At 69.3% G+C, this 57,671-nt stretch carries 54 protein-coding genes (1 of these 54 running past the window's edge); 52 read left to right on the forward strand and 2 right to left on the reverse strand.

What is annotated here, in order from left to right:
• Positions 1-323: 323 nt before the first annotated feature.
• From rpoB to FFS51_RS11125, 3 genes are all read left to right on the forward strand, one after another.
• Positions 324-3,821, forward strand: a complete 3,498-nt coding sequence (gene rpoB / locus FFS51_RS11115; RefSeq protein ID WP_137878381.1) for a DNA-directed RNA polymerase subunit beta — start codon at positions 324-326, stop codon at positions 3,819-3,821.
• Positions 3,822-3,862: 41 nt separating this feature from the next.
• Positions 3,863-7,738, forward strand: coding sequence for a DNA-directed RNA polymerase subunit beta' (gene rpoC / locus FFS51_RS11120; protein WP_137878382.1), 3,876 nt, complete (start codon positions 3,863-3,865; stop codon positions 7,736-7,738).
• Positions 7,739-7,881: 143 nt separating this feature from the next.
• Entirely contained in the window at positions 7,882-8,490 is a 609-nt protein-coding gene (locus FFS51_RS11125; protein ID WP_048809286.1) for a hypothetical protein, read from the forward strand.
• A 42-nt stretch (positions 8,491-8,532) separates the two neighbouring features.
• Here FFS51_RS11125 and FFS51_RS11130 read toward each other — a convergent pair whose 3' ends face one another.
• On the reverse strand, positions 8,533-9,144 hold the full coding sequence (locus FFS51_RS11130; RefSeq protein WP_137878383.1) for a hypothetical protein: 612 nt from the start codon (positions 9,142-9,144) through the stop codon (positions 8,533-8,535).
• A gap of 164 nt (positions 9,145-9,308) precedes the next feature.
• On the opposite strand from FFS51_RS11130, the gene FFS51_RS11135 reads away from it, so the two are divergent.
• The 48 genes from FFS51_RS11135 to FFS51_RS11370 all read left to right on the forward strand — a co-directional run bounded on the left by FFS51_RS11135 (position 9,309) and on the right by FFS51_RS11370 (position 53,114).
• Entirely contained in the window at positions 9,309-10,262 is a 954-nt protein-coding gene (locus FFS51_RS11135) for an ABC transporter (protein WP_137878384.1), read from the forward strand.
• Positions 10,263-10,281: 19 nt separating this feature from the next.
• Positions 10,282-10,683, forward strand: coding sequence for a DUF6121 family protein (locus FFS51_RS11140; protein WP_137878385.1), 402 nt, complete (start codon positions 10,282-10,284; stop codon positions 10,681-10,683).
• 65 nt (positions 10,684-10,748) lie between these two features.
• A complete protein-coding gene (locus FFS51_RS11145) occupies positions 10,749-11,426 on the forward strand; it encodes a spermidine/putrescine ABC transporter substrate-binding protein (RefSeq protein WP_137878386.1) in 678 nt (225 codons plus the stop codon).
• 128 nt (positions 11,427-11,554) lie between these two features.
• Positions 11,555-12,688, forward strand: coding sequence for a serine/threonine-protein kinase (locus FFS51_RS11150; protein WP_137878387.1), 1,134 nt, complete (start codon positions 11,555-11,557; stop codon positions 12,686-12,688).
• Positions 12,689-18,640, forward strand: a complete 5,952-nt coding sequence (locus FFS51_RS11155; protein ID WP_137878388.1) for an Ig-like domain-containing protein — start codon at positions 12,689-12,691, stop codon at positions 18,638-18,640.
• 47 nt (positions 18,641-18,687) lie between these two features.
• On the forward strand, positions 18,688-19,653 hold the full coding sequence (locus FFS51_RS11160; RefSeq protein WP_045246818.1) for an AAA family ATPase: 966 nt from the start codon (positions 18,688-18,690) through the stop codon (positions 19,651-19,653).
• Positions 19,650-21,008, forward strand: coding sequence for a DUF58 domain-containing protein (locus FFS51_RS11165; protein ID WP_137878389.1), 1,359 nt, complete (start codon positions 19,650-19,652; stop codon positions 21,006-21,008). Before FFS51_RS11160 ends, FFS51_RS11165 begins: the two co-directional genes overlap by 4 nt.
• Complete coding sequence (locus FFS51_RS11170) at positions 21,005-23,506, forward strand: transglutaminase domain-containing protein (protein WP_137878390.1); 2,502 nt, start codon at positions 21,005-21,007, stop codon at positions 23,504-23,506. The genes FFS51_RS11165 and FFS51_RS11170 overlap by 4 nt, the downstream gene beginning before the upstream one ends.
• 3 nt (positions 23,507-23,509) lie before the next feature.
• Positions 23,510-25,192, forward strand: coding sequence for a DUF5684 domain-containing protein (locus FFS51_RS11175; protein ID WP_137878391.1), 1,683 nt, complete (start codon positions 23,510-23,512; stop codon positions 25,190-25,192).
• Positions 25,189-25,761: a hypothetical protein gene (locus FFS51_RS11180; protein ID WP_137878392.1), complete on the forward strand. Its 573-nt coding sequence runs from the start codon at positions 25,189-25,191 to the stop codon at positions 25,759-25,761. Before FFS51_RS11175 ends, FFS51_RS11180 begins: the two co-directional genes overlap by 4 nt.
• Positions 25,762-26,051: 290 nt before the next feature.
• Positions 26,052-26,420, forward strand: coding sequence for a 30S ribosomal protein S12 (gene rpsL, locus FFS51_RS11185; protein ID WP_045246814.1), 369 nt, complete (start codon positions 26,052-26,054; stop codon positions 26,418-26,420).
• Positions 26,421-26,425: 5 nt separating this feature from the next.
• A complete protein-coding gene (rpsG, locus tag FFS51_RS11190; protein WP_045246813.1) occupies positions 26,426-26,896 on the forward strand; it encodes a 30S ribosomal protein S7 in 471 nt (156 codons plus the stop codon).
• Positions 26,897-26,977: 81 nt separating this feature from the next.
• Positions 26,978-29,092: an elongation factor G gene (gene fusA / locus FFS51_RS11195; RefSeq protein WP_056207465.1), complete on the forward strand. Its 2,115-nt coding sequence runs from the start codon at positions 26,978-26,980 to the stop codon at positions 29,090-29,092.
• A 168-nt stretch (positions 29,093-29,260) separates the two neighbouring features.
• Complete coding sequence (tuf, locus tag FFS51_RS11200) at positions 29,261-30,454, forward strand: elongation factor Tu (RefSeq protein ID WP_045246811.1); 1,194 nt, start codon at positions 29,261-29,263, stop codon at positions 30,452-30,454.
• Between the two features lie 449 nt (positions 30,455-30,903).
• The gene (gene rpsJ / locus FFS51_RS11205) at positions 30,904-31,212 is read left to right on the forward strand and encodes a 30S ribosomal protein S10 (RefSeq protein WP_045246810.1); all 309 of its coding nucleotides are present in this window, start codon (positions 30,904-30,906) and stop codon (positions 31,210-31,212) included.
• Between the two features lie 8 nt (positions 31,213-31,220).
• Positions 31,221-31,880, forward strand: a complete 660-nt coding sequence (rplC, locus tag FFS51_RS11210; protein ID WP_045246809.1) for a 50S ribosomal protein L3 — start codon at positions 31,221-31,223, stop codon at positions 31,878-31,880.
• A 4-nt stretch (positions 31,881-31,884) separates the two neighbouring features.
• Entirely contained in the window at positions 31,885-32,544 is a 660-nt protein-coding gene (gene rplD, locus FFS51_RS11215) for a 50S ribosomal protein L4 (RefSeq protein ID WP_056207460.1), read from the forward strand.
• Positions 32,541-32,840, forward strand: a complete 300-nt coding sequence (rplW, locus tag FFS51_RS11220; RefSeq protein ID WP_045246807.1) for a 50S ribosomal protein L23 — start codon at positions 32,541-32,543, stop codon at positions 32,838-32,840. The genes rplD and rplW overlap by 4 nt, the downstream gene beginning before the upstream one ends.
• A gap of 23 nt (positions 32,841-32,863) precedes the next feature.
• Positions 32,864-33,703: a 50S ribosomal protein L2 gene (gene rplB / locus FFS51_RS11225; RefSeq protein WP_045246806.1), complete on the forward strand. Its 840-nt coding sequence runs from the start codon at positions 32,864-32,866 to the stop codon at positions 33,701-33,703.
• Between the two features lie 11 nt (positions 33,704-33,714).
• Entirely contained in the window at positions 33,715-33,996 is a 282-nt protein-coding gene (gene rpsS / locus FFS51_RS11230; RefSeq protein ID WP_045246805.1) for a 30S ribosomal protein S19, read from the forward strand.
• Positions 33,997-34,036: 40 nt separating this feature from the next.
• Complete coding sequence (gene rplV, locus FFS51_RS11235; protein WP_045246804.1) at positions 34,037-34,429, forward strand: 50S ribosomal protein L22; 393 nt, start codon at positions 34,037-34,039, stop codon at positions 34,427-34,429.
• Positions 34,429-35,190, forward strand: a complete 762-nt coding sequence (gene rpsC / locus FFS51_RS11240; protein ID WP_045246803.1) for a 30S ribosomal protein S3 — start codon at positions 34,429-34,431, stop codon at positions 35,188-35,190. Before rplV ends, rpsC begins: the two co-directional genes overlap by 1 nt.
• Positions 35,190-35,609: a 50S ribosomal protein L16 gene (gene rplP / locus FFS51_RS11245; protein ID WP_045246802.1), complete on the forward strand. Its 420-nt coding sequence runs from the start codon at positions 35,190-35,192 to the stop codon at positions 35,607-35,609. The genes rpsC and rplP overlap by 1 nt, the downstream gene beginning before the upstream one ends.
• Positions 35,609-35,923, forward strand: a complete 315-nt coding sequence (gene rpmC, locus FFS51_RS11250; protein ID WP_045246801.1) for a 50S ribosomal protein L29 — start codon at positions 35,609-35,611, stop codon at positions 35,921-35,923. The genes rplP and rpmC overlap by 1 nt, the downstream gene beginning before the upstream one ends.
• A complete protein-coding gene (gene rpsQ, locus FFS51_RS11255; RefSeq protein ID WP_045246800.1) occupies positions 35,923-36,249 on the forward strand; it encodes a 30S ribosomal protein S17 in 327 nt (108 codons plus the stop codon). The genes rpmC and rpsQ overlap by 1 nt, the downstream gene beginning before the upstream one ends.
• A 35-nt stretch (positions 36,250-36,284) precedes the next feature.
• On the forward strand, positions 36,285-36,653 hold the full coding sequence (gene rplN / locus FFS51_RS11260; protein WP_045246799.1) for a 50S ribosomal protein L14: 369 nt from the start codon (positions 36,285-36,287) through the stop codon (positions 36,651-36,653).
• A gap of 2 nt (positions 36,654-36,655) precedes the next feature.
• Complete coding sequence (rplX, locus tag FFS51_RS11265) at positions 36,656-37,015, forward strand: 50S ribosomal protein L24 (protein ID WP_045246798.1); 360 nt, start codon at positions 36,656-36,658, stop codon at positions 37,013-37,015.
• Positions 37,015-37,605, forward strand: coding sequence for a 50S ribosomal protein L5 (gene rplE / locus FFS51_RS11270; protein ID WP_045246797.1), 591 nt, complete (start codon positions 37,015-37,017; stop codon positions 37,603-37,605). Before rplX ends, rplE begins: the two co-directional genes overlap by 1 nt.
• A 70-nt stretch (positions 37,606-37,675) precedes the next feature.
• Positions 37,676-38,074, forward strand: a complete 399-nt coding sequence (rpsH, locus tag FFS51_RS11275) for a 30S ribosomal protein S8 (RefSeq protein WP_045246796.1) — start codon at positions 37,676-37,678, stop codon at positions 38,072-38,074.
• A 6-nt stretch (positions 38,075-38,080) separates the two neighbouring features.
• Positions 38,081-38,617, forward strand: coding sequence for a 50S ribosomal protein L6 (rplF, locus tag FFS51_RS11280; RefSeq protein WP_045246795.1), 537 nt, complete (start codon positions 38,081-38,083; stop codon positions 38,615-38,617).
• Positions 38,618-38,619: 2 nt separating this feature from the next.
• Positions 38,620-38,979 (forward strand): 50S ribosomal protein L18, encoded by a 360-nt coding sequence (gene rplR, locus FFS51_RS11285; protein ID WP_045246794.1) that lies wholly within the window; start codon positions 38,620-38,622, stop codon positions 38,977-38,979.
• Positions 38,980-38,999: 20 nt separating this feature from the next.
• Entirely contained in the window at positions 39,000-39,653 is a 654-nt protein-coding gene (gene rpsE, locus FFS51_RS11290) for a 30S ribosomal protein S5 (protein WP_052672000.1), read from the forward strand.
• Positions 39,653-39,838 (forward strand): 50S ribosomal protein L30, encoded by a 186-nt coding sequence (gene rpmD, locus FFS51_RS11295; protein WP_045246792.1) that lies wholly within the window; start codon positions 39,653-39,655, stop codon positions 39,836-39,838. The genes rpsE and rpmD overlap by 1 nt, the downstream gene beginning before the upstream one ends.
• Positions 39,838-40,473: a 50S ribosomal protein L15 gene (gene rplO, locus FFS51_RS11300; protein ID WP_048809280.1), complete on the forward strand. Its 636-nt coding sequence runs from the start codon at positions 39,838-39,840 to the stop codon at positions 40,471-40,473. The genes rpmD and rplO overlap by 1 nt, the downstream gene beginning before the upstream one ends.
• A gap of 143 nt (positions 40,474-40,616) precedes the next feature.
• Positions 40,617-41,939, forward strand: a complete 1,323-nt coding sequence (gene secY, locus FFS51_RS11305) for a preprotein translocase subunit SecY (protein WP_045246791.1) — start codon at positions 40,617-40,619, stop codon at positions 41,937-41,939.
• Positions 41,936-42,526: an adenylate kinase gene (locus tag FFS51_RS11310; protein ID WP_045246790.1), complete on the forward strand. Its 591-nt coding sequence runs from the start codon at positions 41,936-41,938 to the stop codon at positions 42,524-42,526. Before secY ends, FFS51_RS11310 begins: the two co-directional genes overlap by 4 nt.
• Positions 42,527-42,573: 47 nt before the next feature.
• Positions 42,574-43,359, forward strand: coding sequence for a type I methionyl aminopeptidase (gene map / locus FFS51_RS11315; protein ID WP_249352713.1), 786 nt, complete (start codon positions 42,574-42,576; stop codon positions 43,357-43,359).
• A 63-nt stretch (positions 43,360-43,422) separates the two neighbouring features.
• The gene (locus tag FFS51_RS11320; protein WP_045246789.1) at positions 43,423-44,130 is read left to right on the forward strand and encodes a DsbA family protein; all 708 of its coding nucleotides are present in this window, start codon (positions 43,423-43,425) and stop codon (positions 44,128-44,130) included.
• A gap of 298 nt (positions 44,131-44,428) precedes the next feature.
• Positions 44,429-44,809 (forward strand): pilus assembly FimT family protein, encoded by a 381-nt coding sequence (locus tag FFS51_RS11325; RefSeq protein WP_171006167.1) that lies wholly within the window; start codon positions 44,429-44,431, stop codon positions 44,807-44,809.
• Positions 44,810-44,816: 7 nt separating this feature from the next.
• Positions 44,817-45,203: a prepilin-type N-terminal cleavage/methylation domain-containing protein gene (locus tag FFS51_RS11330; RefSeq protein ID WP_045246788.1), complete on the forward strand. Its 387-nt coding sequence runs from the start codon at positions 44,817-44,819 to the stop codon at positions 45,201-45,203.
• 32 nt (positions 45,204-45,235) lie between these two features.
• A complete protein-coding gene (locus FFS51_RS11335; protein ID WP_056207452.1) occupies positions 45,236-45,745 on the forward strand; it encodes a hypothetical protein in 510 nt (169 codons plus the stop codon).
• Positions 45,736-47,523 carry a bactofilin family protein gene (locus FFS51_RS11340; RefSeq protein ID WP_137878395.1) on the forward strand — a complete coding sequence of 596 codons (1,788 nt, stop codon included), beginning with the start codon at positions 45,736-45,738 and terminating at the stop codon, positions 47,521-47,523. Before FFS51_RS11335 ends, FFS51_RS11340 begins: the two co-directional genes overlap by 10 nt.
• Positions 47,520-48,338, forward strand: a complete 819-nt coding sequence (locus tag FFS51_RS11345) for a prepilin peptidase (protein WP_045246785.1) — start codon at positions 47,520-47,522, stop codon at positions 48,336-48,338. The genes FFS51_RS11340 and FFS51_RS11345 overlap by 4 nt, the downstream gene beginning before the upstream one ends.
• A 55-nt stretch (positions 48,339-48,393) precedes the next feature.
• Positions 48,394-49,398, forward strand: coding sequence for a type IV pilus biogenesis protein PilM (gene pilM, locus FFS51_RS11350; RefSeq protein ID WP_048809277.1), 1,005 nt, complete (start codon positions 48,394-48,396; stop codon positions 49,396-49,398).
• Positions 49,395-50,051, forward strand: coding sequence for a PilN family protein (locus tag FFS51_RS11355; protein ID WP_045246783.1), 657 nt, complete (start codon positions 49,395-49,397; stop codon positions 50,049-50,051). Before pilM ends, FFS51_RS11355 begins: the two co-directional genes overlap by 4 nt.
• 5 nt (positions 50,052-50,056) lie before the next feature.
• Positions 50,057-50,710: a type 4a pilus biogenesis protein PilO gene (locus FFS51_RS11360; RefSeq protein WP_045246782.1), complete on the forward strand. Its 654-nt coding sequence runs from the start codon at positions 50,057-50,059 to the stop codon at positions 50,708-50,710.
• A gap of 10 nt (positions 50,711-50,720) precedes the next feature.
• Positions 50,721-51,869, forward strand: a complete 1,149-nt coding sequence (locus tag FFS51_RS11365) for a type IV pilus twitching motility protein PilT (RefSeq protein ID WP_048809275.1) — start codon at positions 50,721-50,723, stop codon at positions 51,867-51,869.
• 3 nt (positions 51,870-51,872) lie between these two features.
• A complete protein-coding gene (locus FFS51_RS11370) occupies positions 51,873-53,114 on the forward strand; it encodes a type II secretion system F family protein (protein WP_048809274.1) in 1,242 nt (413 codons plus the stop codon).
• A 32-nt stretch (positions 53,115-53,146) separates the two neighbouring features.
• On the opposite strand, the gene FFS51_RS11375 is transcribed toward FFS51_RS11370, so the two are convergent.
• On the reverse strand, positions 53,147-54,817 hold the full coding sequence (locus FFS51_RS11375; RefSeq protein ID WP_045246781.1) for a GspE/PulE family protein: 1,671 nt from the start codon (positions 54,815-54,817) through the stop codon (positions 53,147-53,149).
• Between the two features lie 146 nt (positions 54,818-54,963).
• Between FFS51_RS11375 and FFS51_RS11385 the strand changes: the two genes are divergently transcribed.
• Positions 54,964-57,671: the 5' portion of a lamin tail domain-containing protein gene (locus FFS51_RS11385; RefSeq protein ID WP_171006168.1), read on the forward strand. The gene runs 97 nt beyond the window's last position; the window shows 2,708 of its 2,805 coding nt (coding positions 1-2,708); it begins with the start codon at positions 54,964-54,966; its stop codon lies beyond the right edge, outside the window.

Here is a 57,671-nt window from a genome sequence, read left to right on the forward strand (position 1 = left end):
GCATTGGGCGGGCTGCGAGGGCGCGCGGCATTGAGTGAGGTGCGAGGGTGCGCGGAGGACGGGCGGGGAGGGGGAGGCGTGCGGAGGCGCGACGCGCGGTTATACCGCAGCAACCGAAACTCGTCAAGAATCGTGCTGGACATGTCGCCCAGAACGACGTATAGTCAGTAGTTGCGCTCTGTCTCCCCCTGCCTTCATATGGTGGTCGGCTGCTGCGCTCGTGCCCCCGCAGATAGCGGCGTGCGGTGCGAGACCGGGGGAGAGAGCACTCCACCTGACGACAAGGACGATGAGCCCCGTATCGGGCCTCTGGAGGTTACCCCTTGGCTGCCGCGCCCAACGCATCCGCCCCCACCACCCCCAAGAACGGACGCGCGGCTTCGCGCCTCTCGTTCGCGAAGATCAACGACACGCTGACGGTCCCCGACCTGCTGGCGCTGCAGACCGAGTCGTTCGACTGGCTCGTCGGCAACACCACCTGGAAGGCGCGGGTCGCCGAGGCCAAGGCCGCCGGTCGCACCGATGTGCCGGAGCGCAGCGGCCTCGACGAGATCTTCGAGGAGATCTCGCCGATCGAAGACCTCAGCGAGACGATGCAGCTGAGCTTCACCAACCCGTACCTCGAGCCCGAGAAGTACTCCATCGAGGAGTGCAAGGAGCGCGGCAAGACCTACGCCGCCCCGCTCTACGTCGAGGCCGAGTTCATGAACCACCAGACCGGTGAGATCAAGACGCAGACGGTCTTCATGGGCGACTTCCCGCTCCAGACCGACAAGGGCACGTTCATCATCAACGGCACCGAGCGAGTCGTCGTCTCGCAGCTCGTCCGCTCGCCGGGCGTCTACTTCGACAAGGTCGCCGACAAGACCAGCGACAAGGACATCGTGTCCGCGCGCGTCATCCCCAGCCGCGGCGCCTGGCTCGAGTTCGAGATCGACAAGCGCGACCAGGTGGGTGTGCGCATCGACCGCAAGCGCAAGCAGTCGGTCACCGTCTTCCTCAAGGCCCTGGGCCTCACGAGCGAGGACATCCTGACCGAGTTCGCCGGCTTCGACTCGATCGCCGAGACGCTCTCGAAGGACACCATCCTCACCAAGGAAGACGCCCTCCGCGACATCTACCGCAAGCTGCGTCCGGGCGAGCAGGTCGCCGCCGAGGCCGCTCGCGCGCTGCTCGACAACTTCTACTTCTCGCCGAAGCGCTACGACCTCGCGAAGGTCGGCCGCTACAAGCTGAACCAGAAGCTCGGCATCGACAAGCCGCTCACCGACTCGGTGCTCACGGTTGCCGACATCGTCGCGACCATCAAGTACCTCGTCGCACTGCACCGCGGTGACAAGACCTTCGAGGGCGTGCGCGCCGGTAAGCCGGCCGACATCCGCATCGACGTCGACGACATCGACAACTTCGGCAACCGTCGCATCCGCGCGGTCGGCGAGCTGATCCAGAACCAGGTCCGCACGGGTCTGTCCCGCATGGAGCGTGTCGTCCGCGAGCGCATGACCACGCAGGACATCGAGGCCATCACCCCGCAGACCCTGATCAACGTGCGCCCCGTCGTCGCCGCGATCAAGGAGTTCTTCGGAACGTCGCAGCTGTCGCAGTTCATGGATCAGAACAACCCGCTCGCGGGTCTGACCCACAAGCGCACGCTGTCGGCGCTCGGCCCCGGCGGTCTGTCGCGTGAGCGCGCAGGCGTCGAGGTGCGCGACGTGCACCCCTCGCACTACGGCCGCATGTGCCCGATCGAGACGCCGGAAGGCCCGAACATCGGTCTGATCGGCCGTATGGCGACCTTCGGCCGCATCAACGCGTTCGGCTTCATCGAGACCCCGTACCGCAAGGTCGTCGCGGGTCGCGTCACCGAGCAGATCGACTACCTCACCGCCAGCGAGGAGAACGAGTTCCGTGTCGCCCCGGCCAGCACCCCGCTGAACGCCGACGGCACGTTCTCGCAGGACCGCGTCCTCGCCCGTCGTGGCGACGGCGGCGAGGTCGACCTGTTCCCGGCCGACGAGATCGGTTACATGGATGTCTCGCCCCGCCAGATGGTGTCGGTCGCGACCTCGCTCATCCCGTTCCTCGAGCACGACGACGCCAACCGCGCCCTCATGGGTGCGAACATGCAGCGCCAGGCCGTGCCGCTCGTGCGCAGCGAGTCGCCCGTGGTCGGCACCGGCATGGAGGGCTTCGCGGCCATCGACGCCGGTGACGTGGTCACCGCGCAGAAGTCGGGTGTCGTGCTCGAGGTGTCGGCCGACGTCGTCACCATCCAGCTCGACGAGGGCTGCACGCAGGACTACTTCCTGCGCAAGTTCGACCGCTCGAACCAGGGCACGTCGTACAACCAGCGCGTGGTCGTCTCGGCCGGCGAGCGCATCGAGGCCGGCGAGGTCATCGCCGACGGCCCCGCCACCGAGAACGGCGAGCTCGCGCTCGGCAAGAACCTGCTGGTCGCGTTCATGACGTGGGAGGGCCACAACTTCGAGGACGCCATCATCCTCAGCCAGGACCTCGTGAAGGACGACACCCTCTCCTCGATCCACATCGAGGAGTACGAGGTCGACGCCCGCGACACGAAGCTCGGCAAGGAGGAGATCACCCGTGACCTCCCCAACGTCAGCCCCGACCTGCTGAAGGACCTCGACGAGCGCGGCATCATCCGCATCGGCGCCGAGGTGCGTCCCGGCGACATCCTCGTCGGCAAGGTCACGCCGAAGGGCGAGACCGAGCTGAGCGCCGAGGAGCGCCTGCTGCGCGCCATCTTCAACGAGAAGAGCCGCGAGGTGCGCGACACCTCGCTCAAGGTTCCTCACGGTGAGCAGGGCACGATCATCGCGGTCAAGGAGTTCAACGCCGAGGAGGGCGACGACGAGCTCGGCTCGGGCGTCAACCGCCGCGTCGTCGTCTACATCGCCCAGAAGCGCAAGATCACCGAGGGCGACAAGCTCGCGGGCCGCCACGGCAACAAGGGCGTCATCGCGAAGATCCTCCCGGTCGAGGACATGCCGTTCCTCCGCGACGGCACTCCGGTCGACGTAATCCTGAACCCGCTCGGCATCCCCGGCCGCATGAACTTCGGCCAGGTGCTCGAGACCCACCTCGGGTGGATCGCGAAGCAGGGCTGGAAGGTCGAGGGCACCCCGGAGTGGGCCGCCCAGCTGCCGAAGGCCGCGTTCGAGGCCGCGCCGAACACGAAGGTCGCGACCCCCGTGTTCGACGGTGCGTTCGAGGAGGAGATCGCGGGTCTGCTCGACTCGACGAACCCGACGCGCGACGGCGACCGCCTCATCGACCGCTCGGGCAAGACCACGCTGTTCGACGGCCGCTCCGGCGAGCCGTTCCCGGCGCCCATCTCGGTCGGCTACATGTACATCCTGAAGCTGCACCACCTGGTCGACGACAAGATCCACGCCCGCTCGACCGGCCCCTACTCGATGATCACGCAGCAGCCGCTGGGTGGTAAGGCGCAGTTCGGTGGCCAGCGCTTCGGTGAGATGGAGGTGTGGGCCCTCGAGGCCTACGGCGCCGCGTACGCACTGCAGGAGCTCCTGACCATCAAGTCCGACGACATCCTCGGCCGTGTGAAGGTCTACGAGGCGATCGTCAAGGGCGAGAACATCCAGGAGCCCGGCATCCCGGAGTCGTTCAAGGTGCTCATGAAGGAGATGCAGTCGCTCTGCCTGAACGTCGAGGTGCTCTCGGCGGACGGCACGGCGGTGAACCTCCGCGACACGGATGACGACGCCTTCCGCGCGGCGGAGGAGCTCGGCATCAACATCTCCACCCGGTTCGAGACCTCGTCGATCGACGAGATCTGAACCCGGCCAGGCAAGAACTGAATTTCGACACAGGAGAATTCGTGCTCGACGCAACAACTTTCGATGAGCTTCGCATCGGCCTGGCCACCGCCGACGACATCCGTCGTTGGTCCTTCGGTGAGGTCAAGAAGCCCGAGACCATCAACTACCGCACGCTGAAGCCCGAGAAGGACGGGCTCTTCGGCGAGCAGATCTTCGGCCCCTCCCGCGACTGGGAGTGCGCCTGCGGCAAGTACAAGCGCGTGCGCTTCAAGGGCATCGTCTGCGAGCGCTGCGGCGTGGAGGTCACCAAGAGCTCCGTCCGCCGTGAGCGCATGGGCCACATCGAGCTGGCCGCCCCGGTCACGCACATCTGGTACTTCAAGGGCGTTCCCTCGCGTCTCGGGCACCTGCTCGACATGGCGCCGAAGGACCTCGAGAAGGTCATCTACTTCGCCGCGTACATGGTCATCTCGGTCGACGACGACGCTCGTCACCGTGACCTGCCCACGCACGAGGGCCACATCCGCAACGAGCTGAAGACGATCGCCGATCGTCGTGACTCCCGCATCGCGACCCGTCTCGCGAAGCTGGAGGAGGAGCTCGCCGCGCTCGAGGCCGAGGGTGCGAAGGCCGACCAGAAGAAGAAGGTCAAGGACGCCGCCGAGAAGGACATGGCGACGATCCGCAAGAATGCGGACGAGCAGATCGCCAAGCTCGAGCGCGTGTGGGAGGAGTTCCGCACGCTCGCCGTCGGCCAGCTCAAGAGCGAGGACGAGGTCTTCAACGAGCTCTACGACCGCTTCGGCCAGTACTTCGAGGCGCACATGGGCGCCGAGGCGATCAAGCGTCGCCTCGAGGAGTTCGACCTGCAGACCGAGGCCGACAACCTCCACCTGCAGATCGCCGAAGGCAAGGGCCAGCGCAAGATCCGCGCGATCAAGCGCCTGAAGGTCGTCAACTCGTTCCTGTCGACGGGCATGAGCCCGGCCGCCATGGTGCTCGACGTCGTGCCGGTGATCCCGCCGGAGCTGCGTCCGATGGTGCAGCTCGACGGTGGCCGCTTCGCGACATCCGATCTCAACGACCTCTACCGTCGCGTGATCAACCGCAACAACCGTCTCCGTCGCCTGATCGACCTGGGTGCGCCCACGATCATCGTGAACAACGAGAAGCGGATGCTGCAGGAGGCCGTCGACGCGCTGTTCGACAACGGTCGTCGTGGTCGTCCCGTCACGGGCACGGGCAACCGTGCGCTGAAGTCGCTGTCCGACATGCTCAAGGGCAAGCAGGGCCGCTTCCGCCAGAACCTGCTCGGCAAGCGCGTGGACTACTCGGGCCGTTCGGTCATCATCGTGGGCCCGCAGCTCAAGCTCCACCAGTGCGGTCTGCCCAAGCAGATGGCTCTCGAGCTGTTCAAGCCGTTCGTGATCAAGCGCCTCATCGAGCTGCAGCACTCGCAGAACATCAAGGCCGCCAAGCGCGCCGTCGAGCGCACGCGTCCCGAGGTCTGGGACGTGCTCGAGGAGATCATCCGCGAGCGCCCGGTGCTGCTGAACCGTGCCCCCACGCTCCACCGTCTGGGCATCCAGGCGTTCGAGCCGCAGCTCGTCGAGGGCAAGGCCATCCAGCTCCACCCGCTCGTGTGCGCCGCCTTCAACGCGGACTTCGACGGTGACCAGATGGCCGTGCACCTGCCGCTGTCGGTCGAGGCCCAGGCCGAGGCCCGCATCCTGATGCTCGCCTCGAACAACATCCTCAAGCCGTCGGACGGCCGCCCGGTGACCCTGCCCTCGCAGGACATGATCATCGGCCTGCACCACCTGACCACGGTCAAGGAGGGCGCCGCCGGTGAGGGTCGCGTGTTCGGCTCGGTCGGCGAGGCGATCCTCGCGAAGGACGAGGGCACGCTCGACATCCAGGCGAAGGTGCGCATCCGCGTTCCGGGGCTGACGTTCCTCGAGGGCCAGGCGCCCGAGGGCTACGAGCGCCACGGTCTGCTGGATGCCTCGCTCGGCCAGGCGATCTTCAACGACACCCTCCCCAAGGGCTTCCCGTTCGTTCGCGAGCAGGCCGACAAGGGCAAGCTGTCGCAGATCGTCAACAAGCTGGCCGAGGAGTACCCGCACGTCGAGGTGGCCGCTTCGCTCGACCGCATCAAGGACGCCGGCTTCTACTGGGCGACCCGTTCGGGCGTCACGGTGGCGCTGAGCGACGTTCTCACCCCGCCGAACAAGGCCGAGATCATCGCCGGCTACGAGAAGCAGGCCGCGAAGGTGCAGGGTCAGTACGACAAGGGTCTGACGACCGACGCGGAGCGCCGCGCCGAGCTCATCAAGATCTGGACCGAGGCCACCGACGAGGTGCAGAAGGCGATGCGCGCCAACTTCCCCGACGAGAACACCATCAACCGCATGGTGTCCTCGGGTGCTCGTGGTAACTGGCTGCAGATCCGCAACATCGCGGGTATGCGTGGTCTGGTGAACAACCCGAAGGGTGAGATCATCGCCCGTCCGATCATCTCCTCGTACCGCGAGGGTCTGTCGGTGGCGGAGTACTTCATCGCGACGCACGGTGCCCGTAAGGGTCTGGCCGACACCGCTCTGCGTACCGCCGACTCGGGTTACCTGACCCGTCGTCTGGTGGATGTCTCGCAGGACGTCATCATCCGCGAGGAGGACTGCGGCACGACCAAGGGTCTCGAGCTGCCGATCGCCTCGGTCGGCGCCGACGGCGTCCTCATCAAGGACCCGAACGTCGAGAACTCGGTGTTCGCCCGCACTCTGGCCGCCGACGCGGTCTCGGAGTCGGGTGAGGTGCTGGCCCCGGCCGGCTCCGACGTGGGCGACGTGCTCATCAACAGCCTGGTCGAGGCGGGCGTCACCGCCATCAAGGTGCGCTCGGTGCTCACCTGCGACTCGGCCGTCGGTGTCTGCGCGAAGTGCTACGGCCGTTCGCTCGCGACCGGCAAGGTCGTCGACATCGGCGAGGCGGTCGGCATCATCGCGGCCCAGTCGATCGGTGAGCCCGGCACGCAGCTGACGATGCGTACGTTCCACACCGGTGGTTCGGCATCGGCCGAGGACATCACGCAGGGTCTGCCGCGTGTCCAGGAGCTGTTCGAGGCGCGTACCCCCAAGGGCGCGTCGCCGATCGCCGAGTCCGACGGTCGCATCACGATCGAGGAGACCGAGAAGCAGAAGAAGGTCATCCTGACGCCCGACAGCGGCGACGAGCCGCATGTCTACCCGGTGCTCAAGCGCGCGACCCTCCTGGTCGAGGACGGCCAGCACGTGACCGTCGGTCAGCCGCTGCAGGTCGGCACGCTCGACCCGAAGGAGATCATGCGCGTGCAGGGCGCCCGCGAGGTGCAGAAGTACCTCGTCGGCGGCGTGCAGGGCGTGTACCGCTCGCAGGGTGTGCCGATCCACGACAAGCACATCGAGGTCATCGTGCGTCAGATGCTCCGCAAGGTCACCGTGGTCGACCACGGCGACACCGGACTCCTGCCGGGTGAGCTCGTCGACTCGCGTCGCTTCATCGACATCAACCGCGAGTCGGTGTCGGAGGGCAAGCGTCCCGCGTCGGGCCGTCCTGAGCTGATGGGTATCACGAAGGCGTCGCTCGCGACGGAGTCGTGGCTGTCGGCCGCGTCGTTCCAGGAGACGACCCGCGTGCTCACGCAGGCCGCCATGGAGGGCAAGCGCGACCCGCTGGTCGGTCTCAAGGAGAACGTCATCATCGGAAAGCTCATCCCCGCGGGAACCGGTCTGTCGAAGTACCGGAACGTCACGGTGGAGGCCACGGAGGAGGCGAAGAGCGAGCGGTACCCCAACCGCATCTTCGCGTCGGACGGCGCGTACAGCGACGCCGACTTCACCTACGTCGACTACGACAGCTTCTCGACGGACGACATCGCTCCCGGTACCTACAACTGAGAGTGAGCGGATGCCGCGGCATCCGTCTCGACCGAAGCGCCCCGGCTCGTGCCGGGGCGCTTCGGCGTTTCCGGGTGCCTCCGCCGCGCGCCGTTTCCGGCGTGTCGGCCGCGGGGTCCGTACCGTGGGGGCGGGAGGTGCGGATGGCGCGGGTGGGTGGACGCAACGAGGTCATCGCGTGGATCATCGGGCTGCTGTCGGTGGCCGTGGTGCTCGCGCTGCTCGTGCTGGCGCTGCCGGCGTTGCCGTTCGGCTCGGGGTTCGTGTCGCAGCTGCTCGGCCAGTCGCGTCCGACGACGTCGCCGACGGTCGATGCGACCGAGGCTGCCGTGCCGACGACGGGATGCGGGCCGTATCTGGGCGATGCGCTGTGGCAGTCGGTGGCGCTGCGTCGGGGCGTGCAGCTGGTGGAGGCCAAAGATGCACCGACGAGCGCGGCGAAGGACCTCGTGGGCGCACTCTCGCCGCAGGTGCAGCTCTCGTGCGCGTTCACGGGCCCGGGTGGGACCGAGAAGATCGTGACGTCGATCTCGACGGTGACCGTGGGTGCCGAGCAGGTGGCGACCGCGGCGCTGGGGAGCACCGGATTCCAGTGCGTGCCGTTCGGTCAGGGCACCCGCTGCACCCGCACGATCGGGGCGGTCACGGAGGACGACGTCATCGAGGGTCAGACGTGGCTGTCGACGACCTTCACGAACTGGCGGCCGCTCGGCTACACCGAGGCGTTCGCGGCGAAGATCTGGCCGAAGTAGGCGGATGCCGCGGCATCCCCGCCGGCGGGTGGGAGGGGGCGGTCAGCCCCAGAGGTGCGCGACGATCGCGGCGGTGTACCCGGTGGGGGCGAGGTTCGACCAGAGGGTGTCGAGCAGCACGCCGTCCTTCCAGAACACCGTGCGCCCGTCCATGACGGGGTAGGTGGCGTCCTTCCACGTCTTGCCGCAGCGTGAGCCGCCGTTCTCGGGGTAGCAGTCGAACTTCTGGTCGACCTGCAGCGTGGCGAACAGGGTGGCCGCGTCGCTCTGCGAGAGCTTCGAGATGCGGGTGCTGATGCCGGTGGTGTCCGATTTCGGGTCCCGCCAGTTGCACACCAGCGATCCGTCGGCCTGCACTCCGCCGCCGACGGCCGGGTCGTTGAGGGGAGTCTTGCCGAGCTGGGTCAGCACGTCGGCGGTGAGCAGAGACCGGCAGTCGGTGGGGATCGCGATGGGGGTGGCGGACGGCTCGGGACTCGGGGTGACCAGAGCGGATGCCGTCGGCGCCGGCGTCGCGCCGGCGGTCGGTGTCGCGCTCGAGCCCTCGGGTGACGGCGTGACGGCACGCGGCGGTGCGGTGTAGCTGCCGCAGCCCGCCAGGGCGAGTCCGGCCGCGAGCAGGAGGGCGACGGCGGGCAGACGGCGGGCGGGCATGCTGGGAGGGTAACCCGCGGCATCCGCCTCTCGGCCCGCCACACCCGGACCGTCGCCGGATCGTGTCGCGGTGTGGCGTGGGAGGTGTGTGGTTCCGGCGCGTCGCGCGGGTGCGGCGGTACCCTCGCCATGCGGACGCACGTCCGCGTGAGGAGCAAGGTCTGATGAGCGACGCCACCCCGAAGGACACCGACGCCGCACCGGAGCAGCCGGTCTCCGACGCCTCCGTCGAGACGGCGCCCGAGGCCGCGCCGGTCGTCGAGGCCGCCCCGGCGTCGGCCGCCGACACCCCTGCGACAGCCGAGCCGGTCGTCGCCGAGCCGGTCGCCGCTGAGCCCGTCGTGGTCGAACCCGCCGCCGAGCCCGTCTTCATCGAACCTGCGCCGGTCGCCGAGACCGCGGCATCGGACTCGACCCCGTGGTACGAGCGTCCCGAGGTCGTCGCCGCCGCAGCCGCGGCGCCCGAACCCGCCTATGTTCCGGCAGCCGCGTACTCCGCCGAGACCACGACACTCGCTGAGCAGCCGCCGACCGTCGCCTACGCGCCGAGCCCGATCTTCGTGCAGGCGCCCGAAGCGCCGCTTCCGCGCGGCAACCGCGCCGCCGCCGGCGGCATCGGTCTGATCGCGGCTGTCGCGTTCGGCGTGGTGCTGGCCGTCGCCACGCTCATCAGCGGTTTCGTCGACCGCACCGTCGACTTCGGCAACGTCGGCACCGCCGCCTTGGCGCTGCTGCCGAGCTGGTCGTTCTGGCTGCCGATCGCCGCGTTCTTCGTCGCATTCTGGTTCCTCGGGGCGATCCTCAACCGCGCCCGCTGGGGACTGTGGGTGATCTTCGGCATCCTCGTCGGTGTGGCCGCGTGGGCCGGCGTCGTGCTGGGTGCGCTCATCGATGCGCCGTTCTGGCAGCTGACGGCACGCCAGACCCTCACGCTCGCCGAGGCCAACGTGCTCACGCCGCTCTCGGTCGTCGCATTCATCGCCGGTCGTGAGCTGACCATCTGGTTCGCGGCGTGGGTCGCGGCCCGCGGACGTCGCATCACCGCGCTGAACGAGGAGGCGCAGGCCGAGTACGAGCGTACGCTCGAGGCGGGTCCCCAGCTCGTGCACCAGGCCTGATCGCCGCCGGAGCGATCGGATGCCGCGGCGCCTCGTGGTCGCGATGGCCACGGTGCTGTTCGTGGCGCTGGTGGTCTGCGGGTTCGGCTTCGGCACGCTGCTGACCGATGTCGACGTGGTGTCGGCAGGCGGTGTCGGACCGGTGCCGGGAGCGTTGGCGGTCGTGGCGGCAGCGGGCGCCCTGGCGCTCGTGATCATTCCGCCCGGGCGAGCGGTCGTGGCGGTGCCGGCCGCCGTCGCGGCGGCCTTCCTCTCCTACGCGGTGGTTCTCGGTGCGGGGGTGCTCGTCGCCTCGAGCGATCCGGCGGTGGCGTTGTCGGCCGTCGGGCGGGCCGCGGCATCCTGGCCCGGACTCGTCGTGGCGGGCGCGGCGGCGCTCGCCGCGCTGTCGGTACGGGTGTTCACTCCCCGTCGCGGCTGACCAGATCGGATGCCGCACCGCGCGCCCCATGACCGTGGGCGTCGGGCGCACTACCGTGTTCTCCTGTGGAGCGTTCGCTCGAGACACAGGTCAGCCAGGCGGTGGACGCCTGGCTGCGCTGGCTGCCGCGGTGGGAGCCGGCGACGCATCGGGGTCGGTCCGCACCGTGCCGACGCTGCTTCGGGTCGCCGGTGCTGTCGGCCGCGGGTCTCGGCTCGGACGTGCCGCACGGCGTGCACCACGGGCTGTCGACCCGGGTCAAGGCGATCGTCGATCACGCGGTCGCCGACTACACGGCCAAGAACCTGCCGCTGCTGAACGCCGAACTCGACCAGCAGGCCGCCCGCAACCGGGAGCGCACCTACCGCCCGACCGAGGGGCTCGAGCCCGAGTTCGAGGGCATGCCGCTGGACCCCGACCCCGTTCCGGGGATGCCGTTCCTGTTCACGATCGCGGGGCTTGCCGCCGAGGCCGACGGAGACGTCCCGAGCCTGCCGCCTCTCTCGGACGAGGCCAAGGCCGCGCTTCGACAGGAGGTCGGCCTCGCCGACGACTACGCGAACATGGTCGGCCGGGAGGTGTGCAGCATCCTTCTGCACCATCGCATCCGCATCCAGGCCGCGGTCGCCGAGTACGTCGAGCCGCAGATCGCGCTGATGCTCGAGGAGCTCACCCGCACCCTCGACGCCCCGTTCTGGGCCGATCCCGATGCGGATGCCGGGGGCACCACCCCGCTCGTCTGAGCCATCCACAACGCCGTGTCAAGCGTCCGGGGGCGACCTATCGCTTTGTTAGCATGAGCGGGCTCCGGGGCGCACCACACCACCCACACCGCTTCGCGTGACCGGAGGACGGTTCCGGGGGTTCGATGATGGCGCAGCGCATGCCTTCCGCGCCGCCCGTCCTGCCCGGGCTGACCTACGTGAGACCCCTCGGATCCGGCGGATTCGCCGACGTCTTCCTCTATGCGCAGGACATGCCGCGCCGACAGGTCGCCGTGAAGGTGCTGCCGAGCGATGTCGGCGACCCCGACCTGCTGCGCATGTTCAACGCCGAGGCCGACGTGCTCGCGCACCTGTCGGCGCACCCCTCGATCGTCACCGTCTACCAGGCCGGCATCTCGGCCGACGGACGCCCGTACATCGTGATGGAGTACTGCCCCGGGTCGCTCGCCCAGCGGTACCGCCTCGAGCGGCTGCCGGTCGACGATGTGCTCGCCACGGGTGTGCGCATGGCGAGCGCCCTCGAGTCGGCGCACCGTGCCGGCCTCATCCACCGCGACGTCAAGCCCAGCAACATTCTCGTGACGACCTTCGGCTCACCGGTGCTCGCCGACTTCGGCATCGCGTCGGCGCTCGCCCGCTCCTCGAGCGAGGAGGTGCTCGCGATGTCGATCCCGTGGAGCGCGCCCGAGGTCGTCGAGGAGCAGAGCAGCGGCACGATCTCGAGCGAGGTGTGGAGTCTCGGCGCCACCGTCTATTCGCTTCTCGCCGGCCACAGCCCGTTCGAACGACGTGAACGCGGGCAGAACTCGAAGGACCAGCTGCGCCGACGCATCGCCCGGGCGAGCTACACCGAGATCGTCCGCACCGACGTGCCCGCCGAGCTGCAGCAGGTGCTGCAGCGGGCGATGAGCCGGGATCCACGGAAGCGGTATCCGACGGCGTTGGCCTTCGCCGAGGCGCTGCGCGAGGTGCAGCGCGACCTCGGCCTGGCTCTGACCCCCCTCGAGGTGGCGCAGGGTGAGTGGGAGCCCGGGGTCGCCGCGGTCGATCTGACGGATGCCACGCTCCGCGGCAGCGTGCGCTCGCACGTCGTCCACGACTCACGCCGCAAGAAGCGGGAGCAGTCCGGTGTGCGCGGGCTCGCGCGCGATGAGGACTCCGACATCTCCGCGCCGACCCGCGGCGGTGCGCGGGTGCCCTGGGTGCTGGCCGGTGTCGCGGCCGCGGCGGTGGCCGCTCTGGTCGTGATGGTCGTGCTCGTCGTGGTCGGAGTGATCTGAGTGCGGCGCGTCGGGATCATCGCCACCGTCTCCGCGGTGGTGGTCGCCGGTCTCGTCGTCGCGCTCGCGGTGGTGTGGCCCGGTCTCGATGCGCAGGAGACGCCGAAGTACGACACCTCGGTGTGGGCGCTGCAGACCGGCGACGGCCGGCGGTACGCGCGGGTGAACACCAGCATCGGCGAGCTCGACACTGTGCGCTCGATCAGCAACCCGAGCGAGGTGGCGCAGGGACCTGACGGGGCGTACCTCTACTCGGACAGCTTCACGAAGCTCACGAAGATCGACCCCGCGCAGCCGGTGAACCTCGACGAGGAGACCCTGCGCGCATCCGACTCGACACCGTCGGGAACGAAGGATGTCGCCACTTCCGGCGACTTCGCGGCCTACCTGACCGACGCGGGCGCCGTGTTCGCGGGCCGGCTGTCCACAGGATCGTCGAGCCTCGTCGACCCGGACGCCGCCACCGACAACGCGCCCCAGTATGCGGCGGATGCGATCGCGGTCGATGCCCGCGGCCGGCTGTACGCCTATTCGAAGCGCGACAAGCAGGTGCTCGTCTACGACATCGTCACGGGGAAGCAGCTGCGCCGGGACGACGCGAGCGCGATCGATCCGGCGACGCCGCTGATCTCGGCCGCGGGGGACACGTGGGTGCTGGTGGGCGCCGACACCGGCGACGTCCTCGTGCAGGGGCGCGCCGCCGAGAAGATCCCGGTCACCGGCACGGCCGTGGTCGGGGCACCCTCCACCTCCGTGGGTGCGGTCTACGTCGCGTCGGCCTCGGCACTCGTGAGCGTGCCGGTCGACGGGTCGTCCCCGCGGGTCGAGGAGGGGTCCGAAGGAGGCGCGAGCCTCGGTGTTCCGGCGACCCCCGTCGTGCACGACGGCGAGGTCTTCGCGGCGTGGGTCGGCACGGGCGCCGACGGCGGGGTGCTGTGGAGCTCGAAGACCGGTCGCAAGACGCTCGACTACGGCGGATTGAGCCTCCCCAACGACGTGCGCCCGGCGTTCGTGCAGAGCGCGAACGCGGTCATCCTCAACGAGACGCGCTCCGGATGGGTGTGGCTCGTGCCCGACGGCACCCTCGTGACATCCAGCCAGGACTGGTCGCTGGATGATCGCACCGATCCGACGCAGGCGCAGAGCGATCAGCAGCAGCAGGTGGTCATCGACCCGAAGCCGCCGATCGCGGAGCCCGACACGTTCGGGGTGAGAGCGGGCGCTCTCGTGTCGCTGCCGGTCCTCCTGAACGACCACGACCCCAACCAGGACGTGCTGAGCATCGATCCGGCCTCCGTCACCGGACTCGATCCCGGCTTCGGCACCCTCAGCATCACCGACAACCGTCAGCAGTTCGCCGTGCAGGTGGCGCCGGGTGCGAGCGGCACGGCCACGTTCCAGTACGCGGTGAGCGACGGCACGACCTCCGACGGCCTTCTCTCGAAGCCGACGACCGTGACGCTGACCGTCGTGCCGCCGTCCCAGGACGGTGCGCCGGTGTGGTGCGGCGTCGAGAAGTGCCTGCAGCCGTGGCCGACCCCGGAGGTCGCGCGAGGGGGCACAGTGACGGTGCCGGTGCTGCCCGGCTGGGTCGACCCCGAGAGCGACCCGGTGTTCCTGCTCAGCGTGCAGAACCCGTCGGGCGTCGGCACCGTCGCGGCATCCCCGTCGGGGGAGGTCGTCTATCAGCACGCCGACGACGGGTCGGGTGGCGAGCAGCAGATCGACCTCATCGTCACCGTGTCGGATACGACCGGCAAGACCGCCGAGCGCACGCTGACGATCAGGGTGACGCCCCAGCCGAAGCTCACCGTGCAGTCGTTCGCGTCGGTCGACGTCGTCGGTGCGGGTGCCGAGATCGACGTGGCCCCGCACGTGACGGGTACGGCGGGTTCACTGCACCTCACCTCGGTGCGGGTGCTCGATCAGGCCGCCGCGAGCGCGACGATCGTGGACGGCTCGACCCGTTTCGACTTCTCGGCGCAGGCGGCGGGCACCTATCGCGTCGACTTCACGGTCTCCGATGGGCGATCGGATGCCACGGGCACCGCCAAGATCACCCTGCTCCCCGCCGACGCGCCCGCGCAGCTGGCGACGGCCCCGGTCGTCGCGTTCGTGCATCCGCAGCAGGACGCCACCCTCGACGTGCTGAAAGCCGTCTCGAACCCGACCGGCCGGGTGCTTCTGATCAACGACATCGTCGGCACCGCGGCGTCGGGGGCGAGCCTGTCCGTGGACGGTGTGGGTCAGAGCTACATCCGCGTCTCGGGTGCGACGGCGACGGGCGCGTCGGGACTGCTCGGCACCGTCACCTATGCGGTCAGTGACGGCACGGATGACGCGGGCTCCCGCGTCACCGGCACCGCGACGGTCTACCTGCTCCCCGAGGCGCCCGAACTCGCCCCCATCGCCGTCGACGACACCGTCACCGTGCGCGAGGGCACTCAGATCGACATCCCCGTGCTCGACAACGACATCTCGCCGGCCGGAGGGGTGCCGGTGCTCGATCCCTCATCGGTGCGCTCCTCGACGCCGGATGCGCTCGCCTTCGCCTCGGGAAGCACGCTGCGCTACCTCGCCCCGGCCACCCCCGGCGACTACACCGTGGAGTACTCCGACTACACATCGGGCTCGCCGAGGCTGCAGTCCACCGCGACCGTGCACGTGCACGTGCTGTCGAACGACACGAACCGTGCCCCGACCCCGCGCACGCTCGAGGGTCGCGTGCTCGCCGGTCAGTCGGTGCTGATCCCGTTCGACGGGTACGGCATGGACCCCGACGGCGACACCGTCACCCTCGCCGGCATCGACGGGCAGCCGCAGAGCGGTGTCGCCACGATCTCGCCCGACGGCGCCTCGATCCTCTACACGTCGGTGTCGGGCTACCGCGGTCAGGTGTCTTTCACCTACGAGGTGACGGACGAGTTCGGCGCGGTCGGCAAGGGCACGGTGCGGGTCGGGGTGCTCGACGACCAGTCGAACCCGAGCCCGGTCACCTTCACCGACTACGTGCAGGTGCAGGCGAGCGAGACCAACAGTGTGCGGGTGAGTCCCCTCGCCAACGACATCGATCCGACGATGCAGGGTCTGACGCTCACCGACGTGCGCCCCGACCTCCCGGCGACTCTCGACGACGGATCTCCCAACCCGCAGTACGAGGCCGAGAAGGCGCGGGTGACCTCGACGACCGACGGCATCGTGGTCATCACGGCCGGCACCGATCCGGGAACCACGTCGTTCCTCTACGACGTGAAGTCGGGATCCGGCAACACCGGTCGTGGACTCATCGTGGTGCAGGTCATCCGCGATCCCGTGCCGGATTACCCGATCGTCGCCGACACCGTGCTCACTCCCGAGAATCGCGACGACATCGTCGGCGGTGTCGACGTGCTCACGGGCAGGTCGAGCTGGTCGGCGGGCGATGTGTCGTCGCTGACGGTGTCGCTGTGGCATCCCGTCGCGGGCTTCACCGCCGACGGACGCACGATCTCCGGCGCGGTGCCCGAGGCGACCGAGCTGATCCCGTTCGTCGTCACGGGGAAGATCGGCGACACGCAGGTCTCGACGTACGCGTTCCTGCGTGTACCGGGGCGCAACGACATGTCGGTGTCGCTGCAGCCGAGCATCCGGCCGGTGCAGGTCACCGAGCTCGAGTCGGCGGAGTTCGACATGACCGACCTCGTCAGCGCACCGCGCGGGACGACGATCGAGGTCGGCTCGGATGTCTCGGCCTCCGGGGCGCGGCAGGGTGCCCTGTGCTCCGTGGTCTCGGGCACCGTGCTGCGTTACGACGCGAACGCGAACGCCCCCTGGGTCGACGCATGCCGCGTGCCGGTCCGCGTCGTCGGCCAGCAGCAGTGGACCTACCTGTCGGTGCCCATCACCGTCATCCCGCGCGACCCGCAGCCGCAACTGTCCCCGGCCTCGATCACCGTCGGCCCGGGGGAGACCCAGACGTACGACCTCAAGACGATGACGACGTGGCAGCTGCGCCCCGACTGGGAGAACATCCGCTACGCGGTGCAGTACTCCGGGTCGCTGTTCCAGGTCTCGCTCGCGGGCTCGGTGCTCACTGTCACCGGAAACGACCGGGCGCTCCCGGGTGCCCAGGATGCCGTGGTGGTCACCGTCACGAACTACACCTCGGTGCAGCCGGCGCGTCTGATCCTGAGGGTGGGCGCGGCGCCGTCGACCCTGCCCGCGGGCGGCACCGTGGCGCGGCAGTGCTCCCAGGCGAACGGCTCCTCGTGCACGTTCGCGGTCATCGGCGCGAGCGGCGAGGTCAATCCGCTGCCGCGCACGCCGCTGATCGTCGTGGCGGCGCGTCCGGTCGGCGCGTGCGTCGGGGTGAGCTTCCAGGTCGCGTCGCCCACGAGCGTCACCGCCTCGTGGACATCGGATGCCCCGGGCGCGACGTGCACGGCCGCGTTCTCCGTGCAAGATGCGCAGGGCCGCATCACGACCGCCGAGCGCGACGGCACGATCCTGCTCGATCTGCAGGGATACCCCAAGGCCCCCGCGAGCGTGCGGCAGACCGACTACGCCGACGGCACCTTGACGCTCCGGGTCGACCCCGGCGCCGCCGCGCTGGCGTACCCGGCGCTGACCGGGTTCGTCGTGCGCTGGCAGGGACAGGTCGTCGCCCAGTGCGCCCCGAACGGTGTCTGCCCCGACATCTCGGCGCCCAACGGCGAGCAACGCACCTACGAGGTCTGGGCGGTCAACGCCGTCGGCGAGTCGCGATCGAGCGTGCGCACCCTGGGCTGGGCGTACGACGCGCCGGCCACGCCGGGTCAGGTCACCGCGACCCCCCTCGTCACCGCCGACGGGTCGGGCAAAGTCGTCGACCTGCAGGTGAGCGGGATCGACGCGGCCCAGACGGGCTCGCTGCGGATCCAGAGCGCCGTCGGCGAGACGCGCACCGTGACCATCGCGCCGAACCAGACGAGCGTCTCGGTGTCACGGTTCGTGGTCGGATCGAACACCCAGACCCCGGTGACGGTGACACCCGTCTCGCGCTACTCGCTCCCGCCCGGGCTCGCGGGGTCGACGGCCGGGTCGGCGGCGACGGTGAACACGAACGGCGTGGGTGCGCCGGTGAACGCCGCCCTGGCGCTGCAGGCCACCTCGAATGGGAACGGCACGTCGACGATCCTCGCCACCGGCACGGCCCAGCCCGGCGGCGATGGGTCGCAGCTGCGCTTCGACGTCGTGCAGGGCACCGGCGGGTGCACGGCATCACAACCTCCCACGAGCGGGTCCGGCACGTATCAGGTCGAGTCGACCGTGCCCGACGGGATCGTGTACACCTTCACGCTCTGCGTGCGGTCGATGATCGGCGGCACGTCCTTCGGGGACGCGGGCGACACCGAGCAGGTGCGCGCCGTGCAGAGCCAGGCCGCCCCGCAGGGCTACACCTTCACGGTCGCCCCCGCACCGCAGGTCTCCGCCAGCACGCCGAACCAGGTGTTCTGGACGATCCAGAGCGCGCCGACCTCGACCGAGCAGCCGCCGACGAACAACCACGCGGAGTTCTCCGGATACCCGACGAACGTCGTCGGCTCCGACCCGGGGATCCGGGTGCGGTACGTGCACAACGACTGGGGCACGACCAGCAACTGGGCCGATGTGACGCCCGCCGCCGGGTCCGCGCCGTACCAGCTGCAGGCGCGGTGGAGCGCCGTCTGCACGACCGGCTCCGATCTGCAGCGCACAGGGGCCTCGTCGAACAGCCGGGCCGCCCTCACGTTCTCCGACGTGCATTACTACCGCAACGGACTGCTCGGACCGGTCGAGCTCACCCCGGACGCGAACGATCCCTGGCTGGTTCCGGCGGGCGCCGACTACGCGACCCTGTCGGTCGCCGTCGACTGGTCGGCGACCGGGTGGAACGTGAACGGCTACTCCACCAGCTTCCGCGTCGACTGCAACCCGCCCAGCGCGGGCGGCTGAGCCGCGGCATCCCTCTGTTCCCCGTCCCCTCACGCAAAGGATTCCCGATGACCCTCACGCAGGAGCAGGCCACCTGGTTCGCGCAGACGTTCGGTCAGATCGCCGACAACGTCGAACGGGCGATCCTCGGCAAGCGGCACATCGTGGAACTGGTGCTCACCTCGATGCTGAGCGACGGGCACGTGCTGCTCGAGGATGTCCCCGGCACCGGCAAGACGTCCCTCGCGCGGGCGCTCGCGCAGTCCGTGCAGGGCACGAACACGCGCATCCAGTTCACCCCCGACCTGCTGCCCGGTGACATCACCGGCATCACCGTGTACGACCAGAAGTCGGGGTCGTTCGAGTTCCACTCCGGGCCGATCTTCGCGAACATCGTGCTCGCCGACGAGATCAACAGGGCGAGCCCCAAGACCCAGTCGGCGCTGCTCGAGGTGATGGAGGAGGGCAAGGTCACCGTCGACGGCGTCTCCCGCGCGGTCGGCGATCCGTTCCTCGTGCTCGCGACCCAGAACCCGGTGGAGCAGGCGGGCACCTACCGGCTGCCGGAGGCGCAGCTCGACCGGTTCCTGATGCGCACCTCGCTCGGGTATCCCGACCACGCGGCGACGGTGCGCATCCTCGACGGCGCCGCGGTCGCCACGGCCGATCTCCCTCCGATCGTCACCCCGCAGGCGCTCGCCGGCATGGCCGACCTCGCGTCGCACACCTATGTCGATGCCCTCGTCCTCGACTACATCGCGCGCATCGTCGACGCGACCCGCTCGGCCGACGAGGTGCGCCTCGGGGTGTCGATCCGCGGGGCGCTCGCGCTCACTCGCGCCACCCGCACGCGCGCCGCCTCGCAGGGGCGCACCTACGCCACCCCCGACGACGTGAAGTCCCTCGCGGTCGCGGTGCTCGCCCACCGGCTGATCCTGCACCCGGAGGCCGAGTTCGACGGCGTCACCCAGGAGGCCGTCGTCGGCGAGGTGCTGCTCGACGTCGCGCCTCCCACCCAGCGCGAGACCGCATGACGCTGAACGACTCGCGCGTCGCGCGCACGCAGACCTCGGGGCACACGACCACCGCCCGCACGCAGGTGACCACCGTCGGTGGCCGCCGCATCGTGGGCGCCGTCGTGTGGCTGACCGAGGTGTGGGGCGTGCTGCGGCGGGCGGGTGCGGCCACCGCGGAGTGGCTGCGCGACACGGTGCGTCCGGCGGGTGCGGTGCTGGCGGTCGCCGGCACGGCAGGCCTCGTGCTCGGGCTCGTGTTCGGGTGGGTGGAGGCGATCGTCGCCGGATGCCTCGGACTGCTGCTGCTGGCGATGGCGGTGCCGTTCCTGTTCGGCGGCCGGTCGTACGACGTCGACCTCACGATGACGCATCAGCGCGTGGTGGCGGGGGACGCGGTGGACGGTCGCATCGTGGTGCGAAACGTCGGTCGACGCACCGCCCTTCCGGGGCGTCTCGACGTGCCGGTCGGGCGTGGGCTTATCGAGATCGGGGTACCGCTGCTGCGTCCCGCCCAGCAGGTGGTTCAGCCGGTGGAGATCCCGTCGCTGCGTCGCGGCATTGTGACGGTGGGCCCGGTGACGACCGTACGGGGCGATCCGATCGGGATGCTGCGCCGCGAGCGTGCGTTCGAGGACGTCCACGAGCTGTTCGTGCACCCGCGTACGGCCACGCTCCCGTCGACGAGTGCGGGCCTCATCCGCGACCTCGAGGGTGCCGCGACCCGCCGGCTCGTCGATGCGGACATGTCGTTCCACGCCATCCGCGAGTATGCACCGGGCGACTCTCGCCGACAGGTGCACTGGAAGTCGACCGCGAAGACGGGGCGGCTGATGGTGCGCCAGTACGAGGAGTCGCGTCGCTCGCGCATGGCTGTCGTGCTCGCGGTCGCGGCGACAGAGTACGCCGACGCCGACGAGTTCGAACTCGCCGTCTCCTGCGCGGCGTCGCTCGGGCTCCGTGCCGTTCGCGACGCGCGCGAGCTCGACATCCTGGCCGGGTCCGCGATCCCCCGGGTGGTGCGAGGTCGGCTGCGCGCGGTGCAGCACCTGCCGACGATCGCGGCGCGGCCGCTCCTCGACGGCTTCAGCGGCGTCGAAAGGCTGGAGAACACGGTTCCGGTCGACGAGGTGTGCCGGGCCGCCGTCGAGGCGAACGAGCGGCTCTCGGTCGCGTTCCTCGTGCTGGGGTCCACGCTGACCCTCAGCCGGGTGCGGCAGATCGCGCTCGCGTTCCCGGCGGACACCGCGGTGTTCGCCGTCATCTGCGATGAGCGCGCGCATCCGCGCCTGCAGGTGCTCGGCTCTCTCACGGTGCTCACCGTCGGCACCGTCGACGACCTCGCAGGTCTGCTGCTGCGGGGGGCGACGTCGTGAGCGCGGCACGCGGTCGCACCGCGTCGCCCTGGCCGCGGGTGGTGGCCGGGGCATCCTATGTGCTGACGATGGTCGTGCTCGGAACGGTCGCGACCTGGCCGATCTACCGCACCGCGTGGCTGCTCGTCGTCGTCGCGGTCGCGGCGGTCGTGGGTGCGGTGATCGCCGCGGCGGTGACGCGGCGACGACTGCCGTGGTGGGTGGTGGTGCTCGCGCTTCTCGGTGCCGTCGCCGTGCTGGGCGTGCCCGTGACGATGCCGGGGCGCCTGAGCGCGCTCGATCAGCTCGGCGGCGGGTTCGTCGAGCTCGCGCGCGGAGTCGCGCTCGCGTGGAAGGACCTGCTCACGGTCGACCTTCCCGTCGGCGACTACCGCAACCTGCTCGTCCCCGTGTTCGTGACCTTCCTGGTCGCGACGACCCTGGCGCTGCTGGCGGCCTGGCGGGCCGACCGCCGTGCGGTGCTCGCGGTGCCGGCGGCCGTCGCGATGCCCGTGTTCGGTCTGCTCTTCGGCCGCTCCGTGACGAGCGATCCGCTCGTGCTCGGCCCGGTGTCCGTCCCCGCCCCGATCGAGACCTTCGTGGGGGTGGCGACCGTGGTCGCCGCCCTTCTCTGGCTTGCATGGCGGGAGCGGGATCAGCGGCTGCGCCTGCTCGAGGCCGCGGCCGGGGCCAGCGGCATCCGCGCCCGGCGACTGCGCACGGGGTTCTCGGGTGGCCGGCTCGCCCTCGCCGCCGGAATGGTGGTCGTGGCTGTCGTGGTCACGGCGGCGGTCGTGCCGTTCGCCGCCCTCGGCGTCGACCGCGAGGTGCTCCGCAGTGCGGTCGGGCCGACGATCGACCTCGCGGCCGAACCGAGCCCGCTCTCCACCTATCGGTCGCTGTTCAGCGACACCCAGGCCGACCAGGTGCTCTTCCAGGTGACGACGACGGGCACCGCGCCCGCTCGAGTGCGGCTTGCGACCCTCGACGTGTACGACGGCGAGATCTACCGTGCCGGTTCCTCCGGTGACGGGCGCTTCGTGCGCGTGCCGTCGAGCCTCGATGCGGGTGCGGGCACCGCGATCGACGCAACCGTGACGATCGGCGGCCTCAGCGGCATCTGGTTGCCGACCCTCGGCCAGGTCTCGTCGGTCGACTTTCAGGGGTCGCGGGCCGCGGCCCTCAGCGACGGCTTCTACTACAACGCCGATGCGCAGGCGGGCGTCGACACCGTGCCGAACGGCCTCGGCGCGGGTGACGTCTATCGCGTGACAGGGGTCGACCCGATCACCCCCGATCTCGCGACCGTGCGGGCTCCGGGAGGCGCGGCCACCTCGGTGACCCTGCCCGACAACCTCACGAAGTGGGTCGAGGTCCACCAGACCGGCACGGGGGGCGAGGCGCTGTCGGGGCTGGTCGCGCTGCTGAGGGCGCGCGGCTATCTCAGCCATGCCCTGTCGGTGTCGACGGGGGCGACCCCGGTGTGGATGGCGGGGCTCGCGGACTACACCTTCCAGCCCAGTGCGGCCGGTCACTCGCTCGCGCGCGTCGACCAGCTCTTCGCGAAGCTGCTGCAGCGCGAGGCCGACCCGCAGGCGGCGGCGACCGACAACTACGTCGCAGCCGTCGGCGACGACGAGCAGTTCGCCGTCGCGGTCGCCCTCATCGCGAACAAGCTCGGCTTCCCGGCCCGCGTGGTTCTCGGCGCCCGTCTCAGCTCGGCGGACGCGACGGTGCCCGTGTGCGTGGACGGAGCCTGCCGTGCCGACGACCTGAGCGCCTGGACGGAGGTGCGCGACGACCAGGGGCAGTGGATCGCGGTGGACGCCACCCCGCAGCACGCCCAGTCGCCGAGCCTCGAGGTGACGCGACAGCGCGACCCCGAGAACGTCACCGAGGTGCGTCCCGACTCGGTCGACGAGGTCGCACCGCCGAACCCGGTGCAGCAGGACTCCGATCGGCAGGCTTCGTCGGCGGGTGACTCCGGCTGGGACCTCGCCTGGCTGTGGGCGACGCTGAAGATCGGCGGCCTCGTGCTGCTCGTGCTGCTTGTGCTCGGGGGGCCGTTCCTCCTCGTGGCCGGGGCGAGGTTCTTCCGGCGTCGCTCGCGCCGGCTGCAGGCGGATCCGGCGCAGAAGGTGGCGGGGGGCTGGGATGAGTACGTGGATGCCGCGATCGACGCGGGTCGTGCGCGGCCGGCGAGCCGCACGCGGCGCGAGCTCGCCGCGCTCTACGGCACACCGAGCGGGACGGTGCTCGCCGACGGCGCCGATGAGGCGGTGTTCTCGCCCCGTCCGCCCAGCGCCGAGGAGGCGGACGCGTTCTGGCGCATCGTCGACGAGGAGCGCCGCGGCTTCGCCGGTGGCCAGGGGTTCTGGCGAAAACTCGCCACGGCTCTATCGTTGAGATCATTCGTGCGGTTCGCCGCGCCGAGGTTCACGCGCTCGTCCACCCGATCGGGCGCCCGTGCAGGATCGACCGGAAGGGGGACGCGCCGGACTCGCCGTCCCGCGCGCTAGGACATGTCGAACTCGTCCACTCTGGCCATCGTGCTGGTGCTGTACCTCGTGATCGTTGCGGCCCTGTACGTCTGGGTCGCGTTGTCGCTGTCCGCCGTGTTCCGCAAGGCGGGCGTCGAGAGCTGGCGCGCGTGGGTGCCGGTGTTCAACATCGCGAGCCTCCTGCAGCTCGGCGGGCTCTCGCCGTGGCTGGTGCTGCTGGGGCTCGTGCCGGTGTTCGGCTGGCTCTTCCTCTGGGTCGTCGTGGTCGTCGCGGCGCACCGTGTCAACCAGGGTTTCGGGCTCGGCAGCGGGTTGACCGTGCTCGCGGCGCTGCTCTTTCCGGTGTGGGCGACCGTCGTCGGATTCGGCTCCGCTCGATGGATAGCGGGTCCGGTCGCCGGTCCCGTCCGCTCATCGCTGCGGGCGCCTGCACGCGTGTCGTCGCCGATGGATGCCGCGGCGCCCCCGTCGTCCGCCGCGCCACTGCCGTCTCCGGCAGACCTCGCGGTCGCCGATGATGCCGCCCGTCCCGCATCGACCGGTGCGGCGCCGGCCGCGCCGCTTCCCCCCGCGGCCGCGACTGCCGCTTCCGCGCCGACGCCGGCCGCCGCTGCGGCGCCCCCTGCCGCGTGGACTCCGCCGACGACGCCGCCTGCGGCGCCCGCGTCCTCCGCCCCTGCGGTCGCCGAGACCCCGTGGCAGGCGCCCGCCGCGCCGTCCCCCGCGCCGGGCTCGTCGATCTTCGCGGACCTGTGGCCGGAGGAGGACAGCGAGCGGTTCGACCGACCCACCCCGGAGTCCCCGGCCCCCGCGTCAGCGGCACCGACACCGCCGGCTGAGGTGCCGGTGGATGCGAACGGTTTCCCTGCCCGCCCCGTCTTCGGGGACGGCCGTGACGAGATCGACGAGCTGAGCGCGGGCATCTCGTTCCGCTCGGTGCCCTCGGCTCCGGTGTCGTCGGTCCCGCCCGCCGATCGTGGCGACGCACTGGTCCCGCCGATGCGTTCCGACGAGCCCGTCGCCGACAACGAGACGGTCGATCTCTCCGATGCGGCCTCGGGTGCGCGCCGGGCCTCCGCCGCCGTCGACGATCCCGCGAGTCCCGTGCCGTGGCGCGCCCCCGAGGCGACCGGCGGCCTCTCCGACACGACGGATGCCCCGTCTCTCACCCGTTCGCCGGCGCGGGGGGCGTGGCAGCCCCCGATCGTCGACCCGGTGTTCCCCGAGATCACCGGCGAGGTCTCGGCGGTGGCCGGAGCGCCTGTCGCCGGGGTGCCGCGTTCGGCGGCCGGCGCGGTCTCGGCGCAGTGGCATGCCGAGGACGACCTCGAGGACGGGGCCGACGCGACGGTGATCGCCCGGCGGAGGAAGGTGCGCTGGTCGCTTGCCACCGCCCGGAACGCGAGCGTGGAACTGACCGCCGACGTCGTCATCGTGGGGCGCCGCCCCGCCGCCGATCCCGCGCATCCCGGTGCGCAGCTGGTGCCGCTAAGCGATGACACCCGGACGGTGTCCAAGACCCATGCGCTTCTGCGCCTGCAGGGCGACCGGTGGTACATCACCGATCTGCACTCGACGAACGGCGTGCTGTTCTCCACCGTCATGGGCACCGACGTCGAGATCGAGCCGGGGGTCGAGGCGGAGGCAGGTGACCGGTTCTTCCTCGGCGACGTCGAGGTGCGGCTGAACCGGGTCGAGGGGTGAGCGATCCGCTCGACGATCGCACCGAGGCGAGTGCTCGGCGGGTCGATCCGGCCGACGATCGCACCCAGGTGAGTGCTCGGCGGGCCGACCCTGTCGACGATCGCACCGAGCTCAGCGCTCGGCGGGCCGACCCTGCCGGCGACCGCACCGACGCGAGTGCTAGGCGGGCCGCGGCATCCGTCGCCGGAGTCCAGCCGCCGGTCGCGCACGCATCCGAGGAGGCGACCGCGGTCTCGGCCCGTCGGCTGCCCGACGACGTCACGGCACCTCGGGTCTCGCGGCGAGCCACCCCGCCCGTGCCCGGCGCTCCCGACGCGCTGTTCCCCGCACGTGAGGGTCGCGCGCCGGCCGCGGATTCGCCGATCTATCGCCCGCGTCCGCCCGCCGCGGTGTTCGCCGAGCGGGCCCCCGCGCCGGTGCGCCCCGCGCAGCATCGGGTGGATGGGGCATCCGTCATCGCGGCTCGTCGTCGTGCCGCACGCAGGCGCCTCGCCGTGCTGATCATCGCCGCCGCGGGCCTCGCGGTGCTCGGGGTGGCGGTGGCCGTGCTGCTGCTGGTGTTCCGGTGAATCCGCGCGTTTGACCGACCCCGAAAATCCCGCGTATCATTGATCGGGTGTGCGCCCAAGCGCGCCCTGTGCTGTGCCCCGGTGCAACGCAGGCGTTCATCGCCCACACATCTCAGGGAAGGGCCTGCGAACAGGTCACCCCCACGGCATATCCATCACAGAACGCGGTGCAGTCATTCTGCGCCGCCGATGGATCCACGTGAGCCCGGAGCGACACGGAACGCAAAGAACCGTGACGAGCCGGGGGAGACACGAACGCTGTCACCGTGCAGCACAAACAAGGAGAGAACGTGCCAACCATTCAGCAGTTGGTTCGCAAGGGCCGGTCGCCGAAGGTCTCCAAGACCAAGGCTCCCGCACTGAAGTCGAACCCGCAGCAGGCGGGCGTCTGCACCCGCGTGTACACGACGACCCCGAAGAAGCCGAACTCGGCGATGCGCAAGGTCGCCCGTGTGAAGCTCCGCAACGGCGTCGAGGTCACCGCCTACATCCCCGGTGAGGGCCACAACCTGCAGGAGCACTCGCTCGTGCTCGTGCGCGGCGGCCGTGTGAAGGACCTTCCCGGTGTCCGCTACAAGATCGTCCGCGGCGCGCTCGACACGCAGGCCGTGAAGAACCGCAAGCAGGCCCGTAGCCGCTACGGCGCGAAGAAGGGTTGAGTTAGATGCCTCGTAAGGGTCCCGCCCCTCGCCGCCCCGTCGTCAACGACCCGGTCTACGGCGCTCCGATCGTCACCCAGCTCGTCAACAAGATCCTTGTCGACGGCAAGAAGTCCCTCGCCGAGTCGATCGTCTACGGCGCCCTCGCCGGCGTCGAGTCGAAGAACGGCCAGGACGCGGTCACCACGCTCAAGAAGGCGCTCGACAACGTGCGCCCCACCCTCGAGGTCAAGAGCCGCCGCGTCGGCGGCTCGACCTACCAGGTTCCCGTCGAGGTCAAGGCGCACCGCGCCAACACCCTCGCGCTGCGCTGGCTCGTGAGCTACGCGAAGGGCCGTCGTGAGAAGACGATGACCGAGCGTCTGCAGAACGAGATCCTCGACGCGTCGAACGGTCTCGGTGCCGCGGTCAAGCGCCGTGAGGACACCCACAAGATGGCCGAGTCGAACCGCGCCTTCGCGCACTACCGCTGGTAACAGCCCCCTGCCGGCTCCGGAGCCTCGTGCCCCGGAGCCGGCACCCCCGCGACATCCCTCCCTCTACGTAAGGAAGAACCCGTGGCACAAGAAGTGCTCACCGACCTCACGAAGGTCCGCAACTTCGGCATCATGGCGCACATCGATGCCGGAAAGACGACGACGACCGAGCGCATCCTCTTCTACACGGGCATCACCCACAAGATCGGCGAAGTGCACGACGGTGCGGCGACGATGGACTGGATGGCCCAGGAGCAGGAGCGCGGCATCACGATCACGTCGGCCGCGACCACGTGCTTCTGGAACGGCATCCAGCTCAACATCATCGACACCCCCGGTCACGTGGACTTCACGGTCGAGGTCGAGCGCAACCTTCGCGTGCTCGACGGCGCCGTCGCCGTCTTCGACGGCAAGGAGGGCGTGGAGCCCCAGTCCGAGACCGTGTGGCGCCAGGCAGACAAGTACGACGTCCCCCGCATCTGCTTCGTCAACAAGATGGACAAGCTCGGCGCGGACTTCTACTTCACCGTCGAGACCATCGTGAAGCGCCTGGGCGCGAAGCCGCTCGTGCTGCAGCTTCCGATCGGTGCCGAGTCCGACTTCCTCGGTGTCATCGACCTCGTCGAGATGCGCGCCCTGGTGTGGCCCGGCGACGCCAAGGGTGACGTGACCATGGGCGCCAAGTACGAGGTGCAGGAGATCCCCGCCGACCTCGCCGACAAGGCCGCCGAGTACCGCGAGAAGCTGCTCGAGACCGTCGCCGAGAGCGACGAGGCCCTCCTCGAGAAGTACTTCGGCGGTGAGGAGCTCACGGTCGACGAGATCAAGGGCGCCATCCGCAAGCTCACGATCGCCAGCGAGCTCTACCCGGTGCTCTGCGGCTCGGCGTTCAAGAACCGCGGCGTGCAGCCGATGCTCGACGCGGTCGTGGACTACCTCCCGTCGCCGCTCGACATGCCGGCCGTCGAGGCTCACGACCCGAAGGACGAGGAGAAGGTGATCCTGCGTCACGCCGACGCCACGGAGCCCTTCGCCGCGCTTGCGTTCAAGATCATGACGCACCCCTTCTTCGGTCGACTCACCTACATCCGCGTCTACTCGGGCGGACTCGACTCCGGCGCCCAGGTCATCAACTCGACCAAGGGCAAGAAGGAGCGCATCGGGAAGATCTTCCAGATGCACGCCAACAAGGAGAACCCGGTCGACTCGGTCACCGCCGGTCACATCTACGCGGTCATCGGCCTCAAGGACACCACCACCGGTGACACCCTGAGCGACCCGAGCCAGCAGGTCGTGCTCGAGTCGATGACCTTCCCCGACCCGGTGCTCGAGGTGGCCATCGAGCCGAAGACCAAGGCCGACCAGGAGAAGCTGGGTCTCGCGATCCAGAAGCTCGCCGAAGAGGACCCGACGTTCCGCGTCGAGCAGAACTCGGAGACCGGCCAGACCGTCATCAAGGGCATGGGCGAGCTGCACCTCGACATCCTGGTCGACCGCATGAAGCGCGAGTTCAAGGTCGAGGCCAACGTCGGCAAGCCGCAGGTCGCCTACCGCGAGACCATCCGCAAGGAGGTCGAGCGTCACGACTACACCCACAAGAAGCAGACGGGTGGCTCGGGCCAGTTCGCGAAGATCCAGTTCAAGCTGGAGCCTCTCGAGGTCACGGCCGAGCAGACGTACGAGTTCGTCAACGCCGTCACCGGTGGACGCATCCCGCGCGAGTACATCCCGTCGGTCGACGCCGGTTTCCAGGACGCCATGAACGTCGGCGTGCTCGCCGGCTACCCGATGGTCGGTGTCAAGGCGACTCTCACCGACGGTGCGGCGCACGACGTCGACTCGTCGGAGATGGCGTTCAAGATCGCCGGCTCGATGGGCTTCAAGGAGGCCGCCCGCAAGGCCAACCCGGTTCTTCTCGAGCCGGTCATGGCCGTCGAGGTGCGTACCCCCGAGGAGTACATGGGTGACGTCATCGGCGACCTGAACTCCCGCCGCGGACAGATCCAGTCGATGGAGGATGCCTCGGGCGTCAAGGTCGTGCGTGCCCAGGTGCCGCTGTCCGAGATGTTCGGCTACATCGGCGACCTGCGCTCGAAGACCTCGGGTCGCGCCGTCTACTCGATGGTGTTCGACAGCTACGCCGAGGTCCCGCGCGCCGTCGCGGACGAGATCATCCAGAAGAACAAGGGCGAGTGATCGCCCGGATGTCGCGGGCGCTGCGGTGCCCGCGGCATCCCTTCCGGATCCCACAACTTCACATGAACTAACCAAAAACCTCTCTACTACACTGAGAACCATCCCCGTAGCGAACCGGTCGCAATCCAGCGACCGGGGCATCTACACGACCGTCCTGAGGAGGACCCAGTGGCTAAGGCCAAGTTCGAGCGGACCAAGCCGCACGTGAACATCGGAACGATCGGTCACGTCGACCACGGCAAGACCACGCTCACCGCCGCAATCTCGAAGGTGCTCGCCGACAAGTACCCGTCGGCCACCAACGTGCAGCGCGACTTCGCGTCGATCGACTCGGCTCCCGAGGAGCGTCAGCGCGGTATCACGATCAACATCTCGCACGTCGAGTACGAGACCCCGAAGCGTCACTACGCTCACGTCGACGCCCCCGGTCACGCCGACTACATCAAGAACATGATCACCGGTGCCGCCCAGATGGACGGCGCGATCCTCGTGGTCGCCGCCACCGACGGCCCGATGGCTCAGACCCGCGAGCACGTGCTGCTCGCCAAGCAGGTCGGCGTGCCCTACCTGCTGGTCGCGCTCAACAAGAGCGACATGGTCGACGACGAGGAGATCCTGGAGCTCGTCGAGCTCGAGGTTCGCGAGCTGCTGTCGTCGCAGGACTTCGACGGTGACAACGCTCCGGTCGTCCGCGTCTCGGGTCTGAAGGCTCTCGAGGGCGACGCCGAGTGGACCGAGAAGATCATCGAGCTCATGGACGCTGTCGACGAGTCGATCCCGGACCCGGTGCGCGACAAGGACAAGCCGTTCCTCATGCCGATCGAGGACGTGTTCACGATCACCGGTCGTGGCACCGTCGTCACCGGCCGTGCCGAGCGTGGCACGCTGGCGATCAACTCCGAGGTCGAGATCGTGGGTCTGCGCCCGACGCAGAAGACGATCGTCACGGGTATCGAGATGTTCCACAAGCAGCTCGACGAGGCCTGGGCCGGCGAGAACTGTGGTCTGCTCCTGCGCGGCACCAAGCGTGACGACGTCGAGCGCGGCCAGGTCGTCGTGAAGCCCGGTTCGGTCACCCCGCACACGAACTTCGAGGGCACCGCGTACATCCTGTCCAAGGACGAGGGTGGCCGCCACAACCCGTTCTTCACGAACTACCGCCCGCAGTTCTACTTCCGCACCACCGACGTGACCGGCGTCATCACGCTGCCCGAGGGCACCGAGATGGTCATGCCCGGTGACACCACCGACATGACGGTCGAGCTGATCCAGCCCATCGCCATGGAAGAGGGCCTCGGCTACGCGATCCGTGAGGGTGGCCGCACCGTCGGCGCCGGCACGGTGACGAAGATCATCAAGTAAGCACTGCGCTTCCTGCGACGGGGTCGGGCCTTCGGGTCCGGCCCCGTCGTCGTTGTAGCGGGCGGATGCCGCGGAACGACGCGGATGCCGCGACACGCCCGGGTTTGCGACACGCCCGGGCTGCACGTACACTAGTGAGGTTCCACATTCCGGGGCTGTTGTCGCGCGTGAGCGCGGTTCCTCCGGATCACTGCCAGGGCAGTGCATAGGCAGCGCGACAGCGCGGGTCTAGGCCGCGGGCAGCAGAACATCCCACCAAACTCCACGATCCGGAAACGGTCGGCGCACGCGTGCGTGCGGAGAGCGGTGGCCGGGTGGAGACATCCGGCATGACACCAGAACAGCGGTGCAGGATCCGCGAGAGCGGAAGAAGTGCCATGGCGCGCGAGCGCCACCGTGCGTCCGATGCGTTCACGACGTAAGACGCGAGAAAGAGAGTGAGCAGACAAATGGCGGGACAGAAGATCCGCATTCGCCTGAAGTCGTACGATCACGCGGGCCTCGACAGCTCCGCGCGCAAGATCGTCGACACCGTGACCCGTGCCGGCGCGACCGTGGTGGGCCCCGTGCCCCTGCCGACCGAGAAGAACGTCGTGGTCGTCATCCGGTCGCCCCACAAGTACAAGGACAGCCGCGAGCACTTCGAGATGCGCACCCACAAGCGCCTCATCGACATCATCGACCCGACGCCCAAGGCCGTCGACTCGCTGATGCGTCTCGACCTCCCGGCCGATGTCAACATCGAGATCAAGCTCTGAGGCCCACGATGACTGACATCAACTCCAAGGTTTCGAAGGGTCTGCTGGGAACCAAGCTCGGCATGACCCAGGTCTGGAACGAGAACGGCAAGCTCGTTCCCGTCACCGTCATCCAGGTGACGCCCAACGTCGTGACGCAGATCCGCACCGTCGAGAAGGACGGCTACAACGCCGTTCAGATCGCCGCGGGCCAGATCGACCCCCGCAAGGTCACCAAGCCCCTCGGGGGCCACTTCGAGGCAGCTGGCGTCACGCCGCGCCGCCACGTGACCGAGATCCGCACCGCCGACGCCTCCGACTACTCACTCGGTCAGGAACTGACGGCTGAGGGCGTGTTCGAGTCGGGCCAGCTGGTCGACGTCGTCGGCACCAGCAAGGGCAAGGGCACCGCCGGTGTCATGAAGCGCCACAACTTCAAGGGTGTCTCCGCGTCGCACGGTGCGCACCGCAACCACCGCAAGCCCGGTTCGATCGGCGCCTCGTCGACCCCGAGCCGCGTCTTCAAGGGCATGCGCATGGCCGGCCGTATGGGTGGCGAGCGCGTGACCGTCCTCAACCTCACGGTGCACGCCGTCGACGCCGAGAAGGGTCTGCTGCTCGTCAAGGGCGCCGTCCCCGGTGCCCGCGGCCGCCTCGTGTACGTCCGCAACGCAGTGAAGGGGGCCTGAGTCCATGTCTGACACGACTCTCGCGCTCGACGTCCACAGCGCCGCCGGCAAGAAGGCCGGCTCGGTGGAGCTTCCCGCCGCGCTCTTCGACGTCAAGACCAACGTCCCGCTCATCCACCAGGTCGTCGTGGCGCAGCTCGCCGCGGCTCGCCAGGGCACTCACTCGACCAAGCGTCGCGGTGAGGTCTCCGGTGCCGGCCGCAAGCCCTTCAAGCAGAAGGGCACGGGTAACGCCCGTCAGGGTTCGATCCGCGCGCCGCACATGACCGGTGGTGGCATCGTCCACGGCCCGAAGCCGCGCGACTACTCGCAGCGCACCCCCAAGAAGATGATCGCCGCCGCGCTCCTCGGTGCGCTGAGCGACCGCGCTCGCGGCGAGCGTCTTCACATCGTCGACTCGTTCGCGATCGACGGTGCACCTTCGACGAAGGCTGCGGCTGCGGTTCTCACCGCTCTCGCGCCGACGAAGAACGTGCTCGTCGTCGTCGAGCGCGATGACGAGCTCACGCTCAAGAGCGTGCGCAACATCTCGTACGTGCACGTGCTCTCGTTCGACCAGCTGAACGCCTACGACGTTCTGGTCTCCGACGACATCGTGTTCACCAAGGCCGCCTACGACGCGTTCGTCGCGGCGAAGACGGCCACTGAGGAGGTCTCCGCATGAGCACCGTCGGCAAGGACCCGCGCGACATCATCCTGAAGCCGGTCGTCTCCGAGAAGAGCTACGGGCTCATCGACGAGGGCAAGTACACGTTCCTCGTGGACCCGCGCTCGAACAAGACCGAGATCAAGCTCGCGATCGAGAAGATCTTCGGCGTCCAGGTGGCGTCGGTCAACACGATCAACCGCACGGGCAAGGCCCGTCGCACCCGCTTCGGCGTGGGCAAGCGCAAGGACACCAAGCGCGCCATCGTCACGCTCAAGTCGGGCACCATCGACATCTTCACGAGCGTCGGCTGACGTCGGGATAGAGGACTAGAGAAATGGCTATTCGCAAGTACAAGCCCACGACCCCCGGTCGTCGCGGCTCGTCGGTCGCCGACTTCGCCGAGATCACGCGTTCGACGCCGGAGAAGTCGCTGCTGCGCCCGCTCGCCAAGACCGGTGGCCGCAACAACCAGGGCCGCATCACCACCCGTCACATCGGTGGTGGCCACAAGCGTCAGTACCGCGTCATCGACTTCCGTCGCAACGACAAGGACGGCATCAACGCGAAGGTCGCTCACATCGAGTACGACCCCAACCGCACCGCGCGCATCGCGCTCCTGCACTACGTCGACGGCGAGAAGCGTTACATCCTCGCCCCGAACAAGCTGCAGCAGGGCGACGTGATCGAGTCCGGTCCCGCGGCCGACATCAAGCCCGGCAACAACCTGCCGCTGCGCAACATCCCCACCGGTACCGTCGTGCATGCCATCGAGCTGCGCCCGGGCGGCGGCGCGAAGCTCGCCCGCTCGGCCGGCGCCGGTGTGCGTCTCGTCGCGAAGGACGGCCCCTACGCCCAGCTGCGTCTCCCCTCGGGTGAGATCCGCAACGTCGACGCACGCTGCCGCGCCACGATCGGCGAGGTCGGCAACGCCGAGCAGTCGAACATCAACTGGGGCAAGGCGGGCCGCAAGCGCTGGCTCGGCGTGCGTCCCACCGTCCGTGGTGTCGCGATGAACCCGGTCGACCACCCGCACGGTGGTGGTGAGGGCAAGACGTCCGGTGGTCGTCACCCCGTCACGCCGTGGGGTCAGGCGGAGGGTCGTACCCGTCACGCCAACAAGGAAAGCGACAAGTACATCGTCCGCCGTCGCACCGCCGGCAAGAAGCGCAAGTAGGAGTCAAGAAGATGCCACGCAGTCTGAAGAAGGGCCCCTTCGTCGACGAGCACCTGCTTCGCAAGGTTGTCTCGCAGAACGAGGCGGGTTCGAAGAACGTCATCAAGACCTGGTCGCGTCGCTCGATGATCATCCCGGCCATGCTCGGGCACACGATCGCCGTGCACGACGGTCGCAAGCACATCCCTGTGTTCGTGACCGAGACCATGGTCGGCCACAAGCTGGGCGAGTTCGCGCCCACCCGCACCTTCCGCGGCCACGAGAAGGACGACAAGAAGGGTCGCCGCCGCTGACGCGGGGGCGCTCCTGGAGAGAGAAAGAGGAGGAGAGAACATGGTGGAATCCATCGCACGCGTGAAGCACATCCGCGTGACCCCTCAGAAGGCTCGTCGTGTCGTCGCGCTCATCAAGGGCAAGCAGGCCGGTGAGGCCCTCGCCATCCTGAAGTTCGCGCCGCAGAGTGCGTCCGAGCCGATCTACAAGCTCGTCGCCTCGGCTGTCGCGAACGCTCGCGTGAAGGCCGACCAGCTTAACGAGTACCTGGACGAGCAGGACCTGTACGTGAAGAACGCGTACGTCGACGAGGGCACGACGCTCAAGCGTTTCCAGGCCCGCGCGCAGGGCCGTGCCTTCCAGATCAAGAAGCGCACGAGCCACATCACGGTCGTGCTCTCGACCCCCGAGGTCGCCGAGACCTCGGCCGCTGCGAAGAAGGCGAGCAAGTAATGGGACAGAAGGTCAACCCGTACGGCTTCCGCCTCGGCATCACCACCGACCACGTGTCGCGGTGGTTCTCCGACTCGACGAAGCCGGGTCAGCGTTACGCCGACTACGTGGCCGAGGACATCAAGATCCGCAAGCTGCTCCTCACGAGCCTCGACCGTGCCGGTGTGAGCAACATCGAGATCGAGCGCACCCGTGACCGCGTGCGCGTCGACATCCACACCGCCCGCCCGGGCATCGTGATCGGTCGCCGCGGCGCCGAGGCCGAGCGCATCCGTGCCGACCTCGAGAAGCTCACCGGCAAGCAGATCCAGCTCAACATCCTCGAGGTCAAGAACCCCGAGGCCGACGCCCAGCTCGTCGCTCAGGGCATCGCCGAGCAGCTCTCGGCTCGTGTGGCGTTCCGTCGCGCGATGCGCAAGGGTCTGCAGGGCGCCCAGCGCGCCGGCGCCAAGGGCATCCGGATCCAGGTCTCGGGCCGCCTCGGCGGCGCGGAGATGAGCCGGTCGGAGTTCTACCGCGAGGGTCGGGTGCCGCTGCACACGCTGCGCGCGAACATCGACTACGGCTTCTACGAGGCCAAGACCACGTTCGGCCGCATCGGTGTGAAGGTCTGGATCTACAAGGGCGATCTCACCAACAAGGAACTCGCTCGCGAGCAGGCGAACGCGCCGAAGTCCCCCCGTGGTCGCGATGACCGCGGCGGCGACCGTCGTCGCGGTCCCCGCAACGAGGCCCCCGTGGCAGAAGGAGCGTCGGCATAATGCTCATCCCCCGCAAGGTCAAGTACCGCAAGCAGCACCACCCGGGGCGCGATGGCCAGGCGACCGGCGGCACGAAGGTGTCGTTCGGTGAGTTCGGCATCCAGGCTCTGACCCCCGCCTACGTGACCAACCGTCAGATCGAGTCCGCTCGTATCGCGATGACTCGTCACATCAAGCGTGGCGGCAAGGTGTGGATCAACATCTACCCCGACCGTCCGCTCACCAAGAAGCCGGCCGAAACCCGCATGGGTTCCGGTAAGGGTTCGCCGGAGTGGTGGGTCGCCAACGTCAAGCCGGGCCGTGTCCTCTTCGAGGTCGCCGGCGTCAACGAGCAGCTCGCTCGCGAGGCCCTCCAGCGGGCCATCCACAAGCTGCCTCTCAAGGCACGAATCATCAAGCGCGAGGAGGGCGACGCGTAATGGCTGTCGGCACCAAGCAGCTCGCCCCGAGCGAGCTCGACACGTTCGAGAACGAGCGCCTCGTTGAGGAGCTCCGCAAGGCCAAGGAGGAGCTGTTCAACCTGCGCTTCCAGTCGGCCACCGGCCAGCTCGAGAGCCACGGCCGCATCCGCGCCGTGAAGCGCGACATCGCCCGCATCTACACCGTGATCCGCGAGCGCGAGCTCGGTATCCGTGCCACCCCGGTGGCCGCGGCTCCGGCGAAGAAGGCCAGCAAGAGCAAGGCGAAGAAGACCGAGGATGCCCCGGCTCCCGCCGAAGGAGAGGCTGAGTGATGGCCACCACGAAGAAGACCGCTGAGGCGACCGAGGTCGTCGAGCACGGCGCCCACGATGTCCGCGAGGAGGGCGCGCGCGGTTACCGCAAGGCGCGCCGCGGCTACGTCGTCAGCGACAAGATGGACAAGACGATCGTCGTCGAGGTCGAGGACCGCGTGAAGCACCCGCTCTACGGCAAGGTCATCCGCCGCACCTCGAAGGTCAAGGCGCACGACGAGGCGAACTCCGCCGGCATCGGCGACCTGGTCCTCATCAACGAGACCCGTCCGCTCAGCGCCACCAAGCGCTGGCGCCTGGTCGAGATCCTCGAGAAGGCCAAGTAAGCCCTCGCGGCTGCTTGGAACCCAAGGAGTAAGAAGTGATTCAGAACGAGTCCCGCCTCAAGGTCGCCGACAACACCGGCGCCAAGGAGCTGCTGACGATTCGTGTGCTGGGCGGCTCCAACCGGCGTTACGCGGGCCTGGGCGACGTGATCGTCGCCACGGTCAAGGACGCGATCCCCGGTGGAAACGTCAAGAAGGGCGACGTGGTCAAGGCCGTCGTCGTCCGCACCGTCAAGCAGACCCGTCGTCCCGACGGTTCGTACATCAAGTTCGACGAGAACGCCGCCGTGATCCTGAAGAACGACGGGGAGCCCCGCGGCACCCGCATCTTCGGCCCGGTCGGTCGTGAGCTTCGCGACAAGAAGTTCATGAAGATCGTCTCGCTCGCCCCGGAGGTCATCTGATCATGGCGAACATCAAGAAGGGTGACCTGGTTCAGGTCATCTCGGGCGCCAAGCCCGAGCGCGGCGGAGACCGCGGCAAGCAGGGCAAGGTCCTCGAGGTCCTCGTCGAGCAGAACCGCGTCATCGTCGAAGGCGTGAACTACGTCACCAAGCACACCCGCGTCGGCCAGACCGACCGCGGCACCAAGACGGGTGGCATCGAGACCGTCGAAGCCCCCATCCACATCTCCAACGTCGCGCTGGTCGACCCCTCGACCAAGAAGCCGACCCGCGTGGGCCACCGCGTGGAGGAGAAGGTCAAGGACGGCGTGAAGCGCACCGTGCGCGTCCGCTACGCGAAGAAGTCAGGTAAGGACCTCTGATGAGCACCGCTACTGCCGCGGCGGCTGGCAAGATCCAGCCCCGCCTGAAGCAGATCTACAAGAACGAGATCCAGAAGAAGCTGCAGGAAGAGTTCCAGTACGCGAACGTCATGCAGATTCCCGGCCTCGTGAAGGTCGTCGTCAACACCGGTGTCGGTGAGGCGGCTCGTGACAGCAAGGTGATCGATGGTGCGGTCGACGACCTCACCAAGATCACCGGCCAGAAGCCGATCGTCACCAAGGCCCGCAAGTCCATCGCGCAGTTCAAGCTGCGCGAGGGCCAGGCCATCGGTGCCCACGTCACCCTGCGCGGCGACCGCGCGTGGGAGTTCATCGACCGCCTGGTGAACCTCGCCCTGCCCCGCATCCGCGACTTCCGCGGCCTCTCGGACAAGCAGTTCGACGGTCACGGCAACTACACGTTCGGTCTGCAGGAGCAGTCGGTCTTCCACGAGATCAACCAGGACCGCATCGACCGCGTGCGTGGTTTCGACATCACGATCGTCACCACCGCGTCCACCGACGACGAGGGCCGTGCGCTCCTGCGTCACCTCGGCTTCCCGTTCCGCGGAGCGGACGCCCAGGCGTAACACCCATCCACCACAGGTCGAGTGCCGTGTACGGCTCCTCGAAACCTGGTGAACAAAGGAAACAACACTCATGACGATGACAGACCCGGTCGCAGACCTGCTGACCCGTCTGCGCAACGCGAACTCGGCTCACCACGACGCCGTCTCGCTGCCGAGCTCGAAGCTCAAGACGCACATCGCCGAGATCCTCAAGCAGGAGGGCTACATCTCGGATTGGGGCGTCGCTGAGGCTCGCGTGGGCCAGACCCTCACCCTCACGCTGAAGTACGGCCCGAACCGCGAGCGGTCGATCGCCGGCATCAAGCGCGTGTCGAAGCCCGGCCTGCGCGTGTACGCCAAGTCGACCGAGCTTCCCAAGGTGCTCGGCGGACTCGGCGTCGCCATCCTGTCCACCTCCTCGGGCCTCCTCACGGACCGCCAGGCTGAGCAGAAGGGCGTGGGTGGGGAAGTCCTCGCCTACGTGTGGTGACCTGACATGTCTCGTATCGGACGTCTTCCCATCGACATCCCCGCCGGCGTCACTGTGACCGTCGAGGGCCAGGATGTCGCGGTCAAGGGCCCCAAGGGCGAGCTCACGCTCGCCGTGGCCCGCCCCATCGAGGTCAAGGTCGAGGAGAACCAGGTTCTCGTCACCCGCCCCGATGACGAGCGCGAGTCGCGGTCGCTCCACGGCCTGACCCGCACGCTCATCAGCAACAACATCGTCGGCGTGACCCAGGGCTACTCCAAGGGCCTCGAGGTCGTCGGCACCGGTTACCGCGTGGCCCAGAAGGGCTCCTCGGTCGAGTTCGCCCTCGGCTTCTCGCACCCGGTCCTCGTCGACCCGCCGGCCGGCATCACGTTCACCGTCGAGGGCAACAACAAGCTCACAGTCAGTGGCATCGACAAGCAGGCCGTCGGCGAGGTGGCCGCCAACATCCGCAAGATCCGCAAGCCCGAGCCCTACAAGGGCAAGGGTGTGCGCTACGCCGGCGAGGTCGTTCGGCGCAAGGCCGGAAAGGCTGGTAAGTAACCATGGCTACGACTTCCAAGTCCGCCTCGCGCTCGCGCCGTCACGCGCGTCTGCGCAAGAAGGTCGTGGGCACCGAGGCGCGTCCGCGCCTGGTCGTCACCCGGTCTGCGCGCCACGTGTTCGTGCAGCTCGTCGACGACAGCAAGGGCCACACCGTGGCATCCGCCTCGACGCTCGAGGTCGACCTGCGCTCGTTCGAGGGTGACAAGACCGCCAAGGCGCGCAAGGTCGGCGAGCTCGTCGCCGAGCGCGCCAAGGCCGCCGGTGTCGCCGACGCCGTGTTCGACCGCGGTGGCAACCGCTACGCGGGTCGCGTCGCGGCGATCGCCGACGGCGCCCGTGAAGGGGGGCTGAACCTGTGAGTGACAACAAGGAGACCGAAGTGACTGACGCCACCGCGCAGGCCGCCCCCGAGCAGGCCGACGCCGCGCGCGAGCGCGAGCCCCGCCGCGGCGGTCGCGAGCGCAACCCCAACCGCGACCGCAACTCGCGCGACCGTTCGGAGAGCCAGTTCCTCGAGCGCGTCGTGACGATCAACCGCGTGTCGAAGGTCGTCAAGGGCGGACGCCGCTTCAGCTTCACCGCGCTCGTCGTCGTCGGTGACGGCAACGGCGTCGTGGGTGTGGGCTACGGCAAGGCCCGCGAGGTCCCGCTCGCCATCTCGAAGGGTGTCGAAGAGGCCAAGCGCAACTTCTTCCGCGTGCCCCGCGTCGGCTCGACCATCCCGCACCCGGTGCAGGGTGAGGCGGCCGCCGGTGTGGTGCTGCTGCGTCCCGCCGCCGCCGGTACCGGTGTTATCGCCGGTGGTCCGGTGCGTGCGGTGCTCGAGTGCGCCGGCATCCACGACGTGCTGTCGAAGTCGCTCGGCTCGTCGAACACGATCAACATCGTGCACGCGACCGTCGAGGCGCTGAAGCAGCTCGAGGAGCCGCGTCACGTCGCCGCCCGTCGTGGTCTCGACTTCGACCAGGTCGCCCCCGCGCGTCTGGTGCGTGCCGAGGCCGAGGCTGCGGCCGCACAGAAGGTAGGTGCCTGATGTCCGCACGTCTGAAGGTCACCCAGATCAAGTCCAAGGTGAGCGAGAAGCAGAACCAGCGTGACACGCTGCGCAGCCTCGGTCTCAAGCGCATCGGCGACTCCGTTGTTCGCCCCGATGACGCTCAGACCCGCGGCTACGTGCGTGCCGTCGCTCACCTCGTGAAGGTTGAGGAGCTCGACTGATGGCTGAGAACGCCAACGAGAAGGCCGAGGAGAAGGCGCCCAAGGCGCCGGCTCGCAAGCCCGCCGCGAAGGCTGCGGACAAGCCCGCCGCCGAGAAGGCCGCCGCCAAGCCGGCTGCCGAGAAGGCCCCCGCCAAGAAGCCGGCCGCCAAGGCCGCGCCGAAGGCCGCCGAGAAGAAGGATGTCGCGACCTCGCGTCCCGGCGTCCTGAAGGTGCACCACCTGCGTCCGGTCCCCGGCGCCAACACCGCGAAGACCCGTGTCGGTCGCGGTGAGGGCTCGAAGGGTAAGACCGCGGGCCGTGGTACCAAGGGCACGAAGGCCCGCTACCAGGTCCGTCAGGGCTTCGAGGGCGGCCAGATGCCTCTGCACATGCGTACGCCGAAGCTGCGCGGGTTCAAGAACCCGTTCCGCGTCGAGTACCAGGTCGTGAACCTCTCCAAGCTCGCCGAGCTCTACCCGTCGGGTGGTGATGTCACCATCAGCGACCTCGTCGCCAAGGGTGCCGTGCGCAAGAACGAGAAGGTGAAGGTCCTGGGCGATGGTGACCTCGAGGTGGCGCTGAACGTCACCGTCGACAAGGTCTCCGGCTCGGCCGAGCAGAAGATCGTCGCCGCGGGCGGCAGCGTCAAGTAAGTCGCAGACAGGGGTCGGAGCATGCTCCGGCCCCTGTTCGCATTCCCTCGCAACCTCCGCCGTCTGCTCTGCGGCGGCTGTGGGATAACCTGGGACTCTGTGCGCGCGGCGCGCGCCGGCATCCCGTTCTGGAGGACATCCACGTGTTCAGCGCTATCGCGCGCGTTCTGCGCACGCCCGACCTGCGTCGCAAGATCGCGTTCACCCTGGGGATCATCGTCGTCTACCGCCTGGGTGCGCACATCCCCTCGCCGTTCGTCGACTTCTCGAACGTGCAGTCGTGTCTCGCGGATGCCTCGGGCACCCAGGGTCTGCTCTCGCTCGTCAACCTGTTCTCGGGTGGCGCGCTGCTGCAGCTGTCGATCTTCGCGCTGGGTGTCATGCCGTACATCACGGCCACGATCATCGTGCAGCTGCTGCGCGTGGTCATCCCGCACTTCGAGACCCTCTACAAGGAGGGCCAGTCGGGCCAGGCGCGTCTGACGCAGTACACGCGCTACCTGACGATCGCGCTCGCGCTGCTGCAGTCCACGACGCTCGTGACCGTCGCCCGCTCGGGCCAGCTGTTCGGAACGACCGGCGTCGCGGCGTGCAACCAGCTGCTCACGAACGACGCCTGGTGGGCGCAGGCGCTCATGATCCTCACGATGACCGCCGGCACCGGTCTCATCATGTGGTTCGCCGAGCTCGTCACCGAGAAGGGCATCGGCAACGGCATGTCCCTGCTGATCTTCACCTCGATCGCGGCGACCTTCCCCGCGGCGATGTGGTCGATCTGGCAGACCCGCGGCTTCGAGGTGTTCCTGCTGGTGCTGCTCGTGGGCATCATCATCATCGGGTTGGTGGTGTTCGTCGAACAGTCGCAGCGTCGCATCCCGGTGCAGTACGCCAAGCGCATGGTCGGTCGCCGCACGTACGGCGGCACGAACACCTACATCCCGATCAAGGTCAACATGGCCGGCGTCGTGCCGGTGATCTTCGCCTCGTCGCTGCTGTACATCCCCGCGCTCATCGCCCAGTTCAACCAGGGCGCGGCGGGCACGACGCCGCCCGACTGGGTGCTGTGGATCCAGAACTATCTGACGAAGGGCGACCACCCGCTCTACTGGGCGCTCTACTTCCTGCTCATCGTCGGGTTCACGTACTTCTACGTCGCGATCACCTTCAACCCCGAGGACGTCGCCGACAACATGAAGCAGTACGGCGGCTTCATCCCCGGCATCCGTGCCGGGCGTCCGACGGCCGAGTACCTCGACTACGTGCTCACGCGCATCACCCTGCCCGGCTCGATCTATCTGGGTCTCGTCGCGCTCATCCCCCTCATAGCCCTGGCGACGGTCAGCGCGAATCAGAACTTCCCGTTCGGCGGCACCTCGATCCTGATCATGGTCGGCGTGGGGCTGGAGACGGTGAAGCAGATCGACGCCCAGCTGCAGCAGCGTCACTACGAAGGGCTCCTGCGATGACCGCACGCCTCCTGATCGTCGGCCCGCAGGGGTCGGGCAAGGGCACGCAGGGCGTGCGCATCGCGGAGGCGTTCGGCGTGCCGGCGATCTCCACGGGCGACACGTTCCGCGCCGCCATCCGCGACCAGACGCCGCTCGGTGTCGAGGTCAAGGCGATCATCGAGGCGGGGAACCTGGTTCCCGATGAGGTCACGAGCGCCGTCGTGCGCGAGCGTCTCGCGCAGGACGACGCCGCGCCCGGGTTCCTCCTCGACGGCTACCCGCGCAATCTCGGTCAGGTGAACGACCTTGACGCGTTCCTCGAGTCGCGCGACGAGCAGCTCGACGCCGTCATCGAGCTGAGCGTGCCCCGCCAGGAGAGCATCGACCGGCTCATCACGCGCGCCGCGGAGCAGGGTCGCACCGACGACACCGCCGAGGTGATCGCGCACCGGCTGTCGATCTACGAGAACGAGACCGCGCCAATTCTCGGTGTCTACGGCGAGCGGGGCCTCGTGGTCTCGATCGACGGTGTGGGAACGCTCGACGAGATCACCGAGCGCATCGTGACCGCGCTGGTGGCTCGCGGGCTCACTCCCCAGGGCTGAGCGTGCTGCGCCGTTCGATCTACAAGACCCCGGCCCAGCTGAGGTCGATGGTCGAGCCCGGCCTGATCACGGCGGCGGCGCTGCAGGCGGCGCGGGAGCTCGTACGCCCCGGCGTCACGACGGCAGAGCTGGATGCCGCGGCATCCGCTGTCATCACGGGCCGTGGCGCGCGATCGAACTTCCAGCTGGTGCGCGGCTACCGTCATACGACCTGCATCTCGGTGAACGACCAGGTCGTGCACGGCATCCCGGGGGAGCGCGTGCTCGAGCCGGGCGACATCGTCTCGATCGACGCGGGCGCGGAGTTCCGGGGCTGGAACGGCGACTCGGCGATCACGATCGTCGTGCCCGATGAGGCGCGCCCCGACCTCGTGGCATCGCGCACCGAGCTGTCACGGGTGACCGAGGGCTCGATGTGGGCGGGCATCGCGGCACTCGCGTCCGCGCAGACGCTCCGCGATGTGAGCGGCGCGATCGAAGATCACATCGTCGGGGCAGGTCACGGCTACGGCATCCTGCGCGAGTACGTCGGCCACGGGATCGGACGCAAGATGCACGAGTCGCCGAGCCTGTTCAACTACCGCACGCCCGATGCCGGCCCGGCTGTCGAACCGGGTCTCGTGCTCGCCATCGAGCCGATGGTGGTCGCCGGGGGAGAGGCCACCTACGTCGAGGACGACGACTGGACGGTGACCACGATCGACGGATCAGACGGCTCACACTGGGAACACAGCGTGGCCGTCCATGATTATGGTCTGTGGGTGCTCACCGCACCCGACGGCGGCGCCGCCGGGCTTGCCCCTTTCGGAGTCACCCCGGTCCCGATTCCCTGACGGACGCGTCGCCGCACCAGAGAAGTCCTCTGCGACCACAAGAGAACGGATACGACTGACGTGATGGCCGCTATTGCTCGAAAAACGAACTGGTTCGCGATCTGGGTGACGGTGGCTGTCGTCGTCGTGATCGGCGCCGTGGCCGGTGCTGTGGTGTGGATGAACGCCGACAAGAGCAGCCCCGGAACCCTGCCCACCGCCGCCCACATCAACACCGACACGGGCGCGATCTCCGTCGGCACCGGCTCGAAGACCCTCGACACGTGGATCGACCTGCAGTGCCCGATCTGCCAGTCCTTCGAGTCGACGTACGGCTCGGAGATCCAGTCGCTCGTGACCGCGAACACGATCACCCTCAACATCCACCCGATCTCGATCCTCGACCGGGTGACGGCCAGCGCCGCCGCATCCAACCAGCAGTACTCGACCCGCGCCGCCAGCGCGATGTACTGCGTCGCGATCAACGACTACGACAAGCTCTACACGTTCATGCAGACGATGTACCAGAACCAGCCGTCCGAGTCGTCGGGCGCGGGCCTGAGCAACGATGAGATCGCCGCCTACGCACAGCAGGCGGGGGCGACGAACTCCGCCTCGTGCATCGCCGGCAACACCTACACGCAGTACGTGGGCTACATCACGAAGAAGACGCCGACGCAGCCTGGGTCGACCGGCATCGGCACCCCGACGATCGCCATCAACGGCTCGGTCATCTCGAACAACTCGATCCCGTCGAGCCCGAGCGACTTCGCCGCGCTGATCACCAAGTGACGTCCGGGGCGGATGCCCCGACCCACCCCCATGGAGCCCCGCTCGCCTGTCGGCGAGCGGGGCTCCGTCGTTCCCGGTGTCCCCTCGGATGAGACCGAGTGTCATACGCAAACGCACGAATTTAGCGGCACCTTTAGGCTTCCGCAAGGCCTTGGGAAAAGTCCGTTCCCGCGCAGAACATGTGTGTGGGGGATCCGCATCCGCGGATCGATCTCCTATCCGCCAATGACGGTTGATGAGGGGAGTTTGGGCATCAACCGTGCGCGGAACATGCGTCAAACGAATTGGGGAGCAAGAAATGCACGCAACACTGAACCACTACGTCGCCGCGGCGAAGTGGCGGCGCTCCGGAGAGCAGGGCGAAGACGAGGGGTTCTCCCTCATCGAGCTGATCGTGGTCGTCGCGATCCTCGGCATCCTGGTCGCGATCGCGATCCCGGTGTTCCTGGGCATCCAGGCCACGGCGACGCAGAACGCCCAGAACACCGTCGCGGCGAACGGCGCGACGCAGGCGGCTACAGCGCTCGCCCAGGGTACGGCGATCGGCACCACCTTCTTCGACAACCTGAAGAACGGCGGCACGTACACGATCACGTCCACGGGGACCACGCTCGACACCTTCTGCGTCACCGTCACCGGCCCGGCGGCCTCCGCGAGCAAGTCCGGCCCCGGCTGCTGAGGTCGCCATGACCCGCAGCCAGGACGACGGCGGCTTCAGCCTCGTCGAGGTGGTCGTCGCCGTCGTCCTGCTCGGGCTCGTCGCGATCGCGATCCTGCCGGCCCTCGTCATGGGCTTGCAGGCGACCGCCACCCAGTCGTCGGTGGCGACCTCCACCCGTGAGGTCAGCCAGATGATCGACTCCGCCCGTCAGCAGACCACCTGTGCGGGCCTCGCCCAGGCGCTTCAGGCGCAGACGTTCTCGGACGGTCGAGGACGCTCGCTGACCGTCACGGGAACGATCGACAACCTGACAGGAGCAACGTGTCCGACTCTCGCGCACGTCTCGGTCACCGCGACCAGCGGTACGTCGACGCTCACGAGCTCCACGGCGCTCGTCTACGTCACCGGCTGATGCGCGACGGGGCGGCACGTGGCGACGACGGGATGACCCTCGTCGAACTCATCCTGTACTCCGCCCTCACACTGCTCGTGGTCGGGGGCCTCGCCGGTGTTCTGGTGAACACCTGGACCGCCCAGGCGAACGCCACCACGGTCGGCCAGGCCACCACCCGCGGAACCGTCTTCACCGAAGGGATCGAGAAGGCCATGCGCAACGCCTACGCGTTCCGGGTCACCGGCAGCGGTTCCACGCTCTCGGTGTGGACCGGTCTCGGCGGCGCGGCGGTGTGCCAGGGGTACACCGTCGACGGCTCCGGTGCGCTGCGCATGACCGCGACGGCGGGCTCGGCGGTGCTGCCCGCGGCATCCACCTGGCCGGTGTGGCAGACCGGAGCGGCGCAGATCGGCTCCACCGCGTACTTCACGGCCACCTCGACGGCCGTCAGCTACAGCTTCCGCGTCACGACCGCGGGTGCGCCCGTGGCCTTCACCGGCACCGAAACCGTGCGCACCTCGACCGTGCCCGCCTCCGCGGGGGTGAACCCGTGCTGGTGATCCCTCGTTCTGCCCGCGCCCCGCGCGCCCGCCTCGGAGACGACGGCGCCTCGCTCGTCGCCGTCGTCGTGGTGATGCTGGTCGGTTTCGTCGTCGCCGTCACGATCGCCGGAGTCAGCATCTTCGCGATCACGCAGAATCAGCGCAGCGCCTCGAGCCTGCAGGCCTTCACGGCGGCCGAGTCGGGCCGCGACGCGGCGGTCGCGATGCTGGCCGCGGCATCCGCCGGCACGGCCGGCTGCAGCACGACCGGCACCGGCACCTACGCGGGCACCGCGGGCACCTACACGTACTCGTACTCGGTGTTCTCGACCACCAGCACCGTACAGCCCTCCCGCAGCACCGCGCTCGGCGCGGCCGCCTGCCCCACGATCACCAGCACCTTCGTCCTCGTGCACGCCGTCGGCACCTCGCCGTCGGGCGCCACCACGGCCGTCGATGCTGTCTACCCGTGGGCGGGCAGCACAGTGAAGACCGACTCCCTCGGCTACATCAACAACGGGTTCTCCCCGCTGCTGAGCAACTTCACCGGCGGTGACCTGGTGGTGCGCTCCGGCGACTTCGCGTGCAACGCGACCACGATCTCCGGCAACGTCTACGTCCTGGCCGGCAACGTCACCATCGGGGCGGGCTGCATCATCCAGGGCAGCGTCTACGCGAGCGGCACCGTCACCGCGAGTCTGTCGGTCGTGAACAGCACGGTCACGGTCGGCTCGGTGAGCGCGGTCTCGATCATCACGGGAGACATCACCGCCCTCGGCAACGTGAGTCTCGTGCCGTTGACGACCCTCTCCCTCCCGGGACTGCCGCTCGGGCTGTCGGTGGGCGGCGGCATCCACTCGGGCGGCAACGTCACCCTCGACACCGCCATCAACCTGTCCCTGCTCGGCACGTACGCCGGCACCGTGGGCGGCGACGTCACCGCGCGCGGCACGATCTCGATCAAGGCGTGGAAGGTGGGCGGGAAGGCGCAGGCCACCGGCACCGTCACGGTGAACACGTCCCTCGGGGTGCTTTGCCTGATCATCCCGTGCGGCACCCTCGGCCCCACCTCGCAGGTGCCGAACTCGTCCTCGGCGCCGCAGCCGGCGTTCTCGCCCAGCCAGGCGCAGCTGCTGGCGCAGTCGGCCTGGGTAGACCTCAACGCGTCGACCAACTGGAGCAGGTACACCGGCAGCGCGTGGACGGCATACGCGACCTTCACCGGGGACTCCTGCTCGGCGTCGTCGATCAACTCGGCCATCTCGGCGGCGACCGCGCCCATCGTCATCAACGCGACGGCGTGCGCGTTCTCGCCCTCGTTCCTGCTGTCGATCACGAACGTGCCGCAGGACACCGTGCTGCTGGTGACCAACACCATCAACACGTTGGCGATCCAGGGATCCACGACGGCGACCGCCGCGAACCCGCGCCAGCTCTTCCTGGTGCAGGTCGACAACATCGCGAACGGCGTGCCCGACTGCGCCGGGCGGGGCGCCGTGACGAACCTGCTCAGCGCCGTCCCCACGTCGACGAACTTCCGGCTGATGGTCTACAGCCCGTGCGCGGCGAGCCTGCTCGGGCTCGGCAACGCCGCGAGCACGATCACGGGCCAGTTCATCGTGCCCACGACCAACTGGACGATCGTCGGCAACACCCTCAAGCAGGTCATCTGCGCCCCCATGACCGTGAACCCGAACATCCAGTTCGGGTGCAAGGCGACGGATGCCGCGACCGGCACGCCGATCGGATCGTTCACGACCGCGAAGGCGATCGCCCAGGTGGAGGTGTCGCCATGAGTGTCGCCGCACAGGTGTTCGTGATCGTCGTCGCCGGCGTGCTCGGTCTCGTCGTGGGATCGTTCCTGAACGTCGTCGTCTACCGCGTGCCCGCCGGTGTCTCACTGCTGCGGGCGAGCGCGTGCCCGACGTGCGACGTGCCGATCCGGTGGCAGCAGAACGTCCCCGTGCTCTCGTGGGTGGCACTTCGCGGACGCTGCGCGCACTGCGGCTCGGCGATCTCGCCGCGCTACCCGCTCGTCGAGGCTGCGACCGCCCTGGGATTCGCGCTGGTCGCGTCGGTGGCCGTCGTCGTCCCGCAGGCGGGCGATGCCTCGTGGTGGCTCGCGCTCGCGGCGTTCCTCTATCTCGCCGCGATCACTGTCGCCCTCGCGCTCATCGATGTCGACGTGCGTCGACTGCCCGACGGGATCGTGCTGCCCTCGTACGGCGTCGCGATCGTGCTGCTCGCGCTGTCGACCCTCGTCGGCCACGACCTGTGGCCCATCGTGCGGGCGACGATCGGCATGGCCGCGCTGTACACCTTCTATCTGCTGCTGTGGCTGATCCGGCCCGACGGCATGGGAGGCGGCGACGTGAAGCTCGCGGGCCTGCTCGGCTGGTACCTGGCCTGGCTCGGCTGGGGGCCGCTCGTCGTCGGCGCGTTCACGGGCTTCCTCTGGGGCGGGATCTTCGGCGTCGCGCTGCTGCTCAGCCGGCGGGGTTCGCGGGCCAGTCGCATCCCGTTCGGGCCGTGGATGCTCCTCGGCGCATGGACGGGGATCGTGGTCGGCGCACAGCTGACCCGGATGTATCTGGGGGTCTACACGTCATGAATCACAGGGGTGGACGTGCGCGCATGTCGGTGCGCGCCGGAACGGGGGAGGACGAATGACCGCACAGACAGTGGTCGGGCTCGAGATCGCTCAGTCGCACGTGCGCGCGGTCGAGGTGGCGCCGGGGGCGACGCCGCGCGTCGTGGCCTGGGGGGAGGTGCCGCTGCCCGAAGGGGTGGCGGAGGACTCCGAGGTGATCGACGCCGCAGCGCTCACGCTCGCCCTCGACCAGCTCTGGGTGCGCAGCCGCATCTCGCACAAGAAGGTGGTGCTGGGTCTCACGAGTCGGCGCATCCTGGTGCGCGAGTATGCGACGCCGCTCACCTCGCGCACCGCGATCATGCAGTCGCTCCCGTTCGAGGTGCAGGATGTGCTGCCGGTGCCCGTGGACCAGGCCGTGCTGGACTTCTACGCGATCGATCACGTCGACTCACTCGTGCGCGGGTTGGTCGTCGCGGCGATCGCCGAACCGATCGATGAGCTGCTGCGGGTGCTCGAGCGCTCGCGGATCGTCGCGGCATCCGTCGATCTCACGGCGTTCGCCCTCGCCCGGATCGCCCCGGCGGTCGCGGCGCCCGGGGAGACGGTCGCGCTGCTGCACATCGGCGAGCACACGACGACGGTGACCATCGTGCAGGACGGGGTGCCGCGGTTCGTGCGCACCCTCCCGGCGGAGATCCCGGCGTCGGCCCCGGTGGTGATCGAGAACGAGTGGATCGGCGCCGCCGTCGACGACGGAGCCACCCGCGCCGAGTTGCGCGCGGGACGCACCGCCGTGCTGGCGCCCGCCGACGAGACGCCCGACCTCGTGCAGCGGGTGCGCAGCACGCTGCAGTTCTACGCGGCGCGCAGCGGTGCGGCGCCGGTCGAGCGCGTCCTCGTGAGCGGTGCCGGGTCGCTGCACCCGGGGGTGCTCCCCGCGCTCGCCGCCGCCCTCGACCAGAGCATCGACCGGGTGCCGATCGATCGCCTCGCGGTCTTCCCCGGTGAACCGCCCGAGCCCCGCCGGGCCGCGGACTTCGTCTCGACCATCGGACTCACGATCGGAGGCGAGCGATGAGCGCGGCCGTCGACACCCTCGTGCTCGGCGGTGCCGCCCGGGTCAACCTGCTGCCGCCCGCAGAGGTCGAGCGCCGGGCCCGCGTGCGGCTCGGGCGACGCTGGATCGGTGCGCTGGTGGGCACCGCGGTCGTCGTCGTGCTGATCATCGCCGCCGCCGTGGCCTACAGCGTGGTGGGCTCGGCGAGGCTCGCGTCGGAGCAGGCCCGCACGCAGCAGCTCGTCGCCGAGACGCAGAGCTACCAGTCGGTCGCGACCGCCGTGGCGACCCGCACCGAGCTGACCCAGTTCCGCGCCGATGCCCTCGGCTACGACATCCGCTGGGGCGCCGTGTTCGACACGATCTCCGCACACCTGACGCCCGGGGCATCCGTCACCGGATTCAGTCTCACGGCCGGCGCCCAACCGCAGGCAGGCACCACCGCGCAGCGCGGACTGGGCGGCTCGCTCACGGTCAGCGTCGCGAACCCCGCGGATGCCGCGTCCCTCGCCCGCGCGCTGCGGGGCGTGTCCGGCGTGCTCGCAGCGGACGCGGGCGACGTCACGTCGTCGACGACGGCGGGGACGCAGGCAGCGCCCACGTACGACGTGACGATCGACGTCGTCTTCGACCAGTCGGTGTACTCCGGCCAGTTCTCGCAGGAGGGGAAATGAGGAACATGTCGAGGGGGCTCATCTCCGCGCTCGGCGCGCTGATCGCGGTGGTCCTCGTGGCCGCGGGCGTCTTCCTCGTCGCGCTGCCGATCTATCTCAGCGCGACGGGAGTGCACGGCCAGGCCGATGCCGCGGCCGCCACGAACGACCAGCTGCAGGTACGGGTCGACGCGCTCGCCGCTCAGGCGAAGGACACCACCCAGCTCACCCAGGCCGTCGCGCAGCTGCGTACGCAGATCCCGTCGGCGGCGGGGGTCGACCAGCTGGTGGACCTCGTCACCACGGCCGCATCGGCAGCGGGCGTCACGATCACGTCGATCACGCCGTCGCCCGCGGTGGCCTTCGCTCCCCGCACGAGCGAGGTCGCGGCCGCCGATGCGGCGAACACGGCTACGGCGGGCAGTGCCGGCTCATCCGCCACGACACCGGCGACGGGCACCACCGCGGCGCCGGTCGGTCGACTGCAGGTGCCGATCGCGATCACGGTGACAGCGAAGGATGCCGCCCAGGCGGCGTCGTTCCTCGACGCGCTGCGCGCCGGCCCGCGTCTGCTGGCGATCGTCGGCACGAGTGCCACCGAGACGGGCACGGGCTCGTCGACGGGCGGCGCGCTCACGGTCACCGTCAGCGCGCTCGCGTTCGCCGAGACGGAACAGTGAGGACCCGCAGATGACCACCACGATCACGCTTCCCACGCTCGATGCGATCCTCGCGAGCGCCGCCGATGCCGGGGCATCCGATGTTCACCTGACGGGGGGTCTGCCGGCGGTCTGCCGCATCGACGGTGACCTCACCGAGGTGCAGGGGTTCGGACAGGAGCTTCCCGGCGATTGGGTGGAGGGTGCGCTCGCCGGCATCATGACGGCCGAGCAGCGAAAGCAGTTCGCCGTAGCCGGTGAGGTCGACCTCGCCTACTCCGCTGCGGGGATCGGTCGGTTCCGGGTGAACGTCTTCCGCCAGATGGGGGATGTCGCGGCCGCGCTGCGACTCATCCCCGACGAGGTGCGGTCGCTGAAGGCGCTCGGCGTGCCGGAGATCGCGCGCGACCTGGCGCTCAAGCCGCGGGGACTCGTGCTGGTCACGGGGCCGACCGGCTCGGGCAAGTCGGCGACCCTCACGGCGATGGTCGACATCATCAACCGGGAGCGCGCCGCGCACATCATCACGATCGAGGACCCGATCGAGTTCGTGCACTCCAGCCGGCACTCGCTCGTCCACCAGCGCGAGGTCGGGTCCGACACCGCGTCGTTCGGCGAGGCGCTGCGGCGCGTGCTGCGGCAGGACCCCGATGTGATCCTGCTGGGCGAGCTGCGCGACGCGGAGTCGATCGCCGTTGCGCTGTCCGCCGCCGAGACCGGGCACCTCGTGCTGGCGACCCTTCACACCCAGGGGGCCGCGAAGAGCATCAACCGCATCGTCGACGTGTTCCCTGCCGAACGCCGCGATCAGGTGCGCGCGCAGCTCGGGGACACCCTTCAGGGGGTGCTCAGCCAGACGCTCCTGCCGGGGCTGCGCGGTGGGCGTGTGCTCGCCACCGAGGTGATGGTGCAGACCCCGGCGGTCGCGAACCTCATCCGGGAAGGGCAGATCCAGCAGCTCTACTCCGCCTTGCAGTCGGGGTCGGAGTTCGGGATGCACACGCTCGACCAGAGCCTGCGCGAGCTTGTGAAGGACGGCCGCATCGAGAAGTCGCTGGCGCAGCAGTTCGCGGTCGATCAGCGTTCGCTCGAGAAGACGCGGGCTGTGCCCGCCGACCTCGACGACGAGGTGTGGGCGACGCGCGGCGGAGTCGCGCGACCCGCGAACTGGGGGGTGTGAGCCATGCCGGTGCTGGAGCGGTTCTCCTACCGGGCGGTCGCGCCCGGCGACGAGGCGGTCGTCAAGGGCACGATGGATGCCGCGAACGAGGCCGCCGCGGTCGGCAAGATCCACGCGCAGGGCCTCATCCCGCTCGAGGTGCGCTCCCTGGCGCGCACCGGGCTCCGGCGGGAGGTCTCGCTCACGGGGTCGGGTCGCGTGAAGGTCAAGGCGCTGGCGCTCATGACCCGTCAGATGGCGGCGCTCACGGAGGCGGGGCTGCCGCTGCTGCGCACTCTCGAGATCCTCACCGAGCAGACCGACGACAAGGCGCTGCGCGCGGCGCTCGTGGGCGTCGTCGCGGACGTGGAGTCCGGGGCATCCCTCTCTCTCGCCTTCAGCCGGCAGCCGAAGGCGTTCGCGCCGCTGATGGTGAGTCTCGTGCGGGTGGGGGAGGCGGGCGGATTCCTCGCCGAGTCGCTCACGTCCATCGCGCGTTTCTACAAGTCCGAGGCCGAGCTGCGCGACAAGGTGAGGGCGGCGACGACCTACCCGGCCGTCGTGCTGGTGGTGGCCTTGCTCGCGGTGCTGGGCATGGTGACGTTCATCGTTCCGGTCTTCGAGAAGATGTTCGCGAACCTCGGCGGGCAGCTTCCCGTGCCCACGCAGATCCTCGTCACGATCTCGCACAACATGGTGTGGATCCTTCCGCTGCTCGCCGTCGTCCTCATCGGCGGTGCGGTGTGGTGGACGCGCTCCCGCAACACCCCGAGGGTGCGTGCCGTCGTCGATCCGTGGAAGCTGCGCCTGCCGATCTTCGGCTCCCTGAACACGAAGATCGCGGTGGCCCGCTTCGCCCGGAACCTGTCGATGATGCTGCAGGCGGGGGTGCCGTTGATGCAGGCGCTCGACACGGTCGGCGAGGCGGCCAACAACGTGAAGATCGTCGCGGCACTCGAGAAGGTCAAGGAGTCGGTGCGGCAGGGCAAGTCGCTGGCGGCGCCGCTCGCGGCGGCGGGCGTCTTCCCTCCGATGGTGTCGCAGATGGTGTCCGTCGGCGAGGAGTCGGGCACGCTCACCGAGATGCTCGACAGCATCGCGACGTTCTACGAGGCCGAGGTCGCGTCGGCCACCGAGCAGTTGACCGCGGTGATCGAGCCCGTGCTGATCGTGATCCTCGGTGTCGTCATCGGCGGCATGGTGATCTCGCTCTACCTGCCCGTCTTCAACCTCTACGCGCAGCTGAACCACTCCGCCGGCGCGTGAGCGGTCGCGAGCCCTGATCGGATGCCGCGGCCTCACGCGGTGACGCGCAGCACCTCGTCGATCGTCGTGATCCCGGCGACGACCTTCGCCCAGCCGTCGTCGCGCAGCGGCACCATGCCCTGGGCGAGGGCGATGTCTCGCAGCTCCCGACCGCGGCTGCGTCCGACGACCTGCTGCTCGAGGTCCTCGGAGAGGGTCATCACCTCGTGCAGCGCCACCCGGCCGCGGTATCCGGTGTACGAGCAGGCGCGGCATCCGACCGGACGGTAGAACGCGTCGACGCCGTGCTCGGGGCGCTCGAACCCCGCGGACTGCAGCGTCTCGTCGTCGAGGTCGGCCCGCTCGCGGCACTCGACGCACAGGCGGCGCGCGAGACGCTGGGCGACGACGGCGGTGAGGGCGGTGCCGACGAGGTAGGGCTCCGCGCCGATCTCGACGAGCCGGGTCAGTGCGCTCGGCGCGTCGTTGGTGTGCATCGTCGAGAGCACGAGGTGGCCGGTGAGCGCCGCTTCGATCGAGGTGATGGCGGTCTCCCGGTCGCGGATCTCGCCGACCAGCAGCACGTCGGGGTCTGCGCGCAGGATCGACCGCAGCGCGGTCGAGAACCCGAGACCGGCGCGAGGGTTCACCTGCATCTGGCTGATGCCCGGGAGCCGGTACTCGACCGGGTCCTCGATCGTGACGACGTTGACCTCGGGCGACGCGATCTCGCTGAGCGCCGTATAGAGGGTCGTGGATTTGCCCGACCCGGTCGGTCCGGTGACGAGCACCATGCCGTGCGGCCGGCGGATCGCCTCGCGGAACCGGGCGTCGTTGCCGGGAGACATCAGCAGTTCGGCCATCGAGACGCGGCGCTCGCTGGTGTCGAGGATGCGCATGACGACCTTCTCGCCCCACACCGTCGGCAGGGTCGCGAGGCGCAGGTCGACGGTGCGGCCCTCGAGCGTGACCGAGATGCGTCCGTCCTGCGGGCGGCGCTTCTCGGCGATGTCGATCTGCGCCATGATCTTCAACCGGGAGAGCACGCCGTCCTGGATGGTGCGGTCGGCGCGCTGCACCTCGTGCAGCACCCCGTCGATCCGGAAGCGCACAGTGAGGTCGGCCTCCCCCGGCTCGATGTGGATGTCGCTCGCGCGGTCGGTGATCGCCTGCGCGATCAGCAGGTTCACGAAGCGCACGACCGGGGTCGCGTCATCCCCTTCGTCGAGGGAGAGGGTGAACGACGTGCGCGCCGCCGTGCTCGCACCTTCGATGACGGTGGAGAGCTCGGTGAGCTCCTCGTCGGAGCGCAGGAACCGGCCGAACACTGTCTGCAGCGCATCGCGCGCCACGACGACCGGGTCGACGACGAGGCCGGTGGCGGTCGAGACGTCGTCGAGGGCGACGAGGTCGGTCGGATCGACGATCCCGACGGTGAGGCGGTGTGCGCTGCGTTCGATCGGCAGCAGCTGGAACCGACGGCACAGCGAGCTCGGCACGAGCGCGAGCACGGCCGGGTCGATCGTCACCGCGGCGAGGTCGAGGAAACGGGTGCCCGTGCTCGCGGCGACGCTCTCGGCGAGGGTGCGTTCGCTGACGACGCCGCGCGAGATCAGTTCACGCCCGAGCGCCGTGCCGTCCCCGAACCTGTCGACGTCCGCCGCGATCTCCTGCGCGTCGACGGCTCCGGCCGCGACGAGCGCCTGCGCCAGACCAGTCACCATCGGATCCCCCTTCGGCCTCCGTGCCCCCATCCGTAGTGTACGAGCGCCGGGATGCCGCGGCACGGGGGTTGTGCGCGAGCGATCGGCGTGCTGCAGGGCGACGGGCCGCGGCATCCGTTCGCCCGCTGTTCACCGACCGTTGCCCCGTGGCTGTGAAGATGCCCAGCGCGACCGATGAGCCGGCCGCATCCGCCCGATTGGAGCTCCGTCCGATGCGACGTCTCGCGGCGCTGTGCGCTGCCACCCTCACCTTCGCCGGTCTCGCCGCCGTGCCCGCCGCCGCGGTCGCCGTCGAGCCCCTGCCGACTCTCGTCATCAACGAGGTCGAATCCAATGGCGGAATCCCCGGCGACTGGATCGAGCTCTACAACACGGGCGATGCGCCGGTGGATGCCGCGGGGCTCGTGCTGAAGGACAACGACGACACCCATCGGTTCGAGATCCCGGCGGGCACCACGATCGCCGCGCACAGCGCTGCGGCGTTCGACGTCGAGACCGCGTACGGGCTCGGCAAGGCCGACTCGGCGCGGCTGTACCTCGGCGACGGCTCGACGCTGATCGACTCCTACTCCTGGACGGCGCATGCCGACGAGACGTACGGGCGCTGCCCCGACGGCATCGGCGCCTTCGTCGACACCGATGCCGCGACCAAGGGGGCGCCCAACCAGTGCCCGCCGCCGGCGGGGGCCGCAGACATCCGCATCAACGAGGTCGAGTCCAACGGGGGCACACCGGGCGACTGGGTCGAGCTCTACAACACCGGTTCGGCGGCGGTCGACCTGACCGGGTGGATCTTCCGTGACAACGACGACAGCCACACGCTGCTCGTGCCCGCGCAGACGCTGCAGCCGGGCGCCTACACGTGGTTCCAGACCGACGTCGCGAACGGGTTGGGGCTCGGCTCGGCCGACTCGGCGCGGCTGTTCCTGCCGGACGGCACGACGGTCATCGACTCCTACACCTGGTCGGCGCACGCCGCGACGACCTACGGCCGCTGCCCCGATGGCACGGGCGCGTTCGTCACCACGCTCTCGTCGACGCAGGGTTCCGCGAACGACTGCCAGCCGCTGCGCCTGAGCGAGATCGAGTCGAGCGGCGGCACGCCCGGCGACTGGATCGAGCTGGTCAACCTGTCGAACACGGATGTCGACGCCTCCGGCTATGTGCTGAAGGACAACGACGACAGCCATGTCTTCACGATCCCGGTCGGCACTACGATCCCCGCGCTCGGCTACGCGGCGTTCGACGTCGAGTCGGCGTTCGGGCTCGGGTCCGCGGACAGCGCGCGGCTCTTCTCGCCTGCGGGGGACCTCGTCGACACGTACTCGTGGACGGCGCACGCCGCGACGACCTACGCCCGCTGCCCCGATCCGCGAGGAGCCTTCGCCGTGTCGGCCGCGCCCACGAAGGGCGAGGCGAACTCCTGCATCGGCGAGGTGTCGGTGAGCCCGTGGCCCGGCAGCGGCGACGTGCGCATCGTCGACACGTCCGCGACGGTGTTCGCCCCCGACGGCAAGGATCTCAGCGGTCTCGTGTACGAGGCATCCGGCACCGGAGAGCGCGGAACCCTGTGGGCTGTGAACAACGGCGGCGGCACGCTCTTCCGGCTGCAGTGGACCGGCACCGACTGGGCTCCGGCGCCGGGCTCGGCATCCTCGGGCACGGTGCTGCACTACGCGGACGGCACCGGCGCGATCGACTCCGAGGGCGTCACGATCGCGGGCGGCTCGTCCGCGGGTGGTGTCTATGTGGCATCCGAGCGCGACAACTCGAACAAGAACGTCGGCCGTCCGTCGGTGCTGCGCTACGACGTGACCGGCGCCGGTGCGAGCCTCAACGCGTCCGACGAGTGGAACCTGAGCGCCTTCCTCCCGGTCGGCCTCGGTGCCAACTCGGGTCTCGAGGGGATCGCCTGGATCCCGGATGCGGCGCTCGTCGCGGGCGGCCTGATCGACGAGAGCACGCTCGCCGCCTACAGTCCGGCGTCGTATGCGGGGCACGGCGATGGCCTGTTCTTCGTCGGCGTCGAGGGCACCGCGAAGGTCTACGCCGTGGCGCTTCTGCCCGGCGGCGTCTCGAAGCTCGTGGCGACGATCGATCCCGGACTCGGGGTCGTCGCCGAGGTCGCCTACGACGCCGCGTCAGATCAGCTGTGGGCGCTGTGTGACGACGCGTGCAACGGCGAGGCGGCGATGCTGCAGATCGCGGACTCGGGCCCGCACGCGGGTTCGTTCCAGGTCGTGGAGCGCTACGCGAACCCGGCCGGGATGCTCGACTCGATCGCGAACGAGGGCTTCGCGTTCGCGACCGCCGACCTGTGCGTCGACGGTACGAAGCCGGTCTTCTACGCCGACGACAACGGCACCGACGATCACGCGCTGCGCGAGGGGTCGATCGACTGCACTGCGGTGCCCGGAGGCACGGACCCCGGCGACGGATCGGGCGGCGGGACGCCGGGCGACGGCTCGGGTGGTGGGTCGGGCGGCGGGACCCCCGGTGACGGCTCGGGTGGTGCCGGCGGCCTCGCGCCGAGCGGACCGGATGCCTCGGTGCCTGCGGCCCCGGGTGAGGGCGATCTGATCGACGCGAACCGTGGCGGCGCCACCGCCCCCGGATCTGCCGTCGCCGGCTCGGTCGTGACGATTGCGGTCGATCCGGCGCACGCGGGCAAGATCGTGCACGGCTGGATCTTCTCGACCCCCACCTACCTCGGCGTGGGTGTGGTCGCGCTGGACGGCTCGGTGTCGTTCACCATCCCGGCGGGCTTGCCGGCCGGCGATCACCGCATCGCGGTGGTCGACGCGAGCGGCGCCGTGCTCGGCTGGAGCCCGCTGACGGTCGAGCTCGCGCAGAC

This window comes from Microbacterium sp. 4NA327F11 (assembly GCF_005503465.1).
GTDB classification, from domain to species: domain Bacteria; phylum Actinomycetota; class Actinomycetes; order Actinomycetales; family Microbacteriaceae; genus Microbacterium; species Microbacterium ginsengisoli.

Bases quoted from the DNA above. Each gene is read 5' to 3' on its own strand.
- FFS51_RS11125 (WP_048809286.1), top strand. From the start codon at position 7,882: ATGGCGCGGGTGGGTGGACGCAACGAGGTCATCGCGTGGATCATCGGG.
- FFS51_RS11130 (WP_137878383.1), bottom strand. From the start codon at position 9,144: ATGCCCGCCCGCCGTCTGCCCGCCGTCGCCCTCCTGCTCGCGGCCGGA.
- FFS51_RS11135 (WP_137878384.1), top strand. From the start codon at position 9,309: ATGAGCGACGCCACCCCGAAGGACACCGACGCCGCACCGGAGCAGCCG.
- FFS51_RS11140 (WP_137878385.1), top strand. From the start codon at position 10,282: ATGCCGCGGCGCCTCGTGGTCGCGATGGCCACGGTGCTGTTCGTGGCG.
- FFS51_RS11150 (WP_137878387.1), top strand. From the start codon at position 11,555: ATGGCGCAGCGCATGCCTTCCGCGCCGCCCGTCCTGCCCGGGCTGACC.
- FFS51_RS11160 (WP_045246818.1), top strand. From the start codon at position 18,688: ATGACCCTCACGCAGGAGCAGGCCACCTGGTTCGCGCAGACGTTCGGT.
- FFS51_RS11165 (WP_137878389.1), top strand. From the start codon at position 19,650: ATGACGCTGAACGACTCGCGCGTCGCGCGCACGCAGACCTCGGGGCAC.
- FFS51_RS11175 (WP_137878391.1), top strand. From the start codon at position 23,510: ATGTCGAACTCGTCCACTCTGGCCATCGTGCTGGTGCTGTACCTCGTG.
- rpsG (WP_045246813.1), top strand. From the start codon at position 26,426: ATGCCTCGTAAGGGTCCCGCCCCTCGCCGCCCCGTCGTCAACGACCCG.
- rpsJ (WP_045246810.1), top strand. From the start codon at position 30,904: ATGGCGGGACAGAAGATCCGCATTCGCCTGAAGTCGTACGATCACGCG.
- rplC (WP_045246809.1), top strand. From the start codon at position 31,221: ATGACTGACATCAACTCCAAGGTTTCGAAGGGTCTGCTGGGAACCAAG.
- rplD (WP_056207460.1), top strand. From the start codon at position 31,885: ATGTCTGACACGACTCTCGCGCTCGACGTCCACAGCGCCGCCGGCAAG.
- rplW (WP_045246807.1), top strand. From the start codon at position 32,541: ATGAGCACCGTCGGCAAGGACCCGCGCGACATCATCCTGAAGCCGGTC.
- rplB (WP_045246806.1), top strand. From the start codon at position 32,864: ATGGCTATTCGCAAGTACAAGCCCACGACCCCCGGTCGTCGCGGCTCG.
- rpsS (WP_045246805.1), top strand. From the start codon at position 33,715: ATGCCACGCAGTCTGAAGAAGGGCCCCTTCGTCGACGAGCACCTGCTT.
- rplV (WP_045246804.1), top strand. From the start codon at position 34,037: ATGGTGGAATCCATCGCACGCGTGAAGCACATCCGCGTGACCCCTCAG.
- rpsC (WP_045246803.1), top strand. From the start codon at position 34,429: ATGGGACAGAAGGTCAACCCGTACGGCTTCCGCCTCGGCATCACCACC.
- rplP (WP_045246802.1), top strand. From the start codon at position 35,190: ATGCTCATCCCCCGCAAGGTCAAGTACCGCAAGCAGCACCACCCGGGG.
- rpmC (WP_045246801.1), top strand. From the start codon at position 35,609: ATGGCTGTCGGCACCAAGCAGCTCGCCCCGAGCGAGCTCGACACGTTC.
- rpsQ (WP_045246800.1), top strand. From the start codon at position 35,923: ATGGCCACCACGAAGAAGACCGCTGAGGCGACCGAGGTCGTCGAGCAC.
- rplX (WP_045246798.1), top strand. From the start codon at position 36,656: ATGGCGAACATCAAGAAGGGTGACCTGGTTCAGGTCATCTCGGGCGCC.
- rplE (WP_045246797.1), top strand. From the start codon at position 37,015: ATGAGCACCGCTACTGCCGCGGCGGCTGGCAAGATCCAGCCCCGCCTG.
- rpsH (WP_045246796.1), top strand. From the start codon at position 37,676: ATGACGATGACAGACCCGGTCGCAGACCTGCTGACCCGTCTGCGCAAC.
- rplF (WP_045246795.1), top strand. From the start codon at position 38,081: ATGTCTCGTATCGGACGTCTTCCCATCGACATCCCCGCCGGCGTCACT.
- rplR (WP_045246794.1), top strand. From the start codon at position 38,620: ATGGCTACGACTTCCAAGTCCGCCTCGCGCTCGCGCCGTCACGCGCGT.
- rpmD (WP_045246792.1), top strand. From the start codon at position 39,653: ATGTCCGCACGTCTGAAGGTCACCCAGATCAAGTCCAAGGTGAGCGAG.
- rplO (WP_048809280.1), top strand. From the start codon at position 39,838: ATGGCTGAGAACGCCAACGAGAAGGCCGAGGAGAAGGCGCCCAAGGCG.
- FFS51_RS11310 (WP_045246790.1), top strand. From the start codon at position 41,936: ATGACCGCACGCCTCCTGATCGTCGGCCCGCAGGGGTCGGGCAAGGGC.
- map (WP_249352713.1), top strand. From the start codon at position 42,574: ATGGTCGAGCCCGGCCTGATCACGGCGGCGGCGCTGCAGGCGGCGCGG.
- FFS51_RS11320 (WP_045246789.1), top strand. From the start codon at position 43,423: ATGGCCGCTATTGCTCGAAAAACGAACTGGTTCGCGATCTGGGTGACG.
- FFS51_RS11325 (WP_171006167.1), top strand. From the start codon at position 44,429: ATGCACGCAACACTGAACCACTACGTCGCCGCGGCGAAGTGGCGGCGC.
- FFS51_RS11330 (WP_045246788.1), top strand. From the start codon at position 44,817: ATGACCCGCAGCCAGGACGACGGCGGCTTCAGCCTCGTCGAGGTGGTC.
- FFS51_RS11335 (WP_056207452.1), top strand. From the start codon at position 45,236: ATGACCCTCGTCGAACTCATCCTGTACTCCGCCCTCACACTGCTCGTG.
- FFS51_RS11345 (WP_045246785.1), top strand. From the start codon at position 47,520: ATGAGTGTCGCCGCACAGGTGTTCGTGATCGTCGTCGCCGGCGTGCTC.
- pilM (WP_048809277.1), top strand. From the start codon at position 48,394: ATGACCGCACAGACAGTGGTCGGGCTCGAGATCGCTCAGTCGCACGTG.
- FFS51_RS11355 (WP_045246783.1), top strand. From the start codon at position 49,395: ATGAGCGCGGCCGTCGACACCCTCGTGCTCGGCGGTGCCGCCCGGGTC.
- FFS51_RS11360 (WP_045246782.1), top strand. From the start codon at position 50,057: ATGTCGAGGGGGCTCATCTCCGCGCTCGGCGCGCTGATCGCGGTGGTC.
- FFS51_RS11365 (WP_048809275.1), top strand. From the start codon at position 50,721: ATGACCACCACGATCACGCTTCCCACGCTCGATGCGATCCTCGCGAGC.
- FFS51_RS11370 (WP_048809274.1), top strand. From the start codon at position 51,873: ATGCCGGTGCTGGAGCGGTTCTCCTACCGGGCGGTCGCGCCCGGCGAC.
- FFS51_RS11375 (WP_045246781.1), bottom strand. From the start codon at position 54,817: ATGGTGACTGGTCTGGCGCAGGCGCTCGTCGCGGCCGGAGCCGTCGAC.